This is a genomic window from Agrobacterium sp. SUL3 (assembly GCF_001263295.1).
In the GTDB taxonomy this organism is placed as follows: domain Bacteria; phylum Pseudomonadota; class Alphaproteobacteria; order Rhizobiales; family Rhizobiaceae; genus Agrobacterium; species Agrobacterium tomkonis.
The window spans coordinates 57,672-114,793 of sequence record NZ_KQ414512.1; the positions used below are offsets into that span (position 1 = coordinate 57,672).

The window sequence follows — 57,122 nt, forward strand, 5'->3', positions numbered from 1 at the left end:
TCTTCGCCATCGTCGTGCTGCAGTTGAACGGGCCGCTCGTCTCGGTCTTTGCCGTCATCGCCGGTCTTGGCATCGCGCTGCTGGTCTATCTCCTGTCCTTCCGCAACGGCGTGGCGGGAACACGGCTTATCCTTGTCGGCATCGGCGTTTCCGCCATGCTCGAGAGTTTCATCGCCTATATTCTCTCCGTCGCGCCCGCCTGGACGCTTCAGGAGGCGATGCGCTGGCTGACGGGCAGCGTCAATGGCGCCAAACTTGCCCAGACCTCGCCGCTCCTCATCGCGCTTATCCTGTTCGGCGGGCTGCTCATCAGCCGTGCGCGCGATCTTGAGGCGCTCCGCCTCGGTGATGATGCGGCCGCCGCGCTCGGTGTGCGGGTCGGGAAAACGCGCATCATCGTCATCATCGCCGCCGTGGGGATGATCGCTTTTGCCACGGCGGTCTCAGGCCCCATTGCCTTTGTCGCGTTCCTGTCGGGGCCGATCGCCGCGCGTATCGTCGGCAGCAACGGCTCGCTGCTCATTCCCGCAGCACTTGTCGGCGCGGTTCTGGTGCTGGTGGGGGATTATTGCGGCCAGTTCCTGCTGCCGGGCCGTTACCCGGTCGGCGTCGTTACCGGCGCGCTGGGCGCGCCCTATCTGATTTACCTTATCGTGCGGGTCAACCGCAGCGGAGGCTCGTTATGACCGGCCACTCCCTTTCCGTAAGCGGCCTTTCCGCCGGCTACGGTGAAACCCTTATTATCGAAGGGCTGGACCTTGTTGTTCCGCGCGGCAGGATCACGGTCATTGTCGGCGCCAACGCCTGCGGCAAGTCCACCCTGCTGCGCAGCATGTCTCGGCTCATCACGCCCCGCGCCGGTCAGGTCCTGCTTGATGGCAAGTCGATCCACCGGCTTCCTTCGAAAGAACTGGCGCAGCGCATGGGCCTGCTGCCGCAGTCGCCGATCGCGCCGGAGGGCATTGTCGTGGCTGATCTCGTCAGCCGTGGCCGGCATCCGCACCACGGCCTTTTCGCCCGCTGGTCGCGGCAGGACGACGAGGCGGTTGCGGCAGCCCTCGTCGCCACCGATACGGTGGAGCTTGCCGAACGGCCGGTGGATGAACTTTCGGGCGGCCAGCGGCAACGCGTCTGGATCGCCATGGCGCTTGCCCAGCAGACCGACATATTGCTGCTGGATGAACCGACCACCTTCCTCGATATCAGCCATCAGGTCGAAGTGCTGGACCTTCTGACTGACCTTAACCATGCCCGGCAGACCACCATCGTCATGGTGCTGCACGATCTCAATCTCGCGGCCCGTTATGCCGATCATCTCGTGGCCATGCGGGACGGAAAGCTGCATGTCTGCGGCACGCCGGAAGAGGTGTTGACGGAAGAGAATGTCCGCTACGTTTTCGGCATCGAAAGCCGGGTCATCGAAGATCCGACATCGGGCAAGCCGATGATGCTGCCGATCGGGCGGCACCGGAGTGGGGTCGCGCGGCTGCAAGATAGCAATATCTAGCCGCATGCGATTTATCCCCGGGGTAGACGTCTGTTAAGTCTTCACGGCTTGAAGAGATTGGCCGCCATATAATCTACGAATACCCGCACCTTGGGTGATAGATATCGGCTTGTGGGCCATAGCACCCGGAAGGCGCCTGTCGCCGCCAGGTAGTCATCAAGCACGGATACCAGTTTTCCTTCCGCGATTTCAGAGGCAGCTGCGAAGAATGGAAGACATGTGATGCCGAAGGAGTGCTGAGCGAGGTGGATCAACGGCTCGAGCGTGCTTGCCACGGTGGTTGCCGGAAGGTTCAGCTTGATTTCCTGCCCATCGCGAACGAGTGGCCAGGGTTCCAGCTTGCCGGAATTGGCAAAGCGGTGGTGCAGGCAGCGATGCAGGAGCAGATCTTCCGGCGTTTTGGGGTAACCGTGTGCGGCCAAGTATTCGGGCGACGCGACGATCACATGCCGGAATGTTCCGAGCTTTCGGCTCATCAGGCGTGTGTCCTTCAAATCGCCGGTGCGGATCACGGCGTCGAAACCCTCCTCGATGACATCGACGATGCGATCGGTGAAATCGAGATCGAGATTGATCTCTGGATAGGTGCTCATGAAAGCGGATATCGTCGGCATCAGCAGCATGCCCGCAAGCGGCAGGCTGACACGCAGCTGCCCGCGCGGGACGGCCTGTGATCGCGACAGTTTCGCCTGCGCTTCCTCATATTCCGACTGGATGCGCCGGCAGGTGTCCAGAAAATAGCTTCCCTCCTCCGTGAGGGCGATGCTGCGCGTCGAGCGATTGAAGAGACGAACACCCAGTTCGTCTTCCAGCCGGGCGACGGCTTTTCCAACCGCGGAACCGGATATTCCCAAACGGTGTCCCGCCGCGACGAAACTACCGGCTTCCGCCACCTGAATGAAGATGCCGAGCGTACCAAGCTTGTCCAAGACTGCTCCATTGCGGAAATATTTTCCGATATGTTGAGAGTTGCGGCCCGTTTATCCGCTATTTCCGAGGAGATATCCAGACCGTGCCACGCCGCTAAGGGCTGTGCGTATCAAACGGAGATATCAATGGAAACGACACCGATTGCCTACTTTTCAGGCGCGCCTGCTGCCACAACCTTCATCGTCAACGTCATCCACGTTCACCCGGGCAAGCAGGAAGAAGCCTTTGCCATCATCCAGGACGTTGTCCACTACGTTGCGGAACGGAAGGAAGGATTTCTCTGGAGCAACCTCGCGAAAAGCAAGGACGGCCTGACCGTCGTCAATATCGAAGCGATCCAGGATGCCGGCAATGTCGACGAGTTCTTTACCGACCCGGTTTTCGTTGAGAAATTCAGGCGACTGGATACGGTTTCGAAGAGCGAATTCCACGCCTATTCCGTCGATGATCTCGTCCTTCCAAAACGGATCGCGACCGAGTGAAGGTCTGGGGTGGTAGGTTTTTCTGACTGGAATAAAGCGCACCGGCAGGGACTCACCCTGCCGGTGCCGGCGTGGCGCTCTCACACCAGAACAGTCACGGCCATGCCGCATAGGATGGCGGCGGCACGTTTTGCATGCGCATCCCCATTCGCCGGAAACGGCCGGGTGAGGTGCCTTCGTTGCGGGTGAAGAAGCGATTGAAATAGCCGGGGTCCTGAAATCCCAATCGGAATGCGATTTCAGCGACTTGCAGTGAAGAATTCAGAAGAAGATCGCGCGCTTCGGATAGCAGTTCGCGATGAATATAGGCCTGCGGCGAAAGCCCCGTCGCCTTGCGCACCGCAAATCCAAGGCGTTCGCGGCTGACGCCGAGTTGCCTCGCATAGTCTTCCACACCCCATTGGTCGCGCTTGTGCTGGCTGACCAGCAGGACGAACCGTTCAGTAAGGCTGCCGGGCGTGGAGACGGCTGCGGCAATATCGGCGATGGCGTGCTGGCAGATGCGGATGAGCGTGACGGAGAGCAGGCTGGCGATGATCGTGTCCGAACCGGTTGTCGCGCGGACATTTTCGCTGGCGATGGTCTCTAGATAACCCGCAAGTTCCTGCCGGTCCTTTTCCGCCGGCACCTGCGTCAGAACACGCTGCAATATATTGCGTACGGCGCTCGCGCTCGTGCCTGTGGGCATCGCATGGGCAAGCCCGATTTCGCTCGTCCTCAGTAGCGATCCACGGCTTCCGGCATTCAGCCGCAGGCGGCCGGCGGGGCCGATGGGCAGCCAGATAAGCCCCGGCGCCGGGACAGGCAACGTCTTTTCGCCCTGTATGATCTCCGCTTCCCCGGCGGACAAGAGAAGCAGATGGGCGCTGTCTGATTCCAGCCGGAATTCGGATATGCGCAACGTCGAGGCGAGGGTGCGCGCCGTGATCTCCACGCGATTGCCGGCAATCTGGCTGTACAGCGGCATTCGGCCTCCAAAAGTACAATAATGCGCTACATTAGTGCATTTTATATGCCGCTGTCATTGCTAAACTTTGATCAGCGCAGGGGAAAGCCTTGAGGAGAACGGCAACCCCGATAAGGCGCTTTGGGAGGAAAATCATGAATAGTCTGAAGCGCAGAACGCTGTTCTGCCTGCTCTCCGGTGCTGCCCTGTCGGCGGCATCTTTCGGTCACGCCATTGCGCAGGACCGCACCTCGGTGAAGATCGGTTACGCCGTCTCAAAAAGCGGCGCCAATGCCACGGGTGCTGGCATCACCACCATTCCGAACTACAAATTATGGGTGAAGGAGGTCAACGATGCCGGTGGTCTCACTTTGCCGGATGGCAAGCGCCTGCCAGTGGAAGTGGTCGAATATGACGACCGCTCCTCGGCCGAGGATGCGGTGCGGTTCACCGAGCGTCTGGCCAGCCAGGACAAGGTCGATTTCATCCTGCCGCCCTGGGGCACGGGCTTCAATCTGGCCGTTGCGCCGCTTTACGACCGTTTCGGTTATCCACAGCTGGCTGTAACCGGCGTGACCGACAAGGCGCCGGATTTTGCGGCGCGCTGGAAAAAGAGCTTCTGGATGCTGGGCGGCGGTCATGATTATGCCAATGCGCTGGCCGACGTTTTGAAAGCTGCGCGCGATGCCGGCCAGATCAACGACAAGGTCGCGGTGATTTCCGTGGCTGACGGTTTCGGCATCGATCTCATCAAGGCCGCGCGGCCGGCGCTGAAGGAAGCGGGTTTCACGCTTGCCTATGACAAGACCTATCCGGTCGGCACTTCGGATTTCGCAGCACTTGTGAACGAGGCGGCGTCGAGCGGTGCGGACAGCTTCATCGCCTTTTCTTATCCGCCCGACAGTTTCGCGGTGACGAAACAGGCGCAGACGGCCCGGTTTAACCCGAAGGTTCTCTATGTTGGCGTCGGCGGCGCTTTCCCGATCTTCCCGAAGGTTTCCGATGGCAAGCAGGAGGGCGTGATCAGCATCGGCGGCGTCGATGGCAGCAGCGACAAGATCGAGGACTATTTCAAACGCCACGAAGCCTTCATCGGCACCAAGCCGGACAGCTGGGCAAGCGCCATCACCTATGCCAGCCTCGAAATGCTGGCCCAGTCGATCCAGCGCGTCGGCCTCGACAAGGCGGCGGTCGCGGGCGAGCTTTCGACTGGAAGCTTCGAGACCGTCATCGGTCCGGTCAAGCTTGAAGACAACCAGCTTCGCCAGCTCTGGTGGGCGGGGCAATGGCAGGGTGACCGTTTCGTGGCGATTGCGCCCGCAGACCGCGCAGGTGCGGCGAAGCCGGTCGTTCCGAAGCCGCAATGGTGAACCTTTGCCGGCCGGGGCCGTAAACCCCGGCCGGAGGGCTTCGGCCATGTTCCATACTGGAGACATTTCCTTGTTTTTATCCACCCTCATCTTCGGCTTGATGCTGGGAGGGACCTATGCGCTGATCGCGCTTGGACTTTCGCTGCAATATGGCATCGCCCGCATCATGAACCTTGCTTATGGCGAAGTGCTGATCGCGGCTGCCTTCATCACCTTCGTGCTGTTTTCCAGTTATGGCCTGTCGCCGCTCTGGTCGCTTTTCATCATCGTGCCGCTCGGTTACGGCCTGTCTTTCGTCATCTACCGGGTCATGATGCGGCCGCTGGTGCGCCGTTCGGGCGGCTCCGGCCGTCTGGAAGTCGATTCCATTCTGGCGACCTTCGGGCTGCTCTTCGTTATCCAGGGCATCATGCTCGTGGCGTTCGGCGGCAACTACCATTCCTATTCCTATCTCTCCGATGGCGTCGACATCTTCGGCACGACAGTGGCGCTGAACCGGCTCCTGTCCTTCGGCCTGTCGGTCGCAATCGGCGGCGGGCTTTATCTCGCGCTTACCCACAGCCGCTGGGGCCTTAACCTGCGGGCGGTGGCGCTTGCGCCCAAATCCGCGCCGCTGGTCGGCATTGATGTGAACCGCGTGGCCTCGATTGGCTTTGCTCTCGGCGGCGCACTCGCCGTGGCCGGCGGGGTGATGATCTCGATGTATCAGACCTTTTCCGCCTCCTATGGCGTGGTCTTCACCATGAAGGCGCTTGTCGTCGTCATCATGGGCGGTGTCGGCAATCTGCTCGGCGCGCTGGTGGCCGGCCTGCTGCTCGGCCTCGTGGAAACCTTCGTGCTTGTTTATGTCGATCCCGGCCTCACGCTTGCCGCCACCTATCTGCTCTTCCTCGTGGTGCTGCTCTGGCGTCCGGAAGGCATCTTCGCAAGGAGGGGCAAATGATCCCGCTTCTTATCGGCCTTGCCGCAGCCGCGCTGCTGGCGCTTTCCCCATTCTTTTTCGATGCCTATGGCGTCGGTGTCATCATCGGCCTTCTGGGTTATGCGACGCTCGCTTCCGCCTGGGCGATGTTCTCCGGCCCGACCCGCTATATTTCGCTCGCCACCGTCGCCTTCTTCGGTGTCGGGGCCTATACGGTCGCGGTGCTGAGCGAGGTTTTGCCCTGGCCGCTTGTGCTCCTGTGCGCGGCCCTTGTCGGTGCGGCGCTGGCGCTTGTCGTCGGGCTTTCCACGCTGCGCGTCGCCGGCATTTATTTCGTGATATTTTCCTTTGGCCTTGCCGAACTTATCCGCCAGCTCATCACCTGGTATGAGGTGAACGTGACCGGCACGCTGGGGCGTTACATCTTCCTGCCGCTGGAGCCGCAGCATGTGCTGTGGCAATTGCTGGCGCTGGCTGTCGTGACACTTCTGCTGGCGATCCTCATCGACCGCAGCAAGCTCGGACTGGCGCTGAAGGCAATCGGTGACGACGAGGTCGTGGCCGCCCATGCGGGCATTAATCTCGCCCGCACCAAGCTGACGCTCTTTGTGCTGTCGGCCACGCTCATCACACTGGTCGGCGCCATTCAGGCCCCGCGCTGGGTCTATATCGAGCCGGCCATCGTCTTTAATCCGCAGGTATCGTTCCTCACAGTCATCATGGCCCTGCTTGGCGGAGCCACACGCCGCTGGGGACCCATTCTCGGTGCGGTGCCGCTGTTCCTGCTGTTCGAGTGGCTGGGCGCGAACTTCCCCAACCATTTTTCCATCATTCTCGGCGCTCTCTTCATCCTCATCGTCTTTGTTCTGCCGGATGGCGTGCTGGCGGCGCTGGAGAAGTTGCGCAAAAAGGAGAAAGCCGCATGAGCGCCGTTCTCGAAATCACCGATATCCGCAAGACCTTCGGCGGGCTGAAGGCGGTGGATGGTCTTGGTCTCACCATCGAGGCCGGCGAGGTCGTCGGGCTGCTCGGGCCGAACGGTTCCGGCAAGACGACGCTGATGAACCTGATCTCCGGGGCGCTGAAGCCGACCGAAGGATCGATACGGCTGAAAGGGCAGGAGATTGCCGGCCGGCGGCCGGATGTGATTGCGCGCGCCGGCGTGGCACGCACCTTCCAGCTCGTGCGGCTTTTGCCGTCGCTTTCCCTGCTTGAAAACGTTGCCGTGTCTGCCATGTTCGGCCCGCAGCGGCTTTCACGTCCCGAGGCGGAGAAGGTCGCGCGTGCCTGCCTCGAGAGAATAGGCCTTGCCGGACGGGAGACCCTGCCTGCCGGCGATCTCACCTATATCGACCAGAAGCGGCTTGAACTGGCGCGTGCGCTGGCGGGCGAACCGAAGCTTCTGTTGCTGGATGAATGGCTTGCAGGCCTCAACCCCACCGAACTTCAGGAAGGAATAGCGCTGATCCGGCGGCTGGCATCCGAGGGAACGACGATCCTGCTGGTGGAACATATCATGGCCGCCGTGCGCGCGCTCTGCCCGCGCTCAGTGGTCATGGCGGCGGGTCGCAAGATCGCCGACGGGCCAACGGCAGTGGTGCTTGATGATCCTCAGGTCATTTCCGCCTATCTGGGAGCGGCACATGCTTGAAATAGATGCACTGACAATCCGCTACGGCAAACATCTCGCGGTTGATGGCATATCGCTCAATGTCGCCAAGGGCGAAACGGTGGTGCTGCTCGGTGCCAATGGTGCTGGCAAGTCTTCACTGCTGAAAGCGGTCGGCGGCATGGTGGCGCCGGCCTCCGGCGAGGTGCGCGTAAACGGTGCGTCGCTTGCCGCCGTTTCCGCCCATCAGATCGTGGAGCGGGGCGTGGCGCTGGTGCCGGAGGGGCGCGGAATTTTCGCGGCGCTGACGGTGGAGGACAATCTCCGTCTCGGCGCCAATCCCCGCCATGCCCGTTCAGCGGAAAGGGCGACAAGAGAGCATATTTTCTCGCTGTTTCCGCGCCTTGCCGAGCGGCGGCAGCAGCTTGCCGGCACCATGTCCGGCGGTGAACAGCAGATGGTCGCCATCGGACGGGCGCTGATGTCCGCACCCGATTATCTGCTGCTGGATGAGCCGAGCCTTGGCCTTGCGCCCATCGTTACGCAGGAACTTTTCGCCGCCCTGGCGGAGATCAAAAAGAGCGGCCTTTCCATTCTGCTCGTGGAGCAGAATGTGCGCGAAAGCCTCGCGCTTGCCGATCGCGGTTATTTGCTGGAAGCAGGACGGATTGTCGGGTCAGGCACGGCTGAGGCCCTGTCCGCCGATCCCGCCGTGCAACGGGCGTTTCTCGGCGGCACCACCGCCGCCATTGTCTGAATTCAGGAGGAAGACCATGCAGACTGTCAATCTTTTCATCGGCGGCGACCATTGCCCGGCCGCAAGCGGCAAGCGCTTCGAACGCAGCAACCCCATTACCGGCGACGTGGCGACGAGTGCTGCGGCGGCAACGGTGGAGGACGCCACCCGTGCGGCCGATGCCGCAGCGGCCGCTTTCCCGGTCTGGTCGGCAACGCCGCCCGGTGAACGTCGCCGCCTGCTTCTGGCTGCCGCGCAGGCGCTTCTCGCCGCCGGGCCTGATATTACCCAGGCGATGAAGGAAGAAATCGGCGCGACAGATGCCTGGGCCGGTTTTAACGTCAAACTGGCAAGCGACATGCTGGTGGAGGCGGCAAGCCTAACGACCCAGATCAAGGGCGAGATCATTCCCTCCAACCGTCCCGGAACCATGGCGATGGCACTGCGCCAGCCGGCGGGCGTCGTCCTGTCCATCGCACCGTGGAATGCGCCGGTTATTCTCGGCGTGCGCTCCATCGCCACGCCGCTTGCCTGCGGCAATACGGTTGTGATGAAGACCTCGGAACTCTGCCCGCGCACCCATGCGCTGATCATCGAGGCCGTCGCTTCGGCGGGTCTGCCGAAGGGCGTGCTCAACGCCGTCTCCAATGCGCCGGAAGATGCGGCAAAGATCGTCGATACGCTGATCGCACACCCCGCCGTCAGACGCGTGAATTTCACCGGCTCGACCCGTGTCGGCCGCGTGATTGCTGAAACGGCCGGTCGTTACCTGAAACCGGCGCTTCTGGAGCTTGGCGGCAAGGCGCCGTTCATCGTGCTCGACGATGCCGATATCGATGCGGCTGTCGCGGCTGCCGCCTTCGGCGCTTATATGAACCAGGGCCAGATCTGCATGTCGACGGAGCGCATCATCGTGCTCGACAGCGTCGCCGATGCATTTGTGGAGGCCTTCGCCAAAAAAGCTTCGAGCCTCACGGCCGGCGATCCGCGTGAGGGCAAAACACCGCTCGGCTCGCTGGTCAGCGCCGAAGCGACCGCCCGCATTCGGGCGCTGGTGGATGACGCCGTCTCCAAGGGTGCACGACAGGTCGCCGGTGGCGGCGGCAACGGTACGATGCTCGATGCGATTGCGGTCGATGGCGTCACTCCCGCCATGCGGCTCTATTCGGAGGAAAGTTTCGGTCCTGTCGTCTCCATCATCAGGGCCGGCAGCATCGATGAGGCGGTGAGCATCGCCAATGAAACCGAGTTCGGCCTCTCCGCCGCGATTTTCGGCAGGGATCAGGCACGGGCGCTTTCCATTGCCGCCCGCATCGAAAGCGGCATATGCCACATCAACGGCCCGACCGTTCACGATGAAGCGCAGATGCCCTTCGGCGGCGTCAAGGCCTCTGGATACGGCCGTTTCGGCGGCACGGCGGGCATTGCGGAATTCACCGAACTGCGTTGGGTCACGCTGCAGGACGGGCCGCTGCATTATCCCATCTGAACCGGAAACGGTACAGGCTGGCGGGCGGCGTCATCGCCGCTCGTCGATCAGCCAGCCGGTGAGTTTTCTCACTGCGCTGTCGCTGCTTTTCGGCCGCATCAGCCAGTAGCCGCGTCCCGGTGCGTCAAGGCTTGGGCCTGCCGTTACCAGCACGCCGGCCTCGAGCAACGGATCGACCAGCCCGGCCCAGCCGAGCGCGAAACCCTGTTCGCCGATGGTTGCCTGCACCACCATGGTGTAATTGTTGAAGCTGATATCGCCGCCATCATGCTCGGCACCGCGATGCACGCCAAAATGCTTGAAATAGGCAGCCCAGTCGAACCAATGCGCCTGCGAGGTGTTTTCGAGGTGGATGAGTTTGCGCCGTGAAAAATCAGCGACACCCGCCGGTGCCGGCGTTTCCGCCAGGAGCGCCGGCGAGCAGACCGGCGTGACCTTCTCCGAAAGTAGCAATACCGCTCCTTCGCCCGCCTCCTGCCGCGTGCCGAAAATCACCATCACATCACTGTCGTGTTTGCCCTGGCCGAGCGGATCCTGCGTGGCGACGATCTGGATGTTGATGTCGGGGTTGAGCGCGCGAAATCCGTGCATGCGCGGGATGAGCCACAGGGACGAGAAGGCATAGTCCGTGTGCAGACGGATGGTCTGCCGTTCCTCCGTCCGGCGAAGCTGCTGCGCCAGAAGATCGATGGCGTCGACATTGCGCGAGACGATCTCGAACAGCCTCTGACCCTCCGTCGTCAGTTCGATGCCGCGATGTCTGCGCTGCACGAGCGCCACGCCCAGTTCCTCCTCCAGCCGGCGAATCTGATAGCTGACCGCCGGCTGCGTCAGCCGCAGGGATGCCGCCGCCGCCGTCAGGCTGCCGCGGCGGGCAACCTCGGTGAAAATGCGCATCCATCCCAGATCGAGCGGCCGGTCTGACATTAAAATTCCTTATATCAACTATCGAAAAATACCCGCTTCACAGGCAAAAACAATGTGGTGTTCAATAAACTGGACTAATAAAAGGGGAGCCGCAATGAAAACCATTTCTCATCTGCATCGCATCGCCGCCGGTCTCATTCTGTCCGTGGCGGCCTTCTCCACCCCGCTTCAGGCGGCCGATGACGCGGCCTGCAAGACGATCCGTCTCAGCGATCCCGGCTGGACCGACATTACCGCCACCAATGGCGTCGCCTCCGTTCTGCTCGATGCGTTGGGTTATGAGGCCGACGTCAAGACACTGTCGGTGCCGATTGGCTATCAGGCGATGAAAAACGGCGAGATCGACGTTTTTCTCGGCAACTGGATGCCGGCCCAGAAATCCTTCGTCGATGACCTGAACGCGGCCAAGGCGGCCGAGGTGATGACGAAGAACCTTGAAGGCGCAAAGTTTACGCTGGCAGTGCCTTCTTACATGGCGGAAAAGGGCGTCAAGGATTTCGCCGACCTCGCCAAACATGCCGACGAGTTTGAAAGCAAGATTTATGGCATCGAGCCGGGTGCACCGGCCAACCAGAATATCCAGAAGATCATCGATGCCAATGATTTCGGCCTGAAGGGCTGGCAGCTCGTCGAATCCGGTGAGCAGGCCATGCTGGCGCAGGTGGAACGGGCGGGCAGGGACAAGAAGGCCGTGGTCTTCCTCGCCTGGGCGCCGCATCCGATGAATGAGAAGATCGATATCGCCTACCTCTCCGGCGGTGACGCCTATTTCGGCCCGAATTTCGGCGGCGCGGAAGTCCATACGCTCGCCCGCACCGGCTGGCCGCAGCAATGCCCGAATGCGGCGACGCTGTTCAAGAACCTGAAATTCGATATCGGCATGGAAAACACCCTGATGGGCTCTATTCTCGGTGGCGAGGATTCGAAGGCTGCGGCAACGGCCTGGCTGAAGGCAAATCCGCAGGCGCTGGATGGCTGGCTGCAGGGCGTTACCACGCTGGATGGCAAGCCGGGTGCGGATGCCGTCAAGGGTAAGCTGGGCCTCTAAAATCGGAAAGTGGAAATGCCGCGTCCCAATATTCTGATCCTGATGGCCGACCAGTTTAACGGGACGTTTTTTCCCGATGGCCCGGCCGATTTTCTCCATGCGCCACATCTGAAAGCCTTGGCGGAGCGGTCTGTCCGCTTCGCCAACACCTATACCGCAAGCCCGCTCTGCGCACCGGCCCGCGCCTCCTTCATGTCCGGGCAATTGCCCAGTCGCACGCGGGTTTACGACAATGCCGCCGAATTTGCTTCCGATATTCCGACCTATGCCCATCATCTGCGGGCGGCGGGTTATTACACCGGCCTTTCGGGCAAGATGCATTTTGTCGGGCCCGACCAGCTGCATGGCTTCGAGGAACGCCTGACGACGGATATCTATCCGGCGGATTTCGGCTGGACACCCGACTATACCAAGCCCGGTGAGCGGATCGACTGGTGGTATCACAATCTCGGTTCGGTGACTGGCGCAGGTGTCGCGGAAATCACCAACCAGATGGAATATGACGACGAGGTGGCCTATCACGCCACCCGCAAGCTCTACGACCTGTCGCGCCGGCTCGATGATCGCCCGTGGTGCCTGACGGTCAGCTTCACCCACCCGCACGACCCCTATGTGGCGCGGCGCAAATTCTGGGACCTCTACGAGGATTGCCCGGCGCTCGACCCGCAGACGCCGGCGATTGCCTTCGAGGAGCAGGACCCGCATTCGAAGCGGTTGCTGGAGGCCTGCGATCACGAAGCTTTCGATATTTCGGCAGAGCAGATGCGCCGGGCACGGCGCGGTTATTTCGCCAATATCTCCTATATCGACGAGAAGATCGGCGAAATCCTCGACGTCCTGAAGGCGACGCGGATGGAGGAGGACACGATCATCCTCTTCCTGTCGGACCATGGCGATATGCTGGGCGAGCGCGGCCTGTGGTTCAAGATGTGTTTCTTCGAGGGTTCCGCCCGCGTGCCCTTGATGATCGCCGCACCCGGCTGGCAGCCGGCTTTGATCGATGCACCGGTCTCGACGCTGGATGTCACGCCGACGCTGTGCGGATTGGCGGGGCTCGATATCACTTCACTCAAACGCTGGACGGATGGCGAAGATCTGACGGCGCTGGCTGCGGGAACTGGCGAGCGCGGCCCGGTGCCGATGGAATATGCCGCCGAAGGCTCCATCGCGCCGCTCGTCGCCATCAGGGACGGCCGCTACAAGCTGTCGGTCTGCGAGGCCGATCCGCCGCTGCTCTACGATCTCGAAGCTGACCCGGAAGAGCGCATCGATCTTGCCGGCGATCCCGCTTTCAGCGATGTGCTCTCATTGCTTTCCGCCGAGATTGGCCGGCGTTGGCAATTGCCGGGGTTCGACGCTGCCGTTCGCGAAAGTCAGGCGCGGCGCTGGGTGGTCTATAAGGCGCTGCGCAACGGCGCCTATTATCCGTGGGATTACCAGCCCTTGCAAAAGGCCTCGGAACGCTACATGCGCAACCACATGGACCTCAACGTGCTGGAGGAAAACCAGCGCTTTCCGCGCGGGGAATGAGGCGGGCAGGGCGTGTCACGCGGCGGTCGCCCTTGGCGCGCCGCCCGCCGCCTGCACCGCAAGGCTGCCCGCCGCAACACCCGCCTTGAGGCATTGTTCGTCGCCCAGCCGATGAAGCCATGCGTCAAGAAAGCCTGCATTAAAGGCGTCACCTGCGCCCGTCGTGTCGATGACAGGGACTTTTTGAGCCGCGGCATGCCGAAGTCCGGCTGAAGAGGATACCCATGCGCCCTGCGCACCGCCTTTGAGGGCGACGAGGGGAAAAGCCTCTGCCAGTGCCTTAATGGCCGCTTCCGGCACTGAATGACCCGTGATCGCTTCGGCTTCCTCAAGATTGGGCAAAAAGACGTCGACCCCCGCACAGGCCTTGAGCAGTCCCTTGTCATATATCAGTGACGCGTCCCAGCTCGGATCGAGCGAGACGGAGAGGCCGTTTGCCTTGGCGCGGGAAACGAGATCTGGGATTTCGTGCAGCGTGGCGAATTCGGCAATATGCAGATGGCATGCCGCGTTCCATGCAAAGGCGGCATCAAGGGTTGAAGGGCGAACGGTGCCGGCGCGGCGCGTCAGAAACGCCCGGTCCTGCCCGACCACGCTTGCCACCGTGACCTGCGGTCCCGCATCCGCCGAATGCTCCAGAAATTGCAGGTCGACGCCGCTTTGCTGCATCTTCTCGCCGATCGCGCGCGAAAGCGTGTCTGTGCCGAGCCTTGCGAGCAGCGCGGCCGGGCGGCCGATATGGGCGAAATGCGCGGCGGCAATGAAGGCCCCGCCGCCGGCGGCAATTTCCATGTCGCGGGCAAAGAGTTCCCGGCCGAGAACGGGTAATTTGTCAAGCCCGGTGAAAATAAGGTCGCAATAGATCCGGCCGATGCTGAGGACGGCTGTTTTTTCTGTTGTCATCATGCGCGACCCAGAAGCTTTTCCGTTTTCGCATCGAAAAGATAAAGCGCGCCTGCTTCCGCCTGGCATTGCAACCGGCTGCCGACAGCGGGAATGGATTTGCCTCTGGCCGTCGCAATCACCGAAGTGGTGTCGGTATCCAGATGAACAAGCGTCTCCGGCCCGAGCGGCTCGACTGCCGTTACCGTTCCCTCAAGCGTAAATGTTCCCTGTGCAGCACCGTTCTCGCCGACCAGCAGATCATGTGGCCGCACGCCGATCAAAAGCTCACCCGTGGCGGAGGGCGTAACGCTGCTGGATTTTTTGGTGCCGCGCAGCAGGTTCATCGAGGGGCTGCCGATGAAGCGCGCCGTGAAGATATCCACCGGCGTCTCGTAAAGTTCCGTCGGCGTGCCGACCTGCAGGATATGGCCGTCCTTCATCACCACGATACGGTCCGCCATGGTCATGGCTTCCACCTGATCATGGGTGACGTAGACGGTCGTCGTCTTAAGACGTTGGTGCAAGCGCTTGATTTCAATACGCATCTGCGATCTCAGCTGCGCGTCGAGATTGGAGAGAGGCTCGTCGAACAGAAAGGCGGCAGGATCGCGCACCATGGCGCGGCCGATGGCGACGCGCTGCCGCTGGCCGCCCGACAGGGCCGCGGGACGGCGGTCGAGCAGGGCTTCAAGCCCCAGCACCCGGCCGGCCTCTTCAATGCGCCGGTTCTTTTCCGCCTTGTCGAGCTTCGATGTATAAAGCCCGAAGCCGATATTCTGGCGAACCGTCATATGCGGGTAGATCGCATAGTTCTGGAAGACCATGGCGATGTTGCGCTGTTTCGGCTCTTTCTCGTTGACGACATTTCCGGCGATTTTCAGCGTGCCGTCGGAAATCTCTTCCAGCCCGGCGATCATTCTGAGCGTGGTGGATTTGCCGCAGCCGGAAGGGCCGACAAAAACGACGAATTCGCCGTCTTCAATGGCCAGGTCTATGCCTTTGACCGCTTCGACCTTGCCGTAGCGCTTCACGAGTTGATTGAGTTCGATTGTCGCCATTATCGCGCTCCCGTCAGGGCGGTAAATTTCTCTGTCAGTTCGGTGGCCTTCGCCGCTTCGTGGTCGGCGGATCGCTGTGCTTCCGCTGCCAACGCACCCAACTTGTCTCGATAGGCCGCGATGGCCTCCCGCATCGGTTCGGGGGCAGGGCCGCCGAAGCGGCTGCGAACCGCGACGAAGTGCTCCGGCGAGACGATCTGCCTGAATTTTTTCTCGTCAATGCCGGTCTCGCGTCCTGTCAGCTCATTGAAGGCCTTGAGGAACGGCTGATAGCCGTCATTCGGTAGATCGCCCTTCAGCGCGACGACGCTTCTGGCGACGGTCGCGGCAATTTCATGCGCTTGGCGGAAAGACAGGTCTTCGATACGGACAAGCGAATCCGCCAGTTCCGTGATGGTGATGCAGGAACGGCGGATGTTCTGGTCGACCCTTTCAGGATCGATGCTGATCTGGCCAACGAGGCTGGCGAGAAGATCGAGAACCCGGCCGGCGGAAGAGAAGGCCTCGTAACCCATGCCCTGGGTTTCGCCCTCGCTGTCGTTAATGTCGGTGAAGGGCGTATTGTGCATCACATCAAGCACGGTACGCGCCCGGCCGAATGTCTGGCTGGCGAGGTGGCGCAGATGTTCGATCGGCACCGGGTTGCGCTTCTGCGGCATGATGGAGGAAATCTGCACCAGCGAATTCGGCACGTAGATCTGCCCGACTTCGAAGCTCGTCCAGAACTGGAAGTCCTGAATGAGCCGACCGAGATGCAGGAACATCAGCTCGATCGCGCCGTAGGTTGCCGTCGTATAATCGACGGCGGCGATGCAAGAATAGGAATTGCGCAGCGGCGCGGCAAAGCCCAGCAATTCGGCAACGCGTGCACGGTCGATTGGAAAGCCCGAGGTGGTGATGGCGGCAGCGCCCATCGGCGAAAGGTCAACGATGCGGCGCGCCTCCGCGAAGCGGTCAATATCCCTTATCAACACCTCGATGGCGGCGGAAAGGTAATGGCCGAAGGTCGTGGGCTGGGCGGGCTGCCCATGCGTATAGGCCACAATCAGCGTGGACTGATTGCGCTCGGCGGCATCGATCAGCGCTTTCAGCAGAACGCGTGCCTTGGCGGTGAGCGTGTCGATCTTGTCCTTGAGGCCGATCTTGAACAGCGTGTGATCGATATCGTTGCGCGAACGGGCCGTGTGCAGGCGACCTGCCACATCGACGCCGATGCGGGCTTTCAGTTCCTTTTCGATCAGGAAGAAGAAATCCTCGACCTCGCCGGTATAGACAAGTTCCGATGGCTCGATGGTCCTGTCGATATCCTCAAGCGCGCCGGCGATTTTGGCCGCCGTTTCGGCGTCGAGAATGCCGGTTTCCCGAAGCATGACGAGATGGGCGCGGTCGATGCGGCGGAAGCCGTCGACATGGTGGTTCTTGGCACCGTCGAAAAGCGGGCGCAGCACTGTTTCCTTGTAGACAGGGTCGGGGAACTTGCTGGTATCCGATTGGCGCGGGTTGATATCGGCCATGATATTATCCTTTCAGACCCGCCAGCATCACACCGCGCACGATGTAGCGTTGCAGGACGATGAAGACGATGAGGGTGGGGATGGTCGCAATGGCTGCGCCCGTCATGATCATTTCCCACTGGATCTGCTGCTCCACGGCAAAGCTCGAGAGGCCGACCGGCAGGGTATAGAGTTCCTTGCTTGTCGTGACGATCAGCGGCCAGAAAAAGGCTGTCCAGTTGCCAAGGAAGGTGAAGATCGCGAGTGCGGAGAGTGCCGGCGTCACCAGTGGCAGGGCGACTTTCCACCAGATCTGGAATTCGTTCAGCCCGTCGACGCGCGCGGCCTCGATGAAATCGTTAGGAACCGTCTCGAAGAACTGCTTCATCAGGAAGGTGCCGAAGGCCGTCATCATGCCCGGAAACATGATGCCCCAGTAGCTGTCGAGCCAGCCCAGCTGGCTGGACATCAGATACCATGGAATAACAAGCATTTCGGTCGGTATCATCAGCGTCGAGAGGATTGCGAGGAAGATGAAGTATCGACCACGGAACTCGAACTTCGCCAGCGTATAACCGACCAGACTGTCGAAGAAACAGTTGGAAATGGTGACGACAACGGCGACCAGCATCGAGTTGAAAAACCAGCGCAGGAAACGGCCGTCGGCCATGACGGTGATGTAGTTTGCGATTGTCGGCGCAGCCGGGATGAGCCTGAGATCATAGACTTGATCCGCCGTCTTGAACGATGTCGAGAACATGAACAGCAGCGGCGAAACCATGATCAGGCCACCGATGAACAGCAGCGTCCAGGCGAGAATGCGGCCGGGGCGGATGCGGGCGTGGGAGAGTGGCGAGGCTTCGCTCATTTCTTTTCCCTCAGGACCCAGAGCTGGATCAGCGATACGACGAGAAGAATGGTGAACAGGACAACCGTCTGCGCGGCGGCATAGCCCATCGCATAGGAGTTGAACGCGGTCTGGTAGATCATCAGCACCAGCGGTTTGGTGGAACCGAGCGGCCCGCCCGGATCATTGGTGGTCATGTTATAGACCTGGTCGAAAATGCGCAGGAAGCCGATGGATGAAAACACCACGAGGAAAACGGTGGTGGGTTTCAGAAGCGGCAAGGTTATCTTGCGCAGGATCGCCCATTCACCCAGCCCGTCGATACGGGCGGCTTCGTAGAATGTCGTCGGAATGGCGCGCAGGCCCGCCATGAAGATGATGATCTGGAAACCGAGGCCCGCCCAGATGGCGGTTACCATCACCGAATAAAGCGCCTGATCGGTGGAGCGAATAAATGGCTGCTGGGGAATGCCGATGAGGCCGAGCACGTCGTTGATGATGCCGATGGGCGGCGGCTGATAGAACCAGCGCCAGACCCAGGCCATGGCGGCAGCCGTGGTCAGGTAGGGGAGGAAATAAAGCGCGCGGATAAAGCCGTGCAGAATGCGCACCCGGTCCAGATAAAAAGCGATGACGAAAGCCAGAACAAGGCTGATCGGCGTACCGACGATAAGATAGGCAAAGGTGTTCTTGAACACCTTCCAGAATTGCGGGTCCTTGAACAGCTTGACGTAGTTGGCGATGCCGATGAACTTTGCCGGTCGCAGCAGGTCCCAGTTGGTGAAGGATAGATAGAAGGCCTGCAGCGTCGGGTAAAAACGGATGACGCTGTAAAAGAGGATCGGGATTGCCAGAAAGCTCCAGATCCACAAAAGCCGTTTGGTGCGCATGGAAAGGCGATCTCCGAAGGAGCCGCCGGGGCGGCCGGATGCCGCCCCCTGTTGATCGATCGCTGTCATTGTTGGACCTGCGGTTTTCAGGGTTTCGCCGCGTCGATGATTTCCTGCTCGGCCTCGGCGGCCTGCTTGATGGAATCTTCGACCGACTGACCTTCGAGCAGGACCCGGTTGGTCATGTCGATGGCGTTCTGCCGCTGGGCGGCTTCATCCATGAACAGTGTTGTATGGGCATATTCCAGACCCTTCAGGAACGGCGCGTAGATCGGGTCCTTCAGGTTTTCTTCTGTCAGTGCCGCAGAGCGCCGCGCCGGCAACTCGCCCACCGTCTTCAGCCAGATCGCCATGGCTTCCGGGGAGGAGATATAGGCGAGGAACTTCTTCGACGCCTCAAGCTCTTCACCCGTCGTCTTGGCGCTGATGCCGTTGGCGAAGTAGCTCGCATAGTTGGAGCGGATATTCTTGTCGTTGGTGGGAAGTTCGGTCACGCCCCATTCGAAATCCTTGATGGTGCGGAACGAGCCCAGCCGGAAGGTGCCGTCGATGGTCATGCCGGCCTTGCCGGCGCGGAAGGCGGCCTGGCCTTCATCCATGAAGCCGGCCTGACCGATCTTCTTTTCAAGCTGCAGGCTGGTGTAGAATTTCAGTGCCTGAACGCCCGCCTCGCTGTTATAGGCGACCTTCTGGTCATTGTCGGTATAGGGTTCGCCACCATATTGGCGAATGAGAATCTCACGCCACCACTGGTGATCCTGGCCGCCCATGTCGAGCGTGGAGCCGGCGACCGTCAGGTTTCCGGCGGCGTCGTGCTTGGCGATCTTTTCCGCGGCTGCCACGAATTCGTCGAGCGTCTTCGGCGGATTGGCGGCGTCGAGACCTGCTTCGGTGAAGAGCTTCTTGTTGTAGAAGAGCGCCAGCGAACGAACCGCTGTCGGCAGGCCGTAATAATCGTCGCCGCGTTTCATGGCGCTGACGATCGGGAAGAATTCGCTTTCGATCTTGTCATGCGGGAAGGCGTCGGTCGGCAGTGGCTGCAGGATGCCGCCGGCCGCGAACTTGTCCAGCCAGCCATAGAAGAGCTGCATCACGTCCGGGCCCTTGCCGGAAAGATTGGCGGCGATGACGCGCGTCTGGTAATCGGCGTATGGAAAGGTCACCTGCTTGACGGTGATGTCAGGATTGGCCTTCTGGAATTCCGCGATCAGCTCATCCATGGCCTTTACGCGTGTGTCGAAGACATATTGCCAATATTCGATTTCAACCGCCTGCGCGGCGTTGAATGCAAATGTGCTGAAACCGGCGACCAAGCCGGCGAACAGAGTTGCCCTGCGCATGTAACCCTCCATTTCCTCCGTCCGGTCTTCCGGATGCGGAGTGATCGTTCCCTTTATCCGCGCTTTCGCGCGTGCTCATTCACTCGTCCGGCAACGGGAATTTTCGTGTCCCATCCCCATGCGAGCCTGACCCCCGGTCGTTCTCTACGGTTCTCCGAACACGGGCATTTGTCAATAAGATAATTTACTTGAATTATTATATTGCGCTTATCGTCATTTGGACGTTATGAATTTTCTAAGGGACGGGGAAATTGAAGAGATGACGGTGCACACGGTGGATGCCTATCCCGTAGCAATCGGAAAAAATCCTGAGCGGAGCCGCGAGCATAACAGGCGAGTCGTCCTCGACCTCGTCAGGCGTCACGGATCGCTCGGTCGCGCCCAGATCGCCAAGATCACCCATCTGACAGCACAGGCAGTCGCCAACATCGTCGATGAGCTGGTGGGTGAAGAATTGCTGAAGGAACTCGGCCGTCGCCGCACCGGCAGGGGGCAGCCGCCGATCCAGTTCGCTGTCAATCCGGATGGCGGCGCGACGATCGGCGTGGAAATCGCCGCCGACCATATGGTCACCGTCGGCCTCGATCTCGCCGGCGTGCTGCGCACCCATCGCGTCACGCCGCTGACGGACACCACTCCGGAGGCCATATTCAAGACCTTTGCCGCCGAGCATGCGGCTGTTGCGAAAAATCTCGGTTGCAGGCTGCTCGGCACCGGCGTCGTCATGCCCGGTCCCTTCGAGATTGATGGCATGACCTCGGTCGGGCCAACGACCCTTTCCGGCTGGGGCGGCATCGATGCCCGCCAGATGCTGAGCGACGCCTGCGGCCAGCCGGTTGTGGTGGAAAATGACGCGACAGCCGCTGCCGTCGGGGAGCGCCTGTTCGGCGCGGGGTTGGCGATCCCCAATTTCTGCATGATCTATTTCGGCGTAGGTATCGGTCTTGGCATCATTCAGGATGGCTCGCCCTATCGCGGTGCATTCGGAAACGCCGGCGAAATCGGCCACGTCACCGTATCGCCGCGGGGCAGGGCCTGCCCGTCCTGCGGGCAAAAAGGCTGCCTGGAAGCCTATGCTTCCGTTTACGTGCTGAAGGAAAAGCTCAGCCATGCCGGTATCGCCGATACCGAACTTGGCGATCTTGAAGCTCTGTTTAAAGCCGGCGATCCTGTCGTGACAGAGTGGATCGACGATGCCTCGGCCCATCTCGCGCCGATGATTGCCATGCTGGAGAACATTCTCGATCCGCAGACCGTCATCCTCGGTGGCGCGCTGCCGGAGGTCATCATCAGCGAAATCATTCAGCGCATGGGGGATTTGCCGACCTCGGTCGCAAGCCGGCGGCAGCGGGAACTGCCGCGCGTCATGCACGGCAAATCCGGGCAGTTGACCGCCGCCCTTGGCGCTGCGGCACTGCCGCTGTTCGATATCGTCACACCAAAACTGGAGACATCCCCGGGAGCCGCAGCACAGGCGCCGGGCTGAATATTGGAGGAGACCGCCCATGCTTACCCCCCGCGAACGCATCGAACGGCAGATGGCCGATCCATGGCTCGTTCGCCTGCACCGCAAGCTGAGCGCGCTGAAATCCACCGCCACCGTCATGCATACCGGCGCGCATCCGGATGATGAGCAGAACGGCCTTCTCGCCTATTTCCGCATGGACCTGGGCATGCGGATCATCATTGCCTGTTCGACACGCGGCGAGGGCGGGCAGAACGCGCTGGGGCCGGAAAGACTGGGCGCGCTTGGTGTCATTCGCTCGCGGGAACTCGAAGAGGCCGCCCGTATCATCGATGCCGATATAAGCTGGCTTGGCCACGGACCGGCGGATATGATCCACGATTTCGGCTTCTCCAAGGATGGCGACCAGACCTTCGGCCGCTGGGGGCAGCAGCGCATCGTCGAAAGATTGGTGCGGGCCTATCGCAAGGAGCGTCCCGATATCGTCATCCCGACATTTCTCGATGTGCCGGGCCAGCACGGGCACCACCGCGCCATGACACGGGCTGCAAGAAGCGCGATTGCGCTTGCGGCCGATCCTTCTGCTTACCCTGAACATTTCTCCGAGGGGCTGAAGCCCTGGAAGGTGGCGAAGTTCTACCTTCCGGCATGGTCGGGCGGTGGCGATACCTATGATGACGAAGTGCCGCCGCCGGAAACGACGTTGACGATCAATGCGGCTGGCAGGGAGCAGGCGACCGGTGCGGAATATGACCGTATCGGCGAATGGTCACGTTATTACCATGCCTCGCAGGGAATGGGGCATTGGCCGAAGCGTGCGCAGGAACTCTGGCCGCTTCATCTCGAACTCTCTGACGCCGCCAATCGAGAAGAAGGATCGATCCTCGACAACCTGCCATCGACGCTTGCCGCCCTTGCCGGCGTTGCGGGGCTGGATGCCGAATCCCAGAAAGCACTGGTCGAGGCCGAAAAGGCCATCAACCGGGCGATTGCGGCTTTTCCCGACACGCGGGAAATCACCAGATCGCTACTTGATGCGGCGGCCCTTCTGCAAAAGGTGGATGAAGCCGCGGCAAGTGAATTCACGGACTTGCACGGCCACAGGATCACGCGCAAACGGGCTGAAGTCGATGCTGCCATTCTGACCGCGCTTAATCTTTTTGAGCGGGCCTATGCCGAGCCGGCAGAGATCGTTCCGGGTGGGGAAACGTCGCTTTCTGTGGAGCTTTCCGACCGGGCGGCCGAATTCGATATCAAGGTAACACCGGTTCTTCCGAGTGGAGTGTCGTCGTCCATCAGGTCGTTGGGACAGACAGTTGTCTTTTCCCTTGCTGCCGATCAAACCACGGCTGTCTCAGGTCTCTATCAGCCGGACTGGAAGGCGGCAGGCGGCAACGGCCATGGTTTCGTACGTGTGGCTGCAACACTTGAAGGGCGGGAGGTTTCCGCTCTCTTCGATCTGGAAGAACCGTTTTTCGTTACGCCGGCGCAGTCGCTCACGCTTTCGCCGGATGCATTTCTCGTTCCGCTGGAGCAAGGCCGGGACACACATGTGTTTCAGGCCCTTGTGAAAGGCGCGGATACACCGATTTCATTCAGGGGCGCTGGCGGCTGGAATGTGAACCGATCGGGAGACGGCTGGGTTGCCGAACGCACGGGCGAGGGCGCTGCGGGGCTTTCACAGCTTGAGGCGATCTCCGGTTCGCAGCCGGCTTTCCAGGTCACCCCTATCGCCTATCCGCATATTGGCAGGGCGCGGTTTCTGGCCCCGTCCGTCATGAAAATCCTGTCGCTGGACCTGAAGCTGCCCAAGGGCGCGCGGATCGGTTATGTCGGCGGCGGTGCGGACCGGGTCGGTTCATGGCTGTCGCGTATGGGTCTCGATGTCACCGAACTCGACGCGCAGGCGCTCGGCGGCGATCTCTCGTCTTTCACGACAATTGTCGTCGGCATATTCGCCTTCGGCATCCGCAGGGATCTCACTGCTGCGACGGAGAAGCTTCATCGCTTTGTCGAAAACGGCGGCCATCTGGTCACGCTCTATCACCGGCCGACCGACGGGTGGAACCCGGAGACAACGCCGGTCCGGCGACTTGAAATCGGCAAGCCGTCCCTGCGCTGGCGGGTAACGGACCCGAAGGCGGAGGTGACGGTGCTGTTGCCCGATCATCCGCTGCTTGCCGGCCCCAACATCATCGGCGCTGCCGACTGGGCGGGCTGGGACAAGGAGCGCGGGCTTTATTTCGCCTCGCGCTGGGATGACGTGTACGAGCCATTGCTTGCCATGCACGATGTCGATGAGCAGCCTCTCAAGGGCGCGCTGGTCTCGGGCGTCATCAGCAAGGGCCGTCACACCCATACCAGCCTCGTGCTGCATCACCAGATGGACAAGCTTGTGCCGGGGGCGTTCCGCCTCATGGCAAACCTTGTGCAACCGGCGTGAATGCCCACGGACAAAGTGAGAAACAGGAAAACCCGCGCGAAACCGATACGCGCGCGGGTATCGGCTGGCTGTTGCTGGACATGACTCTTGTTGCGGGAGGAATGACAGCGCTGGTCAAGGCGCAGGGTGTTACCTATCCCGCCTTCCAGCTCGTCTTCATCCGGGCGATGATCGGCCTTATCTTCATCCTGCCTTTGATCTGGCGGCATCGGATGGAGATGCTGCGCGTCAAATATCCCTGGCGCAACCTCTTGCGCATCTGCTGCAACGCCATTGCGCTCACGAGCAATTTCATTGCCATCACCCTCCTGCCGCTTGCCACTGTCAACGCCGTCGGCTTCTCCCGACCATTGGTGACGATGGCGATGGCCGTTGCTTTTCTCGGTGAAAGAGTGAGTCGGTATCGCTGGGCCGGAGCCTGCCTCGCATTTGCCGGCGTGCTTGTTGTCATCGGGCCGGGTGGGGCGGAGTTTAACGGGGGCGTGCTTGTCGTCCTCGTATCTGTGGTGTTCGGCGCACTTGCAGTGATCCAGACCCGGGCGTTGCGGCAGGAAAACACTACGGTCATGATGGTATTTTATACCGTTGGCCTTGCCGTCATCACTGCCGTTCCGGCGATCTGGACATGGAAGCCGGTTGCGCCGCTCGACTGGGGGCCGCTGCTGGCCATCGGGCTTCTGGCGCAGATGGGGCAATATTGCTTCCTGCGGGCCTATCGTATCGCCGATGCCAGCGTCCTCGCACCCGTCAGCTATCTCTCGATCCTGTTCGTCACGGCTGTCGGATATTTCCTGTTTGACGAGGTGCCCGAAACCCGTGTCGTGCTCGGCATCGCCATTATCCTCGTTTCGTTGCAGTCCACCGCACTTGTGGAATATGTTTTAAAGACACTTCGCCGCCGGAAGTAACGGAAACGCCCCTACCTCTGAAATTCCAAGACCCTGAGCCGGATCCAGTTCAAGGTTGCGAGTTTGGCGCGATCGTAAAATGAACGGGCGAAGCGCACATAGCGCATGATCCAGGCGAGCCAGGCATAGGTGAGGAGCTTTTCCTTCCCCGCGTGATAGATGCGTTCGACGATCAGGAAGGTTGCCAGATGGGCGAGGATCGTGACACCGATCCCTGTCTTGATTGCACCATGGGCAATCAGGAGAAGGCCGACGATCTTCATGGGTTCGGCAATAGCGAAGGGCACGGCAAGACAGAGAAGAATGGCGAGACGCGGCAAGTCGGCGATCCGGTTTTCCAGTCGCCTGATGAATGTTATGCCGGATATGGCCCTGATGACAGGCCGATAAAGCGGCCGGAAAATTCCGTCGAGGATCAGTGCAAATACGATGATTGCCCTGATTGGAAAAACGAGGATCGTGCGGACTTTGCTGTTCACCTCAGCCGGTCTCCAAGGAGGTTGTTCCGTCCATTCTTAGCCGCCTGAAACGTGGCAAAACGAAGTTGTTTTTTCAGGTTCCGTCCTGCCGAACGCTCGCATACATGCCGGTGGTGCGAAATTCGCTGGGATTGGTGCCGTAAAGACGGCGGAAGACCTTGGAGAAATAGTTCGGATCCTCGAACCCACACAGCACGGAAACCTCCTTGATCGGGATGTTTGCGGCCGTGGTGAGAAGCTTGGCCGCCCGCCTCAATCGGCGTTGCAGCACGAATTCAGCGGGCGGCATGCCTTCGCTTGCCGTGAAGATGCGGGAAAAATGCGCGCGGCTGAGGCCGGCGACGCCCGCGAGGTCGCTGACGGATAGACGCTCGCCGAGATGGCTGTCTATGTGGCTCAGCACCTGTTGCAGGGTGCGATATTCGCCGCCGAAAGAAGGGTGCGAACCGAAGACATCATCATAAAGCGTCATAGCTGCCTCATAGGCCACGGCGGAGGCCGCCCCCGGCGTTTCCGCGCCATTGACCAGGCGCGAACAGCATTCGGCAAGGTGATCGACGGTTTCGGACTGGAGCTTGAGGATCGGGCCGGTGACGGCGAGGATGTTGCGGTGAATGCGCAGGGCTTCCTCGCCATTCATGGAAATCCAGAAGAATTCCCACTCCTTGCCCTCTTCCAGCCAGTAGCGGTGATTGTGGGGGATGAGCAGCAGCAGGGTTTCGCCCGGCTTCACCACATAGTGGCGGTTCTCGTAACGCAGGTTGCCCTGTCCGCTGATACAATATTGCAGCACCGTGAAGGGCGTCTGGCCGCGCTTGCGTCCGTCCCAGTCGTAATTGCCGCCGCGGCGGATTTCATAACCGCTGCTGGTCGGCATGGTGTGCAGCGTCTGGCGGCCGCGCGGCAGCGAGACGGTGCGCATGCCCGGTCCCTGATCGATCAAATCGCGCAGCACAAAATTACCCATGAAAGCATAATCCTTCTCTGGTCCTCACCCTCATTATACGCATAATCCCGATCCGAGGAGACAGCCAACGGGATATTGTTGCTGAAAAATTGGGAGGAAGGCCGGTTTTCCGGGATTCTTACGGGTATTTTTCTACAGCGCCATTTCATGACCCTTCGGCCCGTTTCACCCGTTCGATTTGCAACAGAGGTGGCGTTATGAGTTTCAAAATCGCTATTATTGGCGCAGGCAGCGTCGGTTTCACGAAAAAACTGTTCACCGATCTCCTGTGCGTGCCGGAGTTTCGCGACATTGAAGTCGCGTTGACGGATATCAGCCAGCACAATCTCGATATGATCAAGGCGATCCTCGAAAAGATCGTCGAGGCCAATGGTTTTCCGGTGAAGGTGACAGCCGATACCGACCGCCGCAGGGCGCTGGAGGGTGCCAAATACATCATCAGCTGCGTGCGGGTCGGCGGTCTGGAAGCCTATGCCGACGATATCCGCATTCCGTTGAAATATGGCATCGATCAGTGCGTCGGCGATACGATCTGCGCCGGCGGCATTCTCTATGGCCAGCGCAACATTCCGGTCATCCTGGATTTCTGCAAGGATATCCGCGAGGTCGCGGCACCCGGCGCAAAATTCCTGAACTATGCCAACCCCATGGCGATGAACACGTGGGCGGCCATCGAATATGGCAAGGTAGATACGGTTGGTCTCTGCCATGGCGTGCAGCACGGTGCCGAACAGATCGCCGAAATTCTCGGTGCGAAAAGCGTGTCCGAACTGGATTACATCTGCTCGGGCATCAACCACCAGACATGGTTCATCGATCTGAGACTGAACGGCCGCAAGATCGAAAAGGACGAGTTGATCGCCGCCTTCGAAGCGCATCCAGTCTTCTCGCAGCAGGAGAAGCTGCGCATCGATGTGCTGAAGCGTTTCGGCGTCTATTCGACGGAAAGCAACGGCCATCTCTCCGAATATCTGCCGTGGTATCGCAAGCGGCCGGAGGAAATCGCCCGCTGGATCGACATGTCCGACTGGATTCACGGCGAAACCGGCGGGTATCTCCGCCATTCCACCGAAACGCGCAACTGGTTCGAAACGGAGTTTCCGCAGTTCTTGGCATCCGCCGCCAAGCCCATCGACCCGGCGAAGCGCTCCAATGAACATGCGAGCCACATTCTGGAAGCGCTGGAAACCGGGCGCGTCTATCGCGGCCATTTCAACGTCAAGAACAATGGCGTCATCAGCAACCTGCCTGCGGATGCGATCATCGAATCGCCCGGCTTCGTTGATCGTTTCGGCATCAACATGGTCTCGGGCGTGGCGTTGCCGGAAGCTTGTGCTGCCACCTGCATGGCCTCCATCAACGTCCAGCGCATGTCTGTGCATGCGGCGGTGAGTGGCGATATTGATCTTCTGAAACTTGCGGTGCTGCATGACCCGCTGGTCGGTGCTGTCGCCACGCCGGAGGAGGTTTGGCAGATGGTCGATGAGATGGTCGTCGCGCAGGCGCGCTGGCTGCCGCAATACGCCGATGCCGTGCCGGCCGCCAAGGAGCGGCTTGCGAAATCCAGCGTCAAGACCCGTGACTGGGCGGGAGCTGCGCGCCGCAACGTGCGCTCCATCGAGGAATTGCGGGCCGAAAAATCGGCATTGAAAAAGGCCGTTTGAGGAAAAGTGAGGAAACAGGCCGGCGGCAAAAGGGAGTTTGCCGCCCGGTCAGAACGATCAAAGAGGGTGGGCGGTCGAAGAGCTGCCATTTGGGAGGAATGACGATGTTACTTCAATGCAAGATTGGTATCATCTCGGCACTGGGTCTCGGTGTTTCGATGATCGCACTCAATGCGAATGCCTTCGAGACCACCACGCCGCCGGAGCCGCCGCAATTTCCGGCCGAAGGCAAGATCAATTATGTCGCACGCGACTCGATCCTCGAATTCAAGGCGCTGCCGAATTACAGCGAACCTGACTGGGTCAGTGAAAAATTCGAAAAGACCGGCAAATTGCCGCCCTTGAAAGAGCGCCTGCCGGAAGAACCGCTGGTCTACAAGACCGGCAATATGCCCGACGGTATGGGCGTTTACGGCGACACGATGCGCCATGTGGTCGGCGGCAGGCCCGAAGGCTGGAACTATATTGCCGGCCAGAGCCAGGGCTGGGGTGGCATCGATATTGCGCTTTCCGAATGCCTGACGCGCACCGCACCGCTCTTCCAGGTGGATGCCAAGGACACCGAACCGCTGCCCAATCTGGCGAAAAGCTGGGAATGGTCCGAAGACGGCCACAGGCTGACGATGCATCTCGTCAAGGGCGCCAAGTGGTCAGACGGCGAAGCCTTCAACGCCGATGACGTGATGTTCTACTGGGAAGATGCCGTCGTCGATCCAAATGTGTCACCGCTTGGCGGCGGCGCATCGCCCGAAGCCTTCGGCGAGGGAACGACGCTCAAGAAGATCGATGATTACACCGTGGAGTGGACCTTCAAGGCCGCTTTTCCCAAGCAGTATCTCTACACCATGGCCTATCCGAGCTTCTGCCCCGGACCGTCGCATATACTGAAACCGCAGCATCCGAAATATTCCAAGAACACCTATAACCAGTTCAAGAACGCTTTCCCGCCGGAATATATGAACATGCCGGTCATGGGTGCTTGGGTGCCGGTCGCCTATCGGCCCGATGATATCATCGTGCTCAGGCGCAACCCCTATTACTGGAAGGTGGATGAAAAGGGCCAGCAGCTGCCCTATCTCAACGAGGTCCATTACAAGCTTTCCACCTGGGCCGACCGTGACGTGCAGGCCGTGGCGGGATCGGGCGATTTCTCCAATCTCGAGCAGCCGGAGAACTTCGTTGCCTCGCTGAAACGCGCCGCCGATCCCAATGCGCCGGCCCGCCTTGCCTTCGGGCCGCGGCTTATCGGTTATAATCTGCAGATGAATTTTTCCGCCAATGGCTGGGGCAATCCGGACGCGCGTGGACAGGCCATTCGCGAGCTGAACCGCAACGAGGTGTTCCGCCAGGCCGTGACATCGGCCCTCGACCGCAAGGCGATCGGTGACTCGCTGGTGAAGGGGCCTTTCACGGCGATCTATCCGGGCGGCATTTCATCGGGCACCAGCTTTTATGATCGCGCCTCCACGGTCTATTACCCCTTCAACCTCGAGGCCGCCAAGGCGGCGCTCGCCTCGATTGGCCTGAAGGATACCGATGGCGATGGTTTCCTGAATTTCCCCAAGGAAACGCTTGATGGTCGCAATGTCGAAATTACCCTTCTCGTCAATAATGGCTATGCGACGGACAAGAGCCTTGCGGAAGGTCTCGTCGGCCAGATGGCAAAACTCGGCCTGCGCGTCGTCATCAACAGCCTCGATTCCAACCAGCGCGATGCGGCCCATTATGGTGGGCAGTTCGACTGGCTGGTGCGGCGCAACTCCACCGAGCTTTCATCGGTGGTGCAGAATACCGAGCAGCTTGCTCCTGTTGGCCCGCGCACCAGCTGGAACCACCGCTCTCCCGAAGGCAAGGAGCTCGATCTGATGCCGTTCGAGAAGGAGATGGCCGATCTGGTGCGGAAATTCATCTCCTCGCAGGACAATGCCGAACGGGCGGACCTGATGAAGCAATATCAGAAGGTCTACACGCAGAACCTCTATACGATTGGTCTCACCGAATATCCCGGCGCGCTGATCGTCAACAAGCGGTTCTCGAATGTGCCGCAGGGCACGCCGATCTTCATGTTCAACTGGGCTGAAGACGCCATCATCCGCGAACGCCTGTGGGTCGCGGCCGACAAGCAGGGCAAATACGAACTTTTCCCGCAGCAACTTCCCGGCAAGCCGGGTGAGGGCGGGCCGATTAACTAAAGCATTTCCAGGAAAAGTGCGTAGCGGTTTTACGTCCGGAAAATGCGTAGAAACAAATAGCTAGCGCATTTCAAGGAAAAGGGACCCCGGTTTTCCGTCCGGAAATGCCAATACCTTAAAGTACTCCTCCCGGAGAACACCCGGTACCGGTCGCGCGTGAAGCGCGGCCGGAGACACACGGCCCACCCAAACCGAGGAGACCGTCGATGCTGCGATTTTTGACGATACGCGTTGCATCCGCCATTCCGGTGCTGCTGATCCTGAGCGTGGTGACCTTCGCCATCATTCAGGCGCCGCCCGGCGATTATGCCGATTACATCCGCTCGCAGCTGATGAACCAGGGCGGCGCCTCCTTCGAACAGGCGGAAGCGCAGGCGCAGGCCTATCGTGTCGAACACGGTCTCGATCAGCCGCTCGTGGTGCAATATTTCAACTGGATCGGCGGCATCGTGACGCGCGGCGATTTCGGCTACAGCTTTTATTACAACAAGCCGGTCGCCGATGTGGTTGGCGAACGCCTGCCGCGCACCATTGCGCTGGCGCTGGTCTGCCACATCTTCGCATCCGTTCTCGGTATCGGTTTCGGCATCTGGGCGGCCACACGGCAATATTCCTGGGTCGACAATCTGCTCTCCACCATCGCTTTTCTCGGCATGACGATCCCGCGTTTCCTGATGGCGCTGATCCTCGTCTATCTCATGGTGTTTCATTTCGACGTTTCCGAGATCGGCAGCTTCTTCTCGCCGCAATATGGCGGTGCGCCGTGGTCGTGGGGCAAATTCGTCGATCTGGTCAGTCATGTCTGGCCGGTGGTCGCCATCGCCGTCTTCGGCGGGCTGGCCTATAATATGCGGGTGATGCGCGGCAATTTGCTCGATACGCTGAATGCGCAATATGTCGAGACCGCGCGCGCCAAGGGGCTTTCGGAAGGCGCCGTCATCATGCGCCATGCGGTGCCGAATGCCGTGCACCCGCTCGTCATGTATCAGGGGGTGGTGCTGCCCTACATGCTGAGCGGCGAGATCGAAACCGCGATCATCTTCGCGCTGCCGACCGTCGGTCCCGCCATCGTCGGCTCCATGGCAGTGGGCGATGTCTATGTCACTGCGACCTTCATGATGGTGCTGGCCGCCACGCTCATCATCGGCAACATCATCGCCGATATGCTTCTGGCCATGCTCGACCCGCGCGTGCGCGAATTCGGGAGGGCCTGAGATGATGGCGTTTGACGAGATGAAGAACGAAACCGCCGTTGCAGCAAAACCCGACCGTTCCGCCCATGGCAATGAGAGCTATCTCGCGCTTGTCTGGCGGCGTCTGCGGCGCTCGTTCACCGGCATGATCGGGCTGGTGCTGGTGGTGCTGCTGATCCTCATTGCCATCTTCGCGGATTTTTTCGCGCCGATGAACCCGCTCGAAACCCATGGCAGCTTTTCGCCGCCGCAGGTGGTACGCTTCAGCGACAAGGACGGCAATGTCAGCCTATTGCCACGGGTCTATGCCATCGCCGAGACCGAAGAGCTCGATCCGATCACCTTCCAGCCCATTGTCGGGCCGGACTATGACAATCCGGTTTATCTCGGCTTTTTCGTCAAGGGCGCAGAATACAAGCTTTTGGGTCTCCTCCCGATGAGCCGGCATTTCTTCGGCTCGACGGATGGCCAGCCGGTGCATTTTCTCGGAACCGATAAATTCGGACGCGACGTGCTGTCGCGCGCCATCTATGGCTCGCGCATCTCGCTTGCCATCGCGCTCAGCGTCGTCGCCATCGTCACCGTCATCGGCACCAGCGTCGGGCTTATCTCCGGATATTTCGGCGGGCCTCTGGATGCCTGGATACAGCGTTTCGTGGAAGTGGTGCTCGCTTTCCCGCAATTGCCGCTTTATCTCGCGCTGACCTCACTCATTCCTGTCACCGCGCCGACGACCCTTTTCCTCGTCTTCGTCGTCGGTGTCATGTCGGCGCTCGGCTGGGCGCAGATGTCCCGCGAAGTGCGGGGCAAGACGCTGGCGCTGGCGCGTATCGATTATGTCCGGGCGGCGATTGCCGTCGGGGCCACTGACCGGCGCATTATTTTCCAGCATATCCTGCCGAATGTGATGAGCCATGTGATCGTCGCCGTCACCCTGCATATTCCAAGCGTCGTGCTGCTCGAATCCTTCCTCGGTTTCCTCGGCTTTGCGGTGAAGCCGCCGCTCATCTCCTGGGGGCTGATGTTGCAGGATACCGCGACCTATTCCGTCATCGGTTCCTATCCATGGATATTGGCCCCGGTCGGTTTCGTGCTGGTCACAGTCTTCGCCTTCAACGCGCTGGGCGATGGCCTGCGCGATGCCGTCGATCCCTATTGAGAGGAGTGTGTCATGGTTGCTGCCCAGAACAACGCCTACGCCCCTGCGATCCGCCTCGATGCCGATGACCGTCAGGACGATGCCATTATCGACGCGCGCAATATTGCCGTGACCTTCAGGGTGGAACACGGCACCGTGGAGGCGGTGAAGGATATTTCCTTCCAGCTCTATCGCGGAGAGACGATCGCCATCGTCGGCGAATCCGGTTCGGGAAAATCGGTGACGGCGCGCACCGTCATGGGCCTTCTGACGAAGCGGGCTTCCGTTTCGAAATCCGCGACCGTGCGGTTCAATGGCGACGACATCCTGAAGTTCTCCAGCCGCCAGCGCAGGGCGTTGCGTGGCAACCGCATCTCGATGATCTTTCAGGAACCGATGAGTTCATTGAACCCGATCTATACGATCGGTAGCCAGATCGTCGAGGCGATCCGTGTTCATTCGAAACTCAGTCGGAAAGAGGCGGAGGCGAGGGCGCTCGATCTGCTGCGGCAGGTGCAGATACCGGAGCCGGAAGCGCGGCTGAAGCAATATCCGCACCAGCTTTCCGGCGGTCAGCGGCAGCGTGTGATGATCGCCATGGCGCTTTCCAACGATCCTGACGTGCTGATTGCCGACGAACCCACCACCGCGCTTGATGTGACGGTGCAGGCGCAGATCCTCAACCTCATCCGCGATCTTCAGAAGAAGCGCGGCATGGCCGTGGTGCTCATCACCCATGACCTGACGATCGTGAAGCAGTTTTCCGATTACGTCTATGTCATGCAGCATGGCGAGATGCGTGAGCACAACACCACGGAAAAGCTCTTCGAAGCGCCGCAGCACTCCTACACGAAGAAGCTGCTCGGCTCCGAACCGCATGGCACGGCAAAGCCGCTGCCGGAAAATTCCGGCGTGCTGCTGACGGCAAGCGGTGTGCGCGTTTCCTTCATGATGCGCTACGGTGGGCTGTTCAAACCGGAACTGAAAGAACTGATCGCCGTCGACAGTCTCGGCCTGACCCTGAGGCGGCACGAGACGCTGGGGCTCGTCGGTGAATCCGGTTCCGGCAAGACCACGTTCGGCCAATCCCTGCTGCGGCTGAACGAGCCGGTGGCCGGGGAAGTGATCTTCGACGGTGAGAGGGTCGATGGCCGCTCGCGTGCGGAAATGCGGCCCTTGCGCTCGCGTATGCAGATCGTCTTTCAGGATCCTTTTGCCTCGCTCAACCCGCGCATGACCATCGGCCAGATCATCGAGGAAGGCCTCATCATCAACGGTCTTGGCAAAACCAAGGCCGAAAGACTGGAGCGGGTGCGCGACGCGCTGGAGGCGGCGGGCATGCCCGGCAACATCCTCTCGCGTTTCCCGCACGAATTTTCCGGCGGCCAGCGCCAGCGTATCGCCATTGCCCGTGCAGTGGCGCTGGAGCCCGAATTCATCCTGCTCGATGAGCCGACCTCGGCGCTCGATCTCTCCGTACAGGCGCAGATCATCGATTTGCTCCGCAAGCTGCAGGATGAGCGGGGCCTGAGCTACCTGTTCATCTCGCATGACCTGAAGGTGGTGCGCGCACTCTGCCACCGCGTCATCGTCATGCAAAGTGGGCGCATTGTTGAGGAAGGCCCCGTCGAGGACGTTCTCACTCACCCAAAAACCGAATATACTCAGCGGCTTGTAAGAGCCGCCTTCGAAATCGCTTGAATGCCAAATGCCGGAGGTAGAAATGGCAAGAGATCCCAAGATCACATTTATCGGCGCAGGTTCCACTGTTTTCATGAAGAACATCATCGGTGATGTGCTGCAGCGTCCGGCGCTTTCCGGCGCCACCATCGCGCTGATGGACATCAACCGTGAAAGGCTGGAAGAAAGCGCCATCGTCGTCAACAAGCTGATCTCGACATTGGGGGCAAAGGCGAAGGCCGAGACCTATACCGACCAGAAGAAGGCGCTCACCGGTGCGGATTTCGTCGTCGTCGCCTTCCAGATTGGCGGATACGAGCCCTGCACGGTCACCGATTTCGAGGTGCCGCGCAAATATGGCCTACGCCAGACGATTGCCGATACGCTCGGCGTCGGTGGCATCATGCGCGGCCTGCGCACCGTGCCGCACCTCTGGAAGATTTGTGAGGACATCCTTGCCGTCTGCCCCAATGCGATCATGCTGCAATATGTCAACCCGATGGCGATCAACACCTGGGCGATTGCGGAAAAATACCCGACGATCCGGCAGGTCGGCCTTTGCCATTCCGTACAGGGCACGGCCATGGAACTCGCCCATGATCTCGATATTCCCTACGAGGAAATTCGCTATCGTTCGGCCGGCATCAACCACATGGCGTTTTTCCTCGAATTCGAGCATCGCCAGCCCGACGGTAGCTACAAGAACCTTTATCCCGACCTCGTGCGCGGCTACCGCGAAGGCCGTGCACCAAAACCCGGCTGGAACCCGCGCTGCCCCAACAAGGTCCGCTACGAGATGCTGACAAGGCTCGGTTATTTCGTCACCGAAAGCTCGGAGCATTTCGCCGAATACACGCCCTATTTCATCAAGGAGGGGCGAGAGGACCTGATTGAGAAATTCGGCATTCCGCTCGATGAATATCCGAAGCGCTGCATCGAGCAGATTGAACGCTGGAAAGGCCAGGCGGCTGCCTATCGTTCGGCCGAGAAGATCGAGGTCAAGCAGTCCAAGGAATATGCCTCCTCGATCATCAACTCGGTCTGGACCGGCGAACCCTCTGTCATCTATGGCAACCAGCGCAACAATGGCTGCATCACCTCACTGCCGTCAGATTGTGCGGCGGAAGTGCCCTGCCTCGTTGACCATAACGGCGTGCAGCCCACCTTCATCGGCGAATTGCCGCCGCAGCTGACGGCGCTGATGCGCACCAACATCAATGTGCAGGAGCTGACGGTGCGGGCGCTGATGACCGAAAACCGCGAGCACATCTTCCACGCGGCGATGATGGACCCGCATACGGCGGCGGAACTCGACCTCGACCAGATCTGGTCGCTGGTGGACGATCTTCTTGTGGCCCATCGCGACTGGTTGCCTGAGTGGACGCAGGTGGAGGTGAAGCGGGCGCGGGCGGTGTGAGGCTGAGCTCCGCCTTTGCGTAGTAGACTGAAGGCGGCTGCGGAAACGCACCTGCCTTCGGACTTCCGGTAGAGGCCCTAAAACCCCTCCGTCGTCATCCTCGGGCTTGACCCGAGGATCCATCGTCGCGCCGAGTTGTGGATCCTCGGGTCAAGCCCGAGGATGACGGCGAGTGTGGTGTCAGCAACCTCTGGCCAGTCGCGACGACAGCAGCAAAACCTCTGACGAGCGGAATTTGCATCCTCCCAGCCTCCCGTCCGAAACATCCTTGGGTCATTTGACTTGTGTCAAGGTCACGAAACACCACGACACCTAAACAGCCAATACCCCGGCCCATTTCCTCAAACAGAAGAAATGCCGGGTGCAAATTCTAAACGCGATGGTGGCTGGCATCTTCGGTTTTTACGTATTACGGTTGAAACCTGAAGGGTTCATGGGGAAGACGGATGTCTAAAAAAGGCTTGCTCATTGGTCTGGTGGTTCTGGTTATTGCCGGTGTCGCCTATTTCTCCTGGTCAAAACTGAAGGGGGAGGGACTTCCCGCCGGATTTGTGGCCAGTAACGGCCGGATCGAGGCTGTCGAGATTGACATTTCCACGAAAACCGCCGGCCGCCTTCAGGATATCATGGCGCGCGAGGGCGACTTCGTGAAGGCCGGGCAAGTGCTTGCACAGATGGACACGGCCCAGCTGGAAGCCAAGAAACGTCAGGCGGAAGCGCAGCTTCGCCGTGCGAAAATTGCGATCGATACAGCCAACAGCCTCGTTGCCCAGCGTGAAGCGGAAAAAACCTCCGCTCAGGCGGTGGTGGAACAGCGCAAGGCCCAACTCGATTCCGCATCCAAGACCTATACGCGCTCAAAACAGCTGCTGACCGGCAACGCCGTCTCCCAGCAGATCGTTGACGACAGCGAAGCCGCCGAGCAATCCGCCCGCGCCACACTTGCCTCGGCGCAGGCCTCTCTCGCTGCTTCGGATGCTGCAATCAGCGCCGCCAAGGCACAGATCGTTGATGCCGAAGCGGCTGTCGATGCTGCGCAGGCCGATATAGAGAGCATTGAAACGGATATAGAAGATGCGACGCTGAAATCGCCCCGCGACGGTCGCGTGCAATATCGTATCGCCCAGCCGGGAGAGGTGCTCTCCGCCGGCGGCCGCGTTCTCAATCTTGTCGATCTCGGCGACGTCTATATGACGTTTTTTCTGCCGACGGCCGAGGCCGGCCGCACTTCCATGGGCTCCGATGTCCGCCTGATCCTCGACGCGGCGCCGCAATACACCATTCCCGCCAAGGTCTCCTTCGTCGCCGATGTCGCGCAATTCACTCCAAAAACGGTTGAGACCGAAGAAGAGCGCCAGAAACTGACGTTCCGGGTGCGGGCGCAAATTCCGCAGGCGCTGCTGCAGAAATATATTCAATATGTCAAAACCGGTCTGCCCGGCATGGCCTATGTCCGGCTTGATCCGCAGGCGGCCTGGCCTGAAAACCTCGAACGCAATCTCGTCAAGTGACGGTGGCCGCCATGGTCGCGTCTCCCCAAACGAACGACAAGAACGCACCGGTCGCGCGATTGACCGATGTGCGGCTGGCCTTCGGAAGCACTATTGCGCTGGCCGATATATCGGTGGAGATCCCCGCCGGCCGGATGATTGGCCTGATCGGGCCTGATGGCGTCGGCAAATCCAGCCTGCTGTCGCTCGTCTCCGGTGCGCGCGCCATCCAGAAGGGCAAAGTGGAGGTTCTGGGCGGCGATATGTCCGATCCACGCCACCGCGAGGATACCTGCCCGCGTATCGCCTATATGCCTCAGGGTCTTGGCAAGAATCTTTATCCCACCCTGTCCGTCTTCGAGAATATCGACTTTTTCGGCAGGCTGTTCGGGCAGGGCGGCAGGGAGCGGCAGGCGCGCATTGCCGAATTACTCAAGAGCACCGGCCTCGAGCCATTCGCCGACCGCCCCGCAATGAAACTTTCTGGCGGCATGAAGCAGAAGCTCGGGCTCTGCTGTGCCCTCATCCACGATCCGGACCTGCTCATTCTCGATGAACCGACCACGGGCGTCGACCCGCTGTCGCGCCGGCAGTTCTGGGAACTGATCGATTCCATCCGAGCCGGGCGTCCGGGCATGAGTGTGATCGTCGCCACGGCCTATATGGAAGAGGCAGCCGGTTTCGACTGGCTGGTCGCCATGGATGGCGGCAAAATCCTCGCCACCGGCTCACCCGCCGAACTTCTCGAACGCACTTCGACCGCCAATCTCGATGCCGCCTTCATCGCGCTTCTTCCGGAAGAAAAACGCAAGGATTATCATGAGGTGCATATCGCGCCACGCAAGGTGACGGATGATGGTGACTATGCCATTGAGGCGTCGCATCTCAGCATGCGCTTCGGTGATTTCACCGCCGTCGACAATGTCAGCTTCAAGATTCCGCGCGGCGAGATTTTCGGCTTTCTCGGCTCGAACGGTTGCGGAAAATCCACGACCATGAAGATGCTGACCGGGCTTCTGGCCGCCAGCGAAGGCGAAGCGAAGCTCTTCGGGCACAAGGTGGATGCCAGTGACATGGCGATCCGCCACCGCGTCGGTTACATGAGCCAGGCGTTCTCGCTCTATTCCGAGCTGACGGTGCGCCAGAACCTCGATCTGCACGCGCGGCTGTTCAAGCTGCCGGAAGAAACCATTCAGCCGCGTATCGCCGCGATGGCGGAGCGTTTCGATCTCGGCGCCGTTATGGAAACCATGCCTGACGACCTGCCGCTCGGCATCCGCCAAAGGCTGTCGCTGGCGGTGGCGATGATCCATTCGCCTGATATTCTCATCCTTGATGAGCCGACCTCGGGTGTCGATCCGGTGGCGCGGGACGGCTTCTGGCAAATCCTCGCCGATCTCTCGCGTAACGATAATGTCACCATCTTCATCTCCACCCATTTCATGAACGAAGCGGAGCGCTGCGACCGGATTTCGCTGATGCATGCCGGCAAGGTGCTGATCAGCGATATGCCAGACGCGATCACCAGAAGTCGCAATGCCGCAACGCTGGAAGAGGCCTTTGTCGCCTATCTCGAAGATGCGTCCGGTGTAAAGAAGACGCAGGCCGCCGCCGTTCCTGCTCCGGCAGTGGCCGTGCCCGCGACGCCGCATGCAGCGCCCGCCCGCAAACGGTTTTTCGATGTCAGGCGCATGTTCAGCTATACGCGGCGCGAGGCGCTGGAACTGCAGCGAGACCCCATTCGCGGCACGCTGGCGGTGCTTGGCAGCGTCATCCTGATGTTCGTGATCGGATATGGTATCAATCTCGATGTCGAGGATCTGACCTTCGCGGTGCTGGACCGTGACGATTCCACCATCAGCCGCGATTACGTGCTCGACATAGCCGGCTCGCGTTATTTCATCGAGAAAGAACCTATCCGCGATTATGCCGATATGGACAGGCGCATGCGTGACGGCGAACTCAGCCTTGCCATTGAAATCCCGCCCGGTTTCGGCCGCGATGTCTTGCGCGGAAAGACGGTGGAGGTCGGCGCATGGATCGACGGTGCCATGCCGCAGCGGGCCGAGACGGTGCGTGGTTACGTGCAGGGCATGCACCAGACATGGCTGGCCCGCAAGGCGAGTGAAATCTACGGAAGTGCGGCGACGCAGAGTGGCTTCAGCATCGAGACGCGCTATCGTTACAATCCCGATGTCAAAAGTCTCGTCGCCATGGTGCCGGCGGTCATTCCGCTGTTGCTGATGCTCATACCGGCCATGCTGGCGGCGCTCAGCGTCGTCCGGGAAAAGGAGCTTGGCTCCATCGTCAATCTTTACGTGACGCCGACCACGCGGCTGGAGTTCCTGATCGGCAAGCAGCTTCCCTATGTCGCTCTCGGCATGCTCAATTTCCTGCTGTTGACGGCATTCGCCATCTTCATCTTTCAGGTACCCTTCACGGGAAGTTATCTCGCTTACGCAACGGGAGCGCTGCTCTTTGTCATCATCGCCACATCCATCGGTCTCGTCATGTCGTCTTTCATGAAGAGCCAGATCGCGGCGATCTTCGGCACGGCCCTGTTGACGCTTATTCCGGCCACGCAATATTCGGGCATGATCGATCCCGTTTCGTCGCTGCAGGGGGCGGGGGCCTTTATCGGCAACATCTATCCCGCCACCTATTTCATGACCATTTCGCGCGGCACCTTCTCCAAGGGACTGGATTTCGCCGGCCTTTCCGGCTCGTTCCTGCCGCTCATCATCGCCATTCCGCTGCTGCTCATCGCCGGTGCCGCGCTTTTGAGGAAACAGGCGTCATGAGGTTGTTTTCGTCCAACATCTTCCAGCTCGGCATCAAGGAACTGCGCGGGCTTGCGCGTGATGGCATGCTGCTGCTCCTGATTGTCTACGCTTTCACGCTGCAGATCTACACCGGCTCCAGCGCATTGCCGGAGACGCTGAACAATGCCGCCATCGCGATTGTCGATGAGGATCAGTCGCCGCTTTCCGGGCGCATCAGCACGGCTTTTTACCCGCCCTATTTCGCGCCGCCGAAGCAGATTTCCATCGCCGAGATGGACAAGCGCATGGATGCTGGGCTCGATACTTTCGCCCTCAATATTCCACCGGATTTCCAGCGCCGGCTGATGGCCGGGCAACAGCCCGCCATCCAGCTCAATATCGACGCCACCCGCATGAGTCAGGCTTTCAGCGGCGGCGGTTATGTTCAGACCATCGTGACGAGCGAAGTTCAGGAATATATCAACCGCTATCGCGGCGTGACTTCGGTGCCGGTAGATCTGACACTGCGCTCTCGCTTCAACCCGGAACTGGACAAATCCTGGTTCGGCTCGATCAACAACATCATCACCGCCATCACCATGCTGTCGATCGTGCTGACCGGGGCGGCGCTCATTCGCGAGCGTGAGCATGGCACGGTGGAGCATCTGCTGGTCATGCCGGTCACGCCGCTGGAGATCATGCTCAGCAAGGTCTGGTCCATGGGCCTTGTCGTGCTGGTGGCTTCGGCATTTTCCCTCTTCGTCGTCGTCCGGGGTCTGCTTGCCATTCCCATAGAAGGCTCGCTCTTGCTCTTTCTGCTTGGAACCGCCCTGCAGCTCTTCGCCATGACGTCGATGGGCATATTCCTCGCAACGGTTGCCGGGTCCATGCCGCAATTCGGCATGCTGCTGATCCTGTTCCTGCTGCCGTTGCAGGTGCTTTCCGGCGCCATGACGCCACGTGAAAGCATGCCTGATATCATCCAGTATCTCATGCTTCTCGCACCCAACACTCATTTCGTCATCCTGGCGCAATCGGTGCTTTTCAGGGGCGCCGGGCTGGATGTGGTGTGGCCGCAACTGCTGGCGCTGCTGGCTATCGGCTCGGCGCTCTTCGTTTTTGCGCTTCGCCGCTTCCGGCGTTTCCTGCGCTGAGGTGAGGGGAACCCGCCATTTTTAGGCCATTTCCGGACAAGTTGAATTAATTGTGTTCGGTAACGGTATGTTCGCCTTCCGGGAATATGCCTATGAGGACGGCTGGGTAAAAGCGGGCTTTGTTCAGGAGTAGCATAATGAATATTGCAGCACGTCTGTCTTTGACGGCCATGATCGCACTGGCTGCGACATCATCTTTCGCCTCTGAGGATATGACTTCGGAGACGAGCGAGGCGATATTCGGTTTCGCTGGCGCCATGACGAAAGAAGACATGCTGAAAAGTGCTGCGCTCATTCCAGTGGAATATGAAAGAAACGCCACTATCGGCGGCGGCTACCAGTTTTATCCCTACCGTATCGGCAATGTAAAACTGGGCGGCGAGATTGGCATAGCCGCCAGATTTGGCAAAGGTTTTACCGGCGAAGTCTGGGCCGGCCCGGTCGCACGTTATGAGCAGATCAGGCTTGGCGAACGGCTGTTTATCACGCCGAGCTTCACCGCCGGCCTCAGCCTTGTCACGGATGCGCAGCCGGGCCGTGAGCGCGAGCAGGAAATCAAGGACGACGGCAATGCCAATGTCCTGTTTTATCTGGGGCCGGAAATCAATGTCTCCTTCAGCGAGGATTCATCGACGGAATTCTTCTGGCGCCTTCACCACCGTTCCGGCGGTGGCAAAACTTTGGGCAATATGAAGGGCGCTACAAACGCCAATGTATTCGGTGTCCGCTACAAGTTTTGAGATGACAGCGCCGAGTAAAGCCTCGCGAACCGGCTGAATTTCAGTCACGTTTCTTTTTCGTTGCAAACCGTCACGAGGTACCCTTGCGTCTGGCGCATGGGTGTATTGCCTTATTCTGCCTGTTCATTGGGCATGAGAAAGCGCATATAGAGGGCATCAAAGGACGCCGGAACGAAAACGTTGCTGACGTCACCTAAACCTCAAGAAAGGGTCATGTCATGAACGTAGCACGCAGCTTTAACAATTGGCGCAAATATCGTCAGACCATCAACGAACTGGGCCGCATGAGCACCCGTGAACTGCACGATCTCGGTCTCGACCGCAGCCAGATCACCAGCGTTGCCCGCGCCGCAATCGGCAAATAATCAAGACGATATTGTCGTGTCTGAATGCCCAAACGCCCGCTTCGCGGGCGTTTTTGTTTTGGCGCATCATTCAATTTCTTCGTTGCCTTTTGGCGCTTGTAACGAAGTTTTGCCCGGCTGCGTGAAATAGGCAGTCTGCGGTTTTTGCAGACGATGCGACAAGACGTGAAGCTGTGGCATCGATATCCCGCAGCGTGAAATTCGCCATGCACCAAATGCATATCTGTACTGCAAGCTTATGCCTGTGAAATGCGCAGGAAAATGCTATCTTCAAATCATCGAAACGGATGTACCTCCTCCCACATCCTTTTGGTAATGCGGGCGATCCTACTCCTCCTCCCAAGGATTGCCCCAGGGACAGCGGTTTCCTCCTCCCATATCGCTGTTCATCTTTTCAGAAGCCTGCCGCACCTCCTCCCGCGGCAGGCTTTTCTATTTTCAGCCTTATCTTCAGGTCAGCTTAATTTTAAGGAAGTGCCTCAGTCGAAAGCCATCATGCCGATGGGCGTCACCGCATGCGTGCCGGCCCGTTTGGCAAGCGCGTAGGACAGGCATTGTCCCACTGCGTCCTGCGGCACGGGCTTGGCAATCACTCCGGCGCCAATGCCCAGATTGACGACCACTTCCGGGTTTGCCGTCATGAAAATCACCACCACGCCATGATCCTGGGAAAGACGGCGGCCGATCTCCGGGCCAGTCTGGCCATCGGCAAGGTTGACGTCGACGAAGGCGATGTCGGCGCGGCTGCCGAGCGCAACGGCCTCATCCAGCCGGTTGGCGATGCCGATGACATCTGCCTCTTCATCCGCCTGGAGAATGGAATCCTCTATGTCCATGGCGATGAGGAACTCATCTTCGACGATCAGCACCCGCGGCTGTTCCATGCGGAAACCCGGTTCGCTTTGCAAGACGTCTGCCAACATATGCCTGCCTCCATTCTGTGCGCCAAGCGCGGTCGGCAAGCAAACACTTGTCGGCACAACTCGTTCCAAACTGAGATAAACATAGTGAATGGAGTGTAAACGGCGTGCCTTTTCGGCTATCACCATTCAATAGCGAAGCAGTTGATTCGGTTTGGTTTTCATCCGGGGGAAGGGTGGGAGAACGTTGCCGTAGCGCATCTTTCGCCGCTGGAGCACAAGTCTTTTGGCCGCAATCGGCCGATAGCTTATATGCAATTCAACGCGTTAAAGCCTCCTTCGTGCGCCAGGAAGGAAGTGCCGGAACGCCGCCGATCATTCGCGTGCCGCGGCCAAAACGGCGCGGGACACTATGAGTTTAGAAAGAGAATAACACGATGACCCAGTCTCCGCGCGCTTCGATTGCCCGCAACACTCCCAATATCGCTGTCGTCGGCGTTGGTGGCGGTGGCGGAAATGCGATCAACAACATGATCTCCGAGGGCATTAGCGGGGTCGATTTCATCGCCGCCAATACGGACGCGCAGGCGCTGAAGAAAACCAATGCACCGCGGATGGTGCAGCTCAGTTCCGAGCTGACCGGTGGACTTGGTGCAGGGGCCGATCCGGAGGTCGGTCGGCAGGCGGCGATCGATTCACTCGATGAGATCATGGATCACTTGAGCGGTTACGACATGTGTTTCATCACCGCCGGCATGGGCGGCGGCACCGGCACGGGTGCGGCCCCGGTAATTGCGGAAGCCTGCCGGGCAAAGAACATCCTCACCGTCGGCGTTGTTACGCTTCCCTTCAGCTTTGAAGGTGCGCGCCGCATGCGGGCTGCCGAATACGGCTTTGCCAACCTGCTCAATACCGCCGATACCGTCATCGTCATTCCCAACCAGAACCTGTTGCGCATCGCCGACGCTGGCACCACCTTCGAGAATGCGCTGAAGACGGCCGACAAGGTCCTGTCGCTCGGCGTGCGTTGCGTCACCGATCTCATTCTGCGCGAGGGTCTCGTCAATCTCGATTTCGCCGATGTGCGCTACGTCATGAAAAATGGTGGCCGGGCGCTTATGGGCACGGCGCAGGCCAAGGGTGAAAAGCGCGCCTCCGAAGCGGCGGCCGCCGCCATCGCCAACCCGCTGCTCGGCGAACCGTCGCTGAAAGAAGCGCGCGGTGCGCTGGTGGCCATCTCCGGTGGCAACGATCTGACGCTTTATGAGATCGATGAGGCGATGACGCTGGTGCGCGAGGCTGTCAGCGAGGAGACGGATGTGGTGATGGGCGCTTCTTTCGATCCGACGCTGGACGGGGCTTTCAAGATCTCCGTCGTGGCCACCGGCCTGCGGAACTGAGGCGCAGCTACAGCGACAGGGAGTTACGGGGGGAGCACGAGGGTGCGGCTCGTTTCTTCTCCCCGCCGGGGAGAAGGTGGCCCGAAGGGTCGGATGAGGGGGCAACGTTGCCGAATATCTCTACCCTTGCCCCCTCATCCCGCTGCCGCGACCTTCTCCCCGAAGGGGGAGAAGAAACAGGCGGCGTGCTCCCCGTTCCCCGATAAACTAAGCGGCGACATTTTATAAACAGCGTACACGCCACAAACTGAACAATTAAAAGCCGTCGCGAGTAATTTTCGCGACGGCTTTTTGTTGTTTTTGAACAATTATTCCGCCATTCGGGGAGGCGGGGCTGCAACGCGTCGTTGATAACGAAAAAAGATAATAGTACTCTTTATGTCGACAAGAAGGATTTGGCTATGACGGATATAATTGCTTCTGCCGAGCGCAAGCGCGGCTCCGGCGTGAAGATGGTCTATGATCTGCTGCGCGACGAGATTCTCGATCTGGTCCTGCCGCCGGGAAGCCCCATTGACGAGGTGCAGCTTGCCGAACGGTTCAAGATGTCGCGCACGCCCATACGCGAGGCGTTGGTGCGGCTTTCGGGTGAGGGGCTGATCGATACGTTGCCGAACCGCTCGACCATGGTGTCGAATATCGATTTCCTCAACATGCACACCTATTTCGATGCGCTGGTGCTGATGTACCGGGTCACCACCCAGCTTGCGGCGCAATATCACCGCCCCGAGGATCTTGCGGGAATCCGTGCCCATAATGCGGAATTCGCCATTGCGGTGGAAGAGCAGAATGCGCTGGCAATGATTTCCACCAACGCCGCACTTCATCTTTCCATCGCCGAGGCAGGCCGAAACCCCTATTTCACCAGCCTGTTCAAGCGCCTGCTGGATGAGGGGCGGCGCATTCTGAGACTTTATTACCAGTCCTATGAGGACCGTCTGCCGAAGCGTTTCGTCGATGACCATGACGCAATGATCGCCGCCATCGCCGCGCGGGATATCGCCCTTTCCGAAAAACTGGCGCGTGAACATGCGGAACAGATCGTGCAGCAGGTGCAGAAATTGCTGGTGCGAAATGAGCGGCTGGAAATAAATCTATAGCTTGTCGATTTCTTGTCGACAAATAAAATACAAGATAGTAATGTCCTTGTTGAAAGGGTGGCGCATCGCTGCGTCCATTCCTGAGAACCATGTGCCTTAGGAGCTAATAATGACGGCCAGCATTTTTTCCGGCGTGATTCCCGCCTTGATGACCCCCTGCAAGGAAGATCGCACCCCTGATTTTGATGCGCTTGTGCGCAAGGGCAAGGAACTGATTGCCGATGGCATGTCGGCCGTCGTTTATTGCGGTTCCATGGGCGACTGGCCGCTTCTCACCGATGAGCAGCGCATGGAAGGCGTGGAGCGCCTGGTCAAGGCTGGCATCCCCGTTATCGTCGGCACCGGTGCGGTCAACACGGCGTCCGCCGTGGCGCATGCCGCCCACGCCCAGAAGGTTGGCGCCAAGGGCCTGATGGTTATTCCCCGCGTCCTGTCTCGCGGTTCCGTCATCGCGGCCCAGAAGGCGCACTTCAAGGCCATTCTTTCGGCCGCTCCTGAAATCCCGGCGGTTATCTACAACAGCCCCTATTACGGTTTTGCCACCCGCGCAGATCTCTTCTTCGCGTTGCGTGCCGAACACAAGAACCTTATCGGCTTCAAGGAGTTCGGCGGTCCGGCTGATATGCGTTACGCAGCTGAAAACATCACCAGCCGTGATGATGAAGTGACCCTGATGATCGGCGTCGATACCGCCGTTTTCCACGGCTTCGTCAACTGCGGTGCAACCGGCGCCATCACCGGCATCGGCAATGTTCTGCCGAAGGAAGTGATTCACCTGTGCAAGCTGTCGCAGGCCGCTGCCAAGGGTGATGCGGATGCCCGCACCCGCGCGCTGGAGCTGGAGCAGGCGCTGGCCGTACTCTCCTCCTTTGATGAAGGTCCGGATCTGGTTCTGTATTTCAAGCACATGATGGTGCTGAAGGGCGACAAGGAATACACGCTGCATTTCAACGAAACCGACGCCCTGACGGACAGCCAGCGCGGTTATGTAGAGGCGCAGTTCAAGCTGTTCAACAGCTGGTATGCCGACTGGAGCAAGCTTCCCGGTGCCGTTCAGACCTGTAAGGCTGCCTGAGCAGTCGCTGACGTGAAAACAAAAGGCCCGCAAATGCGGGCCTTTTTTGCATGTTATGAGGTTTGATCGTTCCCCGGCTTCGACGTCATCCTCGGGCGTGTCCCGAGGGTCTGCCAACGTATAGTCAAATCAATCGGTTGCAGATGCTCGGGACGGGCCCGAGCATGACGGAGGAGAGGTTTGCGGTCTTCGCCATCACGTCAGGCCCGCGCCCTCAGCCTTTTGTATATCGCTCCGCAACGCGGTCAGGAGACCGCGTCCAGACCCTTCTCCAGCAATCGGTCGAGCCCGGCCATTTCTGCTGCGGTCAGCGTGATACCCTCGCTTTCGGACTTGGCGCGTGCGACGAAGCGGCGGCCGGAGGGCAGGCGGGCGCCCTGGCCGATGATGGCGTCGAACAGCACTTCCGCGCGCTGGAACGGGTCGCCGGGGCGGCCCTTGGCGAAGGCTTCGGGAGAGAAGGCGACAATCAGCTCGCCGTGGGTGGGGGCGAGCGCCGTGCTGCCGAGAAAGTCGAGGGCTTCGGGGCTGGTCAGGTCGCCGATCATGATACCGGCGAGAAGTTCGATCATGGTGCCGATTGCCGATCCCTTGTGCCCGCCGAAAGGCAGCATGGAACCGGCAAGCGCGGCTTCCGGGTCGGTCGTCGGCTTGCCTTCAGCGTCCAGCGCCCATCCTTCCGGCAGGGATTTGCCTGCGCGACGGTGCAGTTCGATTTCGCCGCGCGCCGCAACAGAAGTGGCGAAATCGAAGACGTAGGGTGATGTATCCTTACGGGGCCAGCCGAAAGCGAAGGGGTTGGTGCCGAGAAGCGGTTTGCTGCCGCCGGTGGGGGCAACGGCGGAATAGCTGGGGCACATCACCAGCCCGGCAAGGCCGTTCTCGGTCAGCCCCTCGATTTCCGGCCAGAGCGCCGAGAAATGCGTGCAGTCATTGATGACGAGTGCGGCGATGCCCGAACGTTTCGCCCGCTCCACCAGAACCGGCAGGCCCAGTTCGAAAGCTGGGTTGGCAAAGCCGCCATTGGCGTTGACCTTCACGATTGCCGTGCCGTCATCTTCGGCCACATCAGGGATCGCGTCAGGCTTCACCTTGCCGGCCTTGACGGTGCGCAGCGCGCCCTCGATGCGGTAGATGCCGTGCGATTTGCAGGCGTCGCGCTCGCCGGCGGTGATGACGCGGGCAAGCGCTCCCGACTGCACGTCATTCAGCCCCGCCTTGCGGAAAATTTCTTCAACCCGCTTTGAAAGCGCATCAATGGTCAGGGTGGTGGCGTCGCTCATCATGATCCTCCGATATCTGCTCGCACATCTTGAATACATAAAGTATACAAAGGCGGGTCTATTGCAACTCGTCTTTTCGGTGAAGTGCCATGAAAGCGTAAATCGGCATCGAAGATACAGAGTTTTCAGTTTTTGTGACGGTTTCCTCTTTCCTCGCATTCCCGGGCGGCCCGCGGCATTCGCGTCGGCTCAAGTCCTTGGGCTGAAAAGAGTCTTTTCTTCACACCCCCACACAACCACCCATGCGGCAAATCCCGATTATTCGATGCTGCAAAATTCTTTTTGTATACTAGTTGTATTTTTATGTTGATTTATCGGCCCCATAGGGAAATAGTGACCGGGCCTTCAAAGGCAGACCAATTGTGGGAGCAAATAAAGAATGAAAAAATCGGTCATCATCGCCGGCCTTCTGGCCACCACTTCCGTTATCACGCCGGCCAAGGCCGACAAACTTGACGACATCATTTCCGCCGGTACGCTGCGCTGCGCCGTCGTGCTCGATTTCCCGCCCATGGGTTCGCGTGACGACGCAAACAACCCTGTTGGCTTCGACGTCGATTATTGCAACGATCTCGCCAAGGCGCTCGGCGTCACGGCTGAAATCGTCGAAACGCCTTTCCCCGAGCGCATTCCCGCCCTGATGTCGGGCCGCGTCGATGTCGGCGTTGCGTCGACCTCCGATACGCTGGAGCGCGCCAAGACGGTCGGCATGACCGTGCCTTATTTCGCCTTCGAAATGGCCGTTACCGCCAATGACAAGTCGGGTATCAAGTCCTTCGAGGACATGAAGGGCAAGACGGTTGGCGCAACCGCCGGCACGTTCGAAGCCATCGCGCTCGAAAAGTCGGTCAAGGAATGGGGAACCGGCGAGTTCCGTCCTTACCAGACGCAGGCCGATGTCTTCCTCGCTCTGAGCCAGGGCCAGATCGACGCCACCGTTTCCACCTCCACGGTTGCGCAGTCCAACGTCAAGGGCGGCAAGTTCGCCGGCATCTCGGTGGTCGGCAAGGCGCCTTACGACATCGACTATGTCGCGCTCTTCACCAACCGTGACGAATACGGTCTCATCAACTACCTGAACCTCTTCATCAACCAGCAGGTTCGTACCGGCCGTTACGCCGAACTCTACGAAAAATGGGTTGGCGGCGAGGTTCCATCGCTCACCGTCAACGGCGTTTATCGCTGATCAGGACTTTTCGTAAACGGCGCGGTCGAAATGATCGCGCCGTTGATCGTTTCTGAAAAGGCGGGACGCTTAATGTTCAACTATACATTCCACTGGAATCAGGCGCTGAAGGCTTTGCCGCAGCTTCTGGACGGTGCGGTGGTAACGCTGCAGATCGCCCTTTTGTCGATGGTGATCGGTCTTACCTTCGCCATCCTGCTGACGCTGTTCCGGCTCTCCGGCAACCGCGTTCTCGGCGCTTTGGCCTCCGTCTGGGTGGAGGTTGCCCGCAACACGCCGGCACTTTTCCAGATTTACATGGCCCATTTCGGGCTTGGTAATTTCGGCATCCACCTCAGCCCCTATACCGCGCTTCTGGTCGGTATCGCGTTTAACAATGCCGGTTATCTGGCCGAGAACTTCCGCGGTGCGCTGAAAGCAATCCCGGATACGCAGACGCGGTCGGGCCGTTCGCTTGGCATGACCTCGATGCAGACCTTCCGGCTGATCATCCTGCCGCAGATGCTGCGCGTGGCTTTCCTGCCGGCCACCAACCAGATGGTCTGGGCGATCCTCATGACCTCGCTCGGTGTCACGGTCGGCATGAATACGGATCTGGCCGGCGTCACGCAGGCGCTCAATGCCCGCTCGTTCCGCACCTTTGAATTCTTCGCGCTCGCCGCGGTCATCTATTACGTGATCGCCAAAATCGTCACGCTCGCCGCCAGAATGCTGGCCTGGCGTCTGTTCCGTTACTGAGAGAGGTGAGCCATGTTTGAAACCGCTCTCAGCTGGAGTGATCTCGCCTTCCTGGCCAAGGGTGCCGGCATGACGCTTGCCGTCACCGCCGTCGCCGTCACGGCGGGCACCCTTATGGGAATCATCTTCGGTATCATCCGTTTCCAGTTCGGCCCTTACTGGTCGCTGCCGCTGACCTTCGTGCTGGATATTTTCCGCTCTGTGCCGCTGCTCATCCAGCTGGTTCTCGGCAACGCCTTCCAGTCGATCGCCAAGCTCGGCTGGCCGCCATTTACCACCTCCTGCGTGGTGCTGTCGCTTTATACGGCAGCCTATTGCACCGAGATCGTGCGCGGCGGCATCGACGCCGTACCGTCCAATACGCGCCGCGCCTGCCGCTCGCTCGGCATGACGTGGTCGCAGGACATGCGCTACATCGTGCTGCCGCTTGCTACCCGCGTGTCGCTGCCTTCCTGGATCGGGCTGACGCTCGGTGTCATGAAGGATTCGGCACTGGTGCTGTGGCTTGGCCTCATCGAGCTTCTGCGCGCCTCGCAGATCCTCGTCACCCGCCTGCAGGAACCGCTGACCATCCTGATGATCTGCGGCGCCATCTACTTCCTTATCAGCTTCCCCATCGCCCGTTTCGGCGGGTATCTCGAAAGACGGTGGTCCCCCAATGATTGAGATCGAAAACGTCCGCAAATCCTTCGGCCCGCTGGAGGTTCTGAAAGGGATCAACCTCACCGTCAACAAGGGCGAGGTCGTCACCATCATCGGCGGTTCGGGTTCCGGCAAGTCGACCCTGCTGACCTGCATCAACGGCCTCGAGCCTATCGACAGCGGCAAGATCGTTATCGACGGCACGGAAGTGCATGCAAAGTCCACGGACCTCAACAAGCTGCGCCGCAAGGTCGGCATCGTCTTCCAGCAATGGAACGCCTTCCCGCATCTGACGGTGCTTGAAAACGTCATGCTGGCGCCGCGCAAGGTGCTCGGTATTTCCAAGGAACAGGCCGAGGAAATCGCCGTCAAGCAGCTGACCCATGTGGGCCTTGCCGAAAAGCTGAAGGTCTATCCCAACCGCATGTCGGGCGGCCAGCAGCAGCGCATGGCGATTGCTCGCGCGCTCGCCATGTCGCCGGAATATATGCTGTTCGACGAAGTCACGTCAGCGCTCGACCCGATGCTGGTGGGCGAAGTGCTCGATACGCTGAAGATGCTGGCGGATGAGGGCATGACGATGATCTGCGTCACCCATGAAATGGCCTTCGCCCGCGATGTCTCGAACCGCGTCGCCTTCTTCCATCAGGGCGTGATGGCGGAAATCGGTACGCCTGACCAGCTGTTCGGCGCACCGCAGCATGCTGAAACCCAGAAGTTCCTGGCGAGCGTGCGGTAATGCCAGCCAATGATGTCATCGTCATAGGGGCCGGCGTCGTCGGCCTCTCGGCGGCAATTGCCGCGCAGGGCCGTGGTCTTTCGGTCACCGTCATCGATCGCGAGGGACCGGCGGCGGGCGCTTCGGCCGGCAATGCCGGCGCCTTCGCCTTCACCGATATCCTGCCGCTCGCATCGCCGGGCATTCTCTGGAAAGCGCCGAAATGGCTCATCGATCCGCTCGGTCCGCTCAGCGTGCCGCCGGCCTATGCGCTGAAGATCGCGCCGTGGATGTTCCGCTTCTGGCGGGCCTGCGCGGCATCGAAAGTCGAGCATTCCACGGCCGCCCAGACGGCGCTGATGGATCTTTCCAAAGCAGAGCTGGAGCCGTTTCTCAGAAAGACGGACACCATTGCCATGCTGCGCAAGGAGGGCAACCTTCAGGTCTATGAAAGCGAGGCGGAATTCGAAGCCTCGCTTCCCGGCTGGAAGGCGCGCGAACGCCATGGCATCGAGTTCCGGCATCTGAACGCCGAACAGATGGCCGAGATACAGCCCGGCATCGCGCCGCGTTTTACCTGTGGCACGTTTACGCCCGGCTGGTATTCCATTGCCGATCCCAAGCTTTACACGCTGGCGCTGGCCGACCATTTCCGCACCATTGGCGGTCGCATCGAATGCCTTGATGTCGCCTCGCTCCGGCCGCTGGAAGACGGTGTCGAGGTGGTGAGCCATGATGGCCGCACCCGCAAGGCCGGTAAGGTGGTGCTGGCGGCCGGGGCTTTCTCGCACCGCATCGCCCGCTCGCTTGGTGAAAAAATTCCGCTGGAAACGGAACGGGGTTATAATACCACCCTGCCTTCGGGTGCTTTCGATCTGCGCACGCAGGTCACCTTCGGCGGCCATGGTTTCGTCGTTACCCGCCTTTCCTCCGGTATCCGCGTTGGCGGTGCTGTGGAACTCGGCGGGCTGGAGCTTCCGGCCAATTTCGCCCGTTCGGAGGCGCTTTTGACCAAAGCGAAGAGCTTCCTGCCGGGCCTGAAAACCGAAGGCGGCAAGCAGTGGATGGGCTTTCGCCCGTCGCTGCCGGACAGCCTGCCGGCCATCGGTGAAGCGCGGCACACGGCACGGGTGGTTTATGCTTTCGGCCACGGGCATCTGGGGCTGACGCAATCGGCGGGCACGGCCCGCATCGTCGCTGATCTTCTGACGGGGCAAAAACCCGCCATCGATACAAGGGCATTTTCGCCGCAACGTTTCTAGAGAGTTTTGGCTTTTCCCCAAAACGCAAAAATTCTCTAGCTCTTTTTTTCACGCATTTTCCGGGCGTAAAACCGCTACGCAATTTTGACGGAAATGCTTTAGGGAGATTTTCGATGTCTTCTGCCGTTTCGCCAATCACCGCTCCCGAGGCGCGCAGCATTCTGGCTGGCGCCGCCGAAGGCAAGGTTATCGCCACGACCGAGGCGCTGAGCTTCTGGGGCGGGGTCGATCCCGCCACCGGCAAGGTGATCGACGTGCATCACCCGCTGCATGGCGCCTGTCTCACCGGCGGTGTGCTGTTCATGCCGACCAGCCGCGGCTCCTGCACCGGTTCCGGCGTGCTGCTCGATCTCATCCTCACCGGCCGTGCGCCCTCGGCGCTGGTTTTCTGCGAGGCTGAAGACGTTCTGACACTCGGCGCTCTCGTCGCGGCGGAAATGTTCGACAAGGCTCTGCCGGTCGTCCGTCTGGATGCGGATAATTTCGCCCGCTTCTCGCGTGCTGCGCATGTCAGCATCAATGAGAACACCATTGAGGCTGACGGTATCTCGCTTGCCATCGCGCCGCCGGCGACGGCCCATCTCGACCTGAAGGACGATGATGGGGCAATGCTCGAGGGGCGAGACGGCATCGCCGTGCGGCAGGCCATGCGCATCATCGTCGCCATGGCCGCGCAGCAGGGCGCTTCGGCGCTTGTCGATGTGACGCAGGGCCATATCGATGGCTGTATCTATGCCAGCCCCGCCAACCTCACCTTTGCCGAAAAAATGGCTGACATGGGTGGCAAGGTGCGGGTACCGACCACCATGAACGCCATTTCGGTGGACAAGGCGCACTGGCGGGCGCAGGGCGTGCCGGAGGATTTCGGCGATCCGGCCGCAAGACTGGCGGATGCCTATGTGCGCATGGGCTGTCGCCCCACCTTCACCTGTTCGCCTTACCTGCTGGACAGTGCCCCAAGTGCCGGTGAATCGATCGGCTGGGCCGAATCGAATGCGGTGATCTTCGCCAATACGGTGCTCGGTGCCCGCACCGCAAAGCACCCGGATTTTCTCGACCTCTGCATTGCGATGACGGGCAGGGCGCCGCTTTCGGGGGTCTATCTCAAGGAAAACCGCAGGCCGCAGCGCATCGTCGATGTGGCGTTGCCAGCTGGTATCGATGATGCCTTCTGGCCGCTCGTTGGCTATCTCGCCGGCAAGGCCGCGCCGGATTGTATTCCGTTGCTGCGTGGTCTCGGGGCCGCAAAGCCGTCGCGGGACGATCTCAAGGCGCTGTGTGCCGCCTTCGGCACCACCTCCGCCTCGCCCATGCTGCATATCGAGGGGGTGACGCCGGAAGCGGAACTAGCGCCGCTCGAAACCGCCGACACCGTCACCATTTCGCTCGCCGATATGGCCGCCGGCTGGTCGCTTCTGAACGAGGGTCCGGAAGAGGTGCAGCTTGTCGCCATCGGCAGCCCGCATGCCTCGCTGGAGGAATGCCGCCCCCTTGTCACCGTGTTCAATGGCCGCAAACGCCATGCGGATGTCGCCGTCATCGTCACCGCCGGCCAGCAGGTCATCGATGCGGCTGTGCAGGACGGCACGTTGCAGAGTTTGAAGGACAGCGGCGTGCAGGTGCTGCCGGATCTCTGCTGGTGTTCGATTTCCGAGCCGGTCTTCCCGACGAAGACGCGCGCACTCATGACCAATTCCGGCAAATACGCCCATTACGGTCCTGGTCTCAGCGGCCGCGCTGTGCGCTTCGGCAGCCTTGCCGATTGCGTCGAAAGCGCGCTGACCGGCCGTGCCGTATCCCGCCTTCCTGTCTGGCTTTCCTGAGGAGAACTGAATGCGCAGTATCAAGACAGTTCATGTAATTTCCGCCCATGCGGAAGGTGAAGTGGGGGATGTTATCGTTGGCGGGGTGAAGCCGCCGCCGGGGGAGACGATCTGGGAACAGAGCCGTTTCATCGCCCGCGATGAGACCCTGCGCAACTTCGTGCTCAACGAGCCGCGCGGCGGCGTGTTCCGCCACGTCAATCTGCTGGTGCCGCCGAAACATCCGGATGCGGATGCCGCCTTCATCATCATGGAGCCGGAAGATACACCGCCCATGTCCGGCTCCAATTCCATCTGCGTTTCCACCGTGCTTCTGGATGGTGGTATCGTGCCGATGCAGGAACCGGAAACCCATATGCTGCTGGAAGCTCCCGGCGGACTGGTGAAGGTGCGCGCCGAATGCCGCAACGGCAAGGCCGAGCGCATTTTCGTGCAGAACCTGCCGAGCTTTGCCGCAAAACTCGACGCGGAACTCGAGGTCGAAGGTCTCGGTACGCTGAAGGTCGATACCGCCTATGGTGGCGACAGCTTCGTCATCGTTGATGCCGAGGCGATGGGCTTCAGCCTGAAGCCGGAAGAGGCGCATGAGATCGCCCGCCTCGGTGTGCGCATCACCAATGCCGCCAACAGGGCTTTGGGCTTCGACCATCCCGAAAACCCGGACTGGCGGCATTTTTCCTTCTGCCTTTTCGCCGGCAAGGTGGAGCGCACGGCGGAAGGTCTCAGGGCAGGGGCGGCCGTCGCCATCCAGCCGGGCAAGGTGGACCGCTCGCCGACCGGCACGGCACTTTCGGCCCGCATGGCCGTTCTGCATGCGCGCGGCGAAATGAAGGAAGGCGAAACGCTGACGGCGGTATCGCTGATCGGCTCGACCTTCACCGGCCGCATCCTCGGAACCACAACAGTCGGCGACCGCCCGGCCATCCTGCCGGAAATCTCCGGCCGCGGCTGGGTTACCGGCATCCATCAGCATATGCTCGATCCGTCGGATCCATGGCCGGAAGGGTATCGGCTGACGGATACCTGGGGTGCGAGGTAGGGGCTCTGCGGGTCACTGAGATGGAATGTTGAGTACGCCACAGCGGTGCCGCGTATTTCTTCTCCCCGCCGGGGAGAAGGTGGCCCGAAGGGTCGGATGAGGGGGCGACGTTGCCGGATTTCGGAGAGCTTGCCCCCTCATCCCGCTGCCGCGGACTTCTCCCCCTCGGGGAGAAGAAACAAGCGGTTCCCGCTCGTTCCAATAGGGCTAGGCGCTCACCGGCTCAACCGCTTCGTTGTTTCCCGCACGATCAACTCAAAGCCCACATCCACCCGCGCCCCTTCGGGAACAGCGGCATCCTTTTCCGGCTCCAATATCGAAAGCAGCAATTCGCCCGCCTTGCGGCCGATCATCTGGGCATCGACGCGGATCGTTGAAATCGCGGGGTAACATTGGCGGCTGATATCGAAATCGCCGAAACCGAGAATCGATACCTGATCCGGCACGGGAATGCCTCGGCGATGACATTCCATCAGTGCGCCTACGGCGGAAATATCGGAGACCGCGAAAATGCCTTCGACATCGGGCGCCTTCGCAAGCAACGAGCCGAGCGTCTTTGCCCCGTGATCGTAGGAGACAGGCGCGCTGCCTTCCCGGATGATCAGATCGTCGGGAATGCCGGCTTCGCGCAGTGCCGCCGCAAACCCGACAAGGCGGCTTTCGCCGCGCCAGTCGTTCACGGCGCCATCAGCCCGGGAGCCGAGTGCGCCTATGCGCTTTAAACCAAGCGATATCAGATATTTGGCGGCGTTTCTTCCTACTTCGTAGTTGGAGAAACCAACCGCGTGGTCGATCGGATGTTCCGGAACATCCCAGATTTCCACGATCGGAATGCCGGCGCGCATCAGAACTTCGCTCGCCATCTTGGTATGTACGGTGCCGGCAACGACAATCGCGTCGGGACGCCTCTCCATCATGGTGCGGATCACGCGCTCCTCTTCCTGCAGATCATACATCGTATAACCGATCAGCAACTGGTAATCGGCCGCGCGCAGCGCCTTGGCGAGTCCCTGGGCGCTGTCGGCGAAGTTGGAGTTGGTGAGCGTCGGCAGGATGGCGGTGATGAAATTGGTGCGCCGGGAAGAGAGCGAACCGGCGATCCGGTCTGGCACATAACCAAGCTTCTCTATCGCCTTCATCACCTTCTGGCGTGTGTCTTCCGACACCAGGGCAGGATCGGCCAGCACCCGCGAAACGGTCATCTTGGAGACGCCCGCGAGTTTCGAGACGTCGCTCATGGTTGCTTTTTTTGACGTGACTAACGCTGCGGCCAAGGGCGTGCGCTCCACCAAAGCATGTCTCCCTAAATTCGAACCGGTTCAGGACAAGACATACACGAAGATATCAAGGGAAAGCACGCCGTATGATTGCAGATCGATACGGCGTGCACCGGATTTATGCGACGCGGCTATAGACCAGATGGTAAAAACGGCCGTCGCACATGCTCATCATCTCGTCCGTCAGCACCCGGCCTTCCAGCCGAACCGGCGAGACCAGTGCTTCCTCCACGGCTTCCATCGAAGGATAGTCGATTTCCTGCACCATGATGATCGCAGCCGCGTCCGGATCGGTGCGCTCGGTGCGCATCACCCGCACGGCCTGCGCATTTGGCATGCGTTTCCAGACGGGCAGCAATTTCTCCTCGACGATGCGGAAAAACTCCTCCTCCCGGCCGGGGTGAATCCTGCCTTCGAAAATTGCCGAGCGTGTGTACATGTTTCCCTCCCGAATGAATGCCGACCAAAACAGTTCTGTAGATCGGACTTGCAATGATACCGATAACATGCATTATTGATCCTGCCAAGAACGTGAAATGGTGTCGAACAGAGGAAAATCGATAACCAGCCGAAAACATTGAATTTCATTGGAAATTCCAGCTGTTTTTGATCTTCGCGTCCCCTTGGGAGGAGTTTTTAGTCAATCGCGACAG

50 protein-coding genes (1 of these 50 only partly in view) are annotated in these 57,122 nt (G+C 60.1%); 35 read left to right on the top strand and 15 right to left on the bottom strand.

Annotated elements, in window-relative coordinates; all coding sequences use genetic code 11:
* Together AKG12_RS22025 and AKG12_RS22030 are read left to right on the top strand one after the other, a co-directional pair.
* Window positions 1–686, top strand: the 3' portion of a protein-coding gene (locus AKG12_RS22025) for a FecCD family ABC transporter permease (protein WP_082178999.1). Its footprint begins 355 nt before the window's first position; only the last 686 of its 1,041 coding nucleotides appear in the window; its start codon lies off the left edge, out of view; its stop codon occupies window positions 684–686.
* Window positions 683–1,507 (top strand): ABC transporter ATP-binding protein, encoded by an 825-nt coding sequence (locus AKG12_RS22030; protein ID WP_052820424.1) that lies wholly within the window; start codon window positions 683–685, stop codon window positions 1,505–1,507. The genes AKG12_RS22025 and AKG12_RS22030 overlap by 4 nt, the downstream gene beginning before the upstream one ends.
* A 41-nt stretch (window positions 1,508–1,548) precedes the next feature.
* Here AKG12_RS22030 and AKG12_RS22035 read toward each other — a convergent pair whose 3' ends face one another.
* Window positions 1,549–2,436, bottom strand: a complete 888-nt coding sequence (locus tag AKG12_RS22035) for a LysR family transcriptional regulator (RefSeq protein ID WP_052820425.1) — start codon at window positions 2,434–2,436, stop codon at window positions 1,549–1,551.
* Between the two features lie 126 nt (window positions 2,437–2,562).
* Here AKG12_RS22035 and AKG12_RS22040 point away from each other — a divergent pair, with 126 nt between their 5' ends.
* The gene (locus AKG12_RS22040; protein WP_052820426.1) at window positions 2,563–2,919 is read left to right on the top strand and encodes an antibiotic biosynthesis monooxygenase; all 357 of its coding nucleotides are present in this window, start codon (window positions 2,563–2,565) and stop codon (window positions 2,917–2,919) included.
* A 94-nt stretch (window positions 2,920–3,013) separates the two neighbouring features.
* Here the strand turns inward: AKG12_RS22040 and AKG12_RS22045 are convergent, their stop codons facing one another.
* A complete protein-coding gene (locus AKG12_RS22045) occupies window positions 3,014–3,886 on the bottom strand; it encodes a helix-turn-helix transcriptional regulator (RefSeq protein WP_052820427.1) in 873 nt (290 codons plus the stop codon).
* A 134-nt stretch (window positions 3,887–4,020) separates the two neighbouring features.
* Between AKG12_RS22045 and AKG12_RS22050 the strand changes: the two genes are divergently transcribed.
* The 6 genes from AKG12_RS22050 to AKG12_RS22075 all read left to right on the top strand — a co-directional run bounded on the left by AKG12_RS22050 (window position 4,021) and on the right by AKG12_RS22075 (window position 9,991).
* Window positions 4,021–5,235: an amino acid ABC transporter substrate-binding protein gene (locus tag AKG12_RS22050; protein ID WP_052820428.1), complete on the top strand. Its 1,215-nt coding sequence runs from the start codon at window positions 4,021–4,023 to the stop codon at window positions 5,233–5,235.
* Between the two features lie 70 nt (window positions 5,236–5,305).
* The gene (locus AKG12_RS22055) at window positions 5,306–6,178 is read left to right on the top strand and encodes a branched-chain amino acid ABC transporter permease (protein ID WP_052820453.1); all 873 of its coding nucleotides are present in this window, start codon (window positions 5,306–5,308) and stop codon (window positions 6,176–6,178) included.
* Window positions 6,175–7,083: a branched-chain amino acid ABC transporter permease gene (locus tag AKG12_RS22060; RefSeq protein ID WP_046801184.1), complete on the top strand. Its 909-nt coding sequence runs from the start codon at window positions 6,175–6,177 to the stop codon at window positions 7,081–7,083. The genes AKG12_RS22055 and AKG12_RS22060 overlap by 4 nt, the downstream gene beginning before the upstream one ends.
* Window positions 7,080–7,808, top strand: coding sequence for an ABC transporter ATP-binding protein (locus AKG12_RS22065; RefSeq protein WP_052820429.1), 729 nt, complete (start codon window positions 7,080–7,082; stop codon window positions 7,806–7,808). The genes AKG12_RS22060 and AKG12_RS22065 overlap by 4 nt, the downstream gene beginning before the upstream one ends.
* Complete coding sequence (locus tag AKG12_RS22070; RefSeq protein WP_052820430.1) at window positions 7,801–8,523, top strand: ABC transporter ATP-binding protein; 723 nt, start codon at window positions 7,801–7,803, stop codon at window positions 8,521–8,523. Before AKG12_RS22065 ends, AKG12_RS22070 begins: the two co-directional genes overlap by 8 nt.
* A 16-nt stretch (window positions 8,524–8,539) precedes the next feature.
* A complete protein-coding gene (locus AKG12_RS22075; protein WP_052820431.1) occupies window positions 8,540–9,991 on the top strand; it encodes an aldehyde dehydrogenase in 1,452 nt (483 codons plus the stop codon).
* Window positions 9,992–10,021: 30 nt separating this feature from the next.
* On the opposite strand, the gene AKG12_RS22080 is transcribed toward AKG12_RS22075, so the two are convergent.
* Window positions 10,022–10,918 (bottom strand): choline sulfate utilization transcriptional regulator, encoded by an 897-nt coding sequence (locus AKG12_RS22080; protein WP_052820432.1) that lies wholly within the window; start codon window positions 10,916–10,918, stop codon window positions 10,022–10,024.
* A 94-nt stretch (window positions 10,919–11,012) separates the two neighbouring features.
* Between AKG12_RS22080 and AKG12_RS22085 the strand changes: the two genes are divergently transcribed.
* Entirely contained in the window at window positions 11,013–11,966 is a 954-nt protein-coding gene (locus tag AKG12_RS22085) for a choline ABC transporter substrate-binding protein (protein ID WP_052820433.1), read from the top strand.
* A 15-nt stretch (window positions 11,967–11,981) separates the two neighbouring features.
* A complete protein-coding gene (gene betC / locus AKG12_RS22090; protein WP_052820434.1) occupies window positions 11,982–13,496 on the top strand; it encodes a choline-sulfatase in 1,515 nt (504 codons plus the stop codon).
* A 15-nt stretch (window positions 13,497–13,511) separates the two neighbouring features.
* On the opposite strand, the gene AKG12_RS22095 is transcribed toward betC, so the two are convergent.
* The 6 genes from AKG12_RS22095 to AKG12_RS22120 are packed head-to-tail and all read right to left on the bottom strand — an operon-like array spanning window position 13,512 to window position 20,021.
* Window positions 13,512–14,402 (bottom strand): carbohydrate kinase family protein, encoded by an 891-nt coding sequence (locus AKG12_RS22095; protein ID WP_052820435.1) that lies wholly within the window; start codon window positions 14,400–14,402, stop codon window positions 13,512–13,514.
* Window positions 14,399–15,439 (bottom strand): ABC transporter ATP-binding protein, encoded by a 1,041-nt coding sequence (locus AKG12_RS22100; protein WP_052820436.1) that lies wholly within the window; start codon window positions 15,437–15,439, stop codon window positions 14,399–14,401. Before AKG12_RS22100 ends, AKG12_RS22095 begins: the two co-directional genes overlap by 4 nt.
* Complete coding sequence (argH, locus tag AKG12_RS22105) at window positions 15,439–16,953, bottom strand: argininosuccinate lyase (RefSeq protein WP_052820437.1); 1,515 nt, start codon at window positions 16,951–16,953, stop codon at window positions 15,439–15,441. Before argH ends, AKG12_RS22100 begins: the two co-directional genes overlap by 1 nt.
* A 4-nt stretch (window positions 16,954–16,957) precedes the next feature.
* Window positions 16,958–17,800: a carbohydrate ABC transporter permease gene (locus AKG12_RS22110; protein WP_046801194.1), complete on the bottom strand. Its 843-nt coding sequence runs from the start codon at window positions 17,798–17,800 to the stop codon at window positions 16,958–16,960.
* Complete coding sequence (locus AKG12_RS22115) at window positions 17,797–18,738, bottom strand: carbohydrate ABC transporter permease (RefSeq protein WP_046801195.1); 942 nt, start codon at window positions 18,736–18,738, stop codon at window positions 17,797–17,799. The genes AKG12_RS22110 and AKG12_RS22115 overlap by 4 nt, the downstream gene beginning before the upstream one ends.
* A gap of 17 nt (window positions 18,739–18,755) precedes the next feature.
* Complete coding sequence (locus tag AKG12_RS22120; RefSeq protein WP_046801196.1) at window positions 18,756–20,021, bottom strand: sugar ABC transporter substrate-binding protein; 1,266 nt, start codon at window positions 20,019–20,021, stop codon at window positions 18,756–18,758.
* A gap of 247 nt (window positions 20,022–20,268) precedes the next feature.
* Here AKG12_RS22120 and AKG12_RS22125 point away from each other — a divergent pair, with 247 nt between their 5' ends.
* From AKG12_RS22125 to AKG12_RS22135, 3 genes are read left to right on the top strand one after another with little or no spacing between them, the layout of a single operon-like run.
* Window positions 20,269–21,495 (top strand): ROK family transcriptional regulator, encoded by a 1,227-nt coding sequence (locus AKG12_RS22125; RefSeq protein WP_046801197.1) that lies wholly within the window; start codon window positions 20,269–20,271, stop codon window positions 21,493–21,495.
* Window positions 21,496–21,514: 19 nt separating this feature from the next.
* Window positions 21,515–23,917 carry a PIG-L family deacetylase gene (locus AKG12_RS22130; RefSeq protein ID WP_052820438.1) on the top strand — a complete coding sequence of 801 codons (2,403 nt, stop codon included), beginning with the start codon at window positions 21,515–21,517 and terminating at the stop codon, window positions 23,915–23,917.
* A complete protein-coding gene (locus AKG12_RS22135; RefSeq protein WP_052820439.1) occupies window positions 23,914–24,825 on the top strand; it encodes a DMT family transporter in 912 nt (303 codons plus the stop codon). Before AKG12_RS22130 ends, AKG12_RS22135 begins: the two co-directional genes overlap by 4 nt.
* An 11-nt stretch (window positions 24,826–24,836) precedes the next feature.
* Here the strand turns inward: AKG12_RS22135 and AKG12_RS22140 are convergent, their stop codons facing one another.
* Entirely contained in the window at window positions 24,837–25,304 is a 468-nt protein-coding gene (locus AKG12_RS22140) for a hypothetical protein (protein WP_046801200.1), read from the bottom strand.
* Between the two features lie 73 nt (window positions 25,305–25,377).
* Window positions 25,378–26,271 (bottom strand): AraC family transcriptional regulator, encoded by an 894-nt coding sequence (locus AKG12_RS22145; RefSeq protein WP_052820440.1) that lies wholly within the window; start codon window positions 26,269–26,271, stop codon window positions 25,378–25,380.
* A gap of 197 nt (window positions 26,272–26,468) precedes the next feature.
* Here AKG12_RS22145 and AKG12_RS22150 point away from each other — a divergent pair, with 197 nt between their 5' ends.
* The 11 genes from AKG12_RS22150 to AKG12_RS29585 all read left to right on the top strand — a co-directional run bounded on the left by AKG12_RS22150 (window position 26,469) and on the right by AKG12_RS29585 (window position 42,066).
* The gene (locus AKG12_RS22150) at window positions 26,469–27,935 is read left to right on the top strand and encodes an alpha-glucosidase/alpha-galactosidase (protein ID WP_046801202.1); all 1,467 of its coding nucleotides are present in this window, start codon (window positions 26,469–26,471) and stop codon (window positions 27,933–27,935) included.
* A gap of 104 nt (window positions 27,936–28,039) precedes the next feature.
* Window positions 28,040–30,127 (top strand): ABC transporter substrate-binding protein, encoded by a 2,088-nt coding sequence (locus AKG12_RS22155; protein ID WP_052820441.1) that lies wholly within the window; start codon window positions 28,040–28,042, stop codon window positions 30,125–30,127.
* A 206-nt stretch (window positions 30,128–30,333) separates the two neighbouring features.
* Window positions 30,334–31,341, top strand: coding sequence for an ABC transporter permease (locus AKG12_RS22160; protein WP_046801204.1), 1,008 nt, complete (start codon window positions 30,334–30,336; stop codon window positions 31,339–31,341).
* A gap of 1 nt (window position 31,342) precedes the next feature.
* The gene (locus AKG12_RS22165; RefSeq protein WP_052820442.1) at window positions 31,343–32,479 is read left to right on the top strand and encodes an ABC transporter permease; all 1,137 of its coding nucleotides are present in this window, start codon (window positions 31,343–31,345) and stop codon (window positions 32,477–32,479) included.
* Window positions 32,480–32,491: 12 nt separating this feature from the next.
* The gene (locus AKG12_RS22170) at window positions 32,492–34,159 is read left to right on the top strand and encodes an ABC transporter ATP-binding protein (RefSeq protein WP_052820443.1); all 1,668 of its coding nucleotides are present in this window, start codon (window positions 32,492–32,494) and stop codon (window positions 34,157–34,159) included.
* Between the two features lie 22 nt (window positions 34,160–34,181).
* Window positions 34,182–35,555, top strand: coding sequence for an alpha-glucosidase/alpha-galactosidase (locus AKG12_RS22175; protein WP_052820444.1), 1,374 nt, complete (start codon window positions 34,182–34,184; stop codon window positions 35,553–35,555).
* 446 nt (window positions 35,556–36,001) lie between these two features.
* Window positions 36,002–37,066 carry an HlyD family secretion protein gene (locus AKG12_RS22180; protein WP_046801208.1) on the top strand — a complete coding sequence of 355 codons (1,065 nt, stop codon included), beginning with the start codon at window positions 36,002–36,004 and terminating at the stop codon, window positions 37,064–37,066.
* Window positions 37,067–37,077: 11 nt separating this feature from the next.
* Window positions 37,078–39,846: a ribosome-associated ATPase/putative transporter RbbA gene (gene rbbA, locus AKG12_RS22185; RefSeq protein WP_082179001.1), complete on the top strand. Its 2,769-nt coding sequence runs from the start codon at window positions 37,078–37,080 to the stop codon at window positions 39,844–39,846.
* The gene (locus AKG12_RS22190; RefSeq protein WP_052820446.1) at window positions 39,843–40,961 is read left to right on the top strand and encodes an ABC transporter permease; all 1,119 of its coding nucleotides are present in this window, start codon (window positions 39,843–39,845) and stop codon (window positions 40,959–40,961) included. The genes rbbA and AKG12_RS22190 overlap by 4 nt, the downstream gene beginning before the upstream one ends.
* A 137-nt stretch (window positions 40,962–41,098) precedes the next feature.
* Window positions 41,099–41,701, top strand: a complete 603-nt coding sequence (locus AKG12_RS22195; RefSeq protein WP_052820447.1) for a hypothetical protein — start codon at window positions 41,099–41,101, stop codon at window positions 41,699–41,701.
* A 218-nt stretch (window positions 41,702–41,919) separates the two neighbouring features.
* A complete protein-coding gene (locus AKG12_RS29585; protein ID WP_080843067.1) occupies window positions 41,920–42,066 on the top strand; it encodes a DUF1127 domain-containing protein in 147 nt (48 codons plus the stop codon).
* A 479-nt stretch (window positions 42,067–42,545) separates the two neighbouring features.
* On the opposite strand, the gene AKG12_RS22200 is transcribed toward AKG12_RS29585, so the two are convergent.
* Window positions 42,546–42,989: a response regulator gene (locus AKG12_RS22200; protein ID WP_046801212.1), complete on the bottom strand. Its 444-nt coding sequence runs from the start codon at window positions 42,987–42,989 to the stop codon at window positions 42,546–42,548.
* Window positions 42,990–43,363: 374 nt separating this feature from the next.
* Here AKG12_RS22200 and ftsZ point away from each other — a divergent pair, with 374 nt between their 5' ends.
* From ftsZ to AKG12_RS22215, 3 genes are all read left to right on the top strand, one after another.
* A complete protein-coding gene (gene ftsZ, locus AKG12_RS22205) occupies window positions 43,364–44,326 on the top strand; it encodes a cell division protein FtsZ (protein ID WP_046801213.1) in 963 nt (320 codons plus the stop codon).
* A 401-nt stretch (window positions 44,327–44,727) separates the two neighbouring features.
* Window positions 44,728–45,426, top strand: a complete 699-nt coding sequence (locus AKG12_RS22210; protein ID WP_046801214.1) for a GntR family transcriptional regulator — start codon at window positions 44,728–44,730, stop codon at window positions 45,424–45,426.
* Window positions 45,427–45,535: 109 nt separating this feature from the next.
* On the top strand, window positions 45,536–46,501 hold the full coding sequence (locus tag AKG12_RS22215) for a dihydrodipicolinate synthase family protein (protein WP_046801215.1): 966 nt from the start codon (window positions 45,536–45,538) through the stop codon (window positions 46,499–46,501).
* 245 nt (window positions 46,502–46,746) lie between these two features.
* Here AKG12_RS22215 and AKG12_RS22220 read toward each other — a convergent pair whose 3' ends face one another.
* Complete coding sequence (locus AKG12_RS22220; protein WP_052820448.1) at window positions 46,747–47,784, bottom strand: Ldh family oxidoreductase; 1,038 nt, start codon at window positions 47,782–47,784, stop codon at window positions 46,747–46,749.
* A gap of 379 nt (window positions 47,785–48,163) precedes the next feature.
* Between AKG12_RS22220 and AKG12_RS22225 the strand changes: the two genes are divergently transcribed.
* The 7 genes from AKG12_RS22225 (at window position 48,164) to AKG12_RS22255 (ending at window position 55,192) form a co-directional block, all read left to right on the top strand.
* The gene (locus AKG12_RS22225; RefSeq protein ID WP_046801217.1) at window positions 48,164–48,970 is read left to right on the top strand and encodes an ABC transporter substrate-binding protein; all 807 of its coding nucleotides are present in this window, start codon (window positions 48,164–48,166) and stop codon (window positions 48,968–48,970) included.
* 72 nt (window positions 48,971–49,042) lie between these two features.
* Window positions 49,043–49,708, top strand: a complete 666-nt coding sequence (locus AKG12_RS22230; protein WP_046801218.1) for an amino acid ABC transporter permease — start codon at window positions 49,043–49,045, stop codon at window positions 49,706–49,708.
* Window positions 49,709–49,720: 12 nt separating this feature from the next.
* A complete protein-coding gene (locus tag AKG12_RS22235; RefSeq protein ID WP_046801219.1) occupies window positions 49,721–50,374 on the top strand; it encodes an amino acid ABC transporter permease in 654 nt (217 codons plus the stop codon).
* Complete coding sequence (locus tag AKG12_RS22240; RefSeq protein WP_020811659.1) at window positions 50,367–51,089, top strand: amino acid ABC transporter ATP-binding protein; 723 nt, start codon at window positions 50,367–50,369, stop codon at window positions 51,087–51,089. The genes AKG12_RS22235 and AKG12_RS22240 overlap by 8 nt, the downstream gene beginning before the upstream one ends.
* On the top strand, window positions 51,089–52,330 hold the full coding sequence (locus tag AKG12_RS22245; RefSeq protein WP_046801220.1) for an NAD(P)/FAD-dependent oxidoreductase: 1,242 nt from the start codon (window positions 51,089–51,091) through the stop codon (window positions 52,328–52,330). Before AKG12_RS22240 ends, AKG12_RS22245 begins: the two co-directional genes overlap by 1 nt.
* A 113-nt stretch (window positions 52,331–52,443) precedes the next feature.
* On the top strand, window positions 52,444–54,153 hold the full coding sequence (gene lhpI / locus AKG12_RS22250; protein ID WP_052820449.1) for a cis-3-hydroxy-L-proline dehydratase: 1,710 nt from the start codon (window positions 52,444–52,446) through the stop codon (window positions 54,151–54,153).
* Between the two features lie 10 nt (window positions 54,154–54,163).
* Entirely contained in the window at window positions 54,164–55,192 is a 1,029-nt protein-coding gene (locus tag AKG12_RS22255) for a trans-3-hydroxy-L-proline dehydratase (protein WP_046801222.1), read from the top strand.
* 215 nt (window positions 55,193–55,407) lie between these two features.
* On the opposite strand, the gene AKG12_RS22260 is transcribed toward AKG12_RS22255, so the two are convergent.
* Both AKG12_RS22260 and AKG12_RS22265 read right to left on the bottom strand, forming a co-directional pair.
* The gene (locus AKG12_RS22260; RefSeq protein WP_052820450.1) at window positions 55,408–56,430 is read right to left on the bottom strand and encodes a LacI family DNA-binding transcriptional regulator; all 1,023 of its coding nucleotides are present in this window, start codon (window positions 56,428–56,430) and stop codon (window positions 55,408–55,410) included.
* A 157-nt stretch (window positions 56,431–56,587) separates the two neighbouring features.
* Window positions 56,588–56,908 (bottom strand): hypothetical protein, encoded by a 321-nt coding sequence (locus AKG12_RS22265; RefSeq protein WP_046801224.1) that lies wholly within the window; start codon window positions 56,906–56,908, stop codon window positions 56,588–56,590.
* Window positions 56,909–57,122 lie beyond the last annotated feature (214 nt).

What these genes read in the sequence shown, in the direction of transcription:
- AKG12_RS22240 (WP_020811659.1), top strand. Translation starts at nt 50,367, where the DNA reads ATGATTGAGATCGAAAACGTCCGCAAATCCTTCGGCCCGCTGGAGGTT.
- AKG12_RS22095 (WP_052820435.1), bottom strand. Translation starts at nt 14,402, where the DNA reads ATGATGACAACAGAAAAAACAGCCGTCCTCAGCATCGGCCGGATCTAT.
- AKG12_RS22180 (WP_046801208.1), top strand. Translation starts at nt 36,002, where the DNA reads ATGTCTAAAAAAGGCTTGCTCATTGGTCTGGTGGTTCTGGTTATTGCC.
- AKG12_RS22245 (WP_046801220.1), top strand. Translation starts at nt 51,089, where the DNA reads ATGCCAGCCAATGATGTCATCGTCATAGGGGCCGGCGTCGTCGGCCTC.
- AKG12_RS22260 (WP_052820450.1), bottom strand. Translation starts at nt 56,430, where the DNA reads ATGAGCGACGTCTCGAAACTCGCGGGCGTCTCCAAGATGACCGTTTCG.
- AKG12_RS22165 (WP_052820442.1), top strand. Translation starts at nt 31,343, where the DNA reads ATGATGGCGTTTGACGAGATGAAGAACGAAACCGCCGTTGCAGCAAAA.
- AKG12_RS22070 (WP_052820430.1), top strand. Translation starts at nt 7,801, where the DNA reads ATGCTTGAAATAGATGCACTGACAATCCGCTACGGCAAACATCTCGCG.
- AKG12_RS29585 (WP_080843067.1), top strand. Translation starts at nt 41,920, where the DNA reads ATGAACGTAGCACGCAGCTTTAACAATTGGCGCAAATATCGTCAGACC.
- AKG12_RS22230 (WP_046801218.1), top strand. Translation starts at nt 49,043, where the DNA reads ATGTTCAACTATACATTCCACTGGAATCAGGCGCTGAAGGCTTTGCCG.
- AKG12_RS22195 (WP_052820447.1), top strand. Translation starts at nt 41,099, where the DNA reads ATGAATATTGCAGCACGTCTGTCTTTGACGGCCATGATCGCACTGGCT.
- rbbA (WP_082179001.1), top strand. Translation starts at nt 37,078, where the DNA reads ATGGTCGCGTCTCCCCAAACGAACGACAAGAACGCACCGGTCGCGCGA.
- AKG12_RS22190 (WP_052820446.1), top strand. Translation starts at nt 39,843, where the DNA reads ATGAGGTTGTTTTCGTCCAACATCTTCCAGCTCGGCATCAAGGAACTG.
- AKG12_RS22075 (WP_052820431.1), top strand. Translation starts at nt 8,540, where the DNA reads ATGCAGACTGTCAATCTTTTCATCGGCGGCGACCATTGCCCGGCCGCA.
- AKG12_RS22085 (WP_052820433.1), top strand. Translation starts at nt 11,013, where the DNA reads ATGAAAACCATTTCTCATCTGCATCGCATCGCCGCCGGTCTCATTCTG.
- AKG12_RS22110 (WP_046801194.1), bottom strand. Translation starts at nt 17,800, where the DNA reads ATGAGCGAAGCCTCGCCACTCTCCCACGCCCGCATCCGCCCCGGCCGC.
- betC (WP_052820434.1), top strand. Translation starts at nt 11,982, where the DNA reads ATGCCGCGTCCCAATATTCTGATCCTGATGGCCGACCAGTTTAACGGG.
- AKG12_RS22215 (WP_046801215.1), top strand. Translation starts at nt 45,536, where the DNA reads ATGACGGCCAGCATTTTTTCCGGCGTGATTCCCGCCTTGATGACCCCC.
- AKG12_RS22170 (WP_052820443.1), top strand. Translation starts at nt 32,492, where the DNA reads ATGGTTGCTGCCCAGAACAACGCCTACGCCCCTGCGATCCGCCTCGAT.
- AKG12_RS22210 (WP_046801214.1), top strand. Translation starts at nt 44,728, where the DNA reads ATGACGGATATAATTGCTTCTGCCGAGCGCAAGCGCGGCTCCGGCGTG.
- AKG12_RS22150 (WP_046801202.1), top strand. Translation starts at nt 26,469, where the DNA reads ATGAGTTTCAAAATCGCTATTATTGGCGCAGGCAGCGTCGGTTTCACG.
- AKG12_RS22200 (WP_046801212.1), bottom strand. Translation starts at nt 42,989, where the DNA reads ATGTTGGCAGACGTCTTGCAAAGCGAACCGGGTTTCCGCATGGAACAG.
- AKG12_RS22100 (WP_052820436.1), bottom strand. Translation starts at nt 15,439, where the DNA reads ATGGCGACAATCGAACTCAATCAACTCGTGAAGCGCTACGGCAAGGTC.
- AKG12_RS22040 (WP_052820426.1), top strand. Translation starts at nt 2,563, where the DNA reads ATGGAAACGACACCGATTGCCTACTTTTCAGGCGCGCCTGCTGCCACA.
- AKG12_RS22120 (WP_046801196.1), bottom strand. Translation starts at nt 20,021, where the DNA reads ATGGAGGGTTACATGCGCAGGGCAACTCTGTTCGCCGGCTTGGTCGCC.
- lhpI (WP_052820449.1), top strand. Translation starts at nt 52,444, where the DNA reads ATGTCTTCTGCCGTTTCGCCAATCACCGCTCCCGAGGCGCGCAGCATT.
- AKG12_RS22220 (WP_052820448.1), bottom strand. Translation starts at nt 47,784, where the DNA reads ATGAGCGACGCCACCACCCTGACCATTGATGCGCTTTCAAAGCGGGTT.
- AKG12_RS22155 (WP_052820441.1), top strand. Translation starts at nt 28,040, where the DNA reads ATGTTACTTCAATGCAAGATTGGTATCATCTCGGCACTGGGTCTCGGT.
- AKG12_RS22060 (WP_046801184.1), top strand. Translation starts at nt 6,175, where the DNA reads ATGATCCCGCTTCTTATCGGCCTTGCCGCAGCCGCGCTGCTGGCGCTT.
- argH (WP_052820437.1), bottom strand. Translation starts at nt 16,953, where the DNA reads ATGGCCGATATCAACCCGCGCCAATCGGATACCAGCAAGTTCCCCGAC.
- AKG12_RS22235 (WP_046801219.1), top strand. Translation starts at nt 49,721, where the DNA reads ATGTTTGAAACCGCTCTCAGCTGGAGTGATCTCGCCTTCCTGGCCAAG.
- AKG12_RS22145 (WP_052820440.1), bottom strand. Translation starts at nt 26,271, where the DNA reads ATGGGTAATTTTGTGCTGCGCGATTTGATCGATCAGGGACCGGGCATG.
- AKG12_RS22065 (WP_052820429.1), top strand. Translation starts at nt 7,080, where the DNA reads ATGAGCGCCGTTCTCGAAATCACCGATATCCGCAAGACCTTCGGCGGG.
- AKG12_RS22125 (WP_046801197.1), top strand. Translation starts at nt 20,269, where the DNA reads ATGACGGTGCACACGGTGGATGCCTATCCCGTAGCAATCGGAAAAAAT.
- ftsZ (WP_046801213.1), top strand. Translation starts at nt 43,364, where the DNA reads ATGACCCAGTCTCCGCGCGCTTCGATTGCCCGCAACACTCCCAATATC.
- AKG12_RS22050 (WP_052820428.1), top strand. Translation starts at nt 4,021, where the DNA reads ATGAATAGTCTGAAGCGCAGAACGCTGTTCTGCCTGCTCTCCGGTGCT.
- AKG12_RS22225 (WP_046801217.1), top strand. Translation starts at nt 48,164, where the DNA reads ATGAAAAAATCGGTCATCATCGCCGGCCTTCTGGCCACCACTTCCGTT.
- AKG12_RS22080 (WP_052820432.1), bottom strand. Translation starts at nt 10,918, where the DNA reads ATGTCAGACCGGCCGCTCGATCTGGGATGGATGCGCATTTTCACCGAG.
- AKG12_RS22130 (WP_052820438.1), top strand. Translation starts at nt 21,515, where the DNA reads ATGCTTACCCCCCGCGAACGCATCGAACGGCAGATGGCCGATCCATGG.
- AKG12_RS22175 (WP_052820444.1), top strand. Translation starts at nt 34,182, where the DNA reads ATGGCAAGAGATCCCAAGATCACATTTATCGGCGCAGGTTCCACTGTT.
- AKG12_RS22265 (WP_046801224.1), bottom strand. Translation starts at nt 56,908, where the DNA reads ATGTACACACGCTCGGCAATTTTCGAAGGCAGGATTCACCCCGGCCGG.
- AKG12_RS22255 (WP_046801222.1), top strand. Translation starts at nt 54,164, where the DNA reads ATGCGCAGTATCAAGACAGTTCATGTAATTTCCGCCCATGCGGAAGGT.
- AKG12_RS22030 (WP_052820424.1), top strand. Translation starts at nt 683, where the DNA reads ATGACCGGCCACTCCCTTTCCGTAAGCGGCCTTTCCGCCGGCTACGGT.
- AKG12_RS22160 (WP_046801204.1), top strand. Translation starts at nt 30,334, where the DNA reads ATGCTGCGATTTTTGACGATACGCGTTGCATCCGCCATTCCGGTGCTG.
- AKG12_RS22115 (WP_046801195.1), bottom strand. Translation starts at nt 18,738, where the DNA reads ATGACAGCGATCGATCAACAGGGGGCGGCATCCGGCCGCCCCGGCGGC.
- AKG12_RS22045 (WP_052820427.1), bottom strand. Translation starts at nt 3,886, where the DNA reads ATGCCGCTGTACAGCCAGATTGCCGGCAATCGCGTGGAGATCACGGCG.